The sequence below is a fragment of the Halalkalibacter oceani genome (assembly GCF_023715705.1).
GTDB classification, from domain to species: domain Bacteria; phylum Bacillota; class Bacilli; order Bacillales; family Bacillaceae_D; genus Halalkalibacter; species Halalkalibacter oceani_A.
Map to the genome: position 1 here is coordinate 1 of NZ_JAMBOS010000030.1, position 51,041 is coordinate 51,041.

Sequence of the window (51,041 nt, forward strand, 5' to 3'; positions counted from 1 at the left end):
ATACTGAGACTCATCCGGATTTAATCTATTCTTTGTACGCATAAATAAACACCAACCAATATAGTTTATACGTCTATTATAACGCACTTTTGCGATTGGTGTTGTTTATTCCGTCTAAGAAAAAAAAGACAGCGAGGATGGCTATGAATAAAGCGCGTATATTAATTGTCGAAGATGAAGCAAATATTGCAAGGGTACTTGAGCTGGAACTGGAGCATGAAGGATACGAGACAGCGGTCGCCCGTGATGGGGAGGCAGCATTGGCCCAGCTGGAGAAAAGCAGCTGGTCCCTCGTTCTCCTTGATGTGATGCTGCCGGTTATCAGCGGGATGGAGGTCATGCGGAGAATGAGAGCAGGAGGCGACCAGACGCCTGTCATTCTTTTAACAGCGAGAAATACCGTCGTTGATAAAGTAATGGGACTTGATCAGGGCGCCAATGACTATGTGACAAAACCATTTGACATTGAAGAACTGCTCGCGCGGATTCGCGCAAGCTTGCGGGTTCAGACAGCGGCTGAGCCACAATCATCGAAGGAAGTTTTAGCGATGGCGGATTTGACGGTCGAGCTTTCAACACGTGAAGTAAAGCGGGGCGACACGCTGATTGAATGTACCCCAAGGGAATTTGATCTGCTTGTGTTTTTATTGCGCCACGCTGAGCAGGTTCTCGGCCGTGAACAAATTCTCGAGCATGTATGGGGCTTCGACTACTTTGGCGATACGAATGTCGTCGACGTATATATCCGCTATTTGCGCCAAAAAATCGATAAACCGTTTGACGAGCCGCTTATTCACACAGTGCGCGGCGTCGGATATGTGATGAAGGTAGCGAGAAAATGAGAATTTCCCGCCGGATAACATGGTTTTCAACGGTGTGGCTTTTTGTCCTTTTAGTGATAGTTAACAGTGGCGTTTACTTTTTGTTTGCCCACCAGACGGCTGAAACAGAGCTTGAACGGATTATGTCACAGGCTGAAACGATTGCCGAGGCGATCCGGAGTGATCAAGGAAACGCCGCTAATCTGCTCGCTGCTTATGTACCGCGGGACGGGATGGTCCGGATCATCAGGGAGAACGGCAGTGAGGCCGTTACGGTAACAAAATACCCCGAGCTGCGGGCGATTCCTCATTCGTACACGACAGGTCAGGAAATGGAGCAGCTGCACGATCAGGAGCGACGGATGGCAGTTGCCCGCTTTCCACTTATTTGGAATGACGGCTCTGTCGTTACGCTCGAAGTTATTGAGCCAATGGAATCGTATGAATCGACATTAGCGACGCTGCGGATCGTGCTTCTTATCGCCTCCCTCTTTATCCTCCTGCCTGCTTTTCTGGCGGGACGGGCGTTGAGCCGTCTCCTCCTATATCCAATCCAGGCCTTGAAGGAAACGATGGAGGATATTAGGCGAAGCGGCAGCTTTCAGCGGATCGAGGTGCCGGCTGAACCGAAGGATGAGCTTGATCAAATGGGAGCGACCTTTAACGGGATGATTGAGCTGCTTGAGAAAAACTATGAAAAGCAGCAGCAATTTGTGTCCGATGCTTCCCATGAGCTGAGAACACCTTTAACGGTGATCGAAAGCTATGCGCGACTTTTGCAGCGTTGGGGAAAGAAAGATCCGGCACGGCTGGAGGAAGCGATTCACGCTATTGTTGAAGAGGCAGAGCGGATGAAGGGGCTGACGGAGCAGATGCTCGCACTGGCCACCGGAGAGCCTGATCGGACATTGGAGCTTCGCCGGGTTCAGATCGATGTGCTTGCCGAACAGACTGCGAAAAAGCTAGAGCAGGCCTATGAGCGAAAGCTCCATGTCGAAGCGGCGGAGGCGTGCATCGTCTTTGGCGATGTGCCGCGGCTGAAGCAGCTGCTCTTTATTCTCTGCGAAAATGCCTTGAAATATAGTGGAGATGATGTCATCATTTCCTTGAAGAATCATGCCGCCAGTGTCGAGATGAGAGTTACCGACAAAGGAATTGGCATTCCGAAAAAAGATCTTCCTCATATATTCGAGCGTTTTTTTCGCGTTGATAAAGCGAGAAGCCGCCAGACGGGAGGAAGTGGTCTCGGGCTGTCGATTGCCAAGGCGATCGTAGACGCGCATAAAGGAGAGATTGGCGTGACAAGTGAAGAGGGAGCAGGGACTACCTTTACGGTCACCTTGCCGAAACGAGGAGAAATTGAGGTGAAAAGCGATGGATAGAGCGATATGGAAGAAATGGACGTTGGTCTTAGGAGGAGTTCTGCTTGTGAGTGTACTGGCGTTCATCTTCCTGAAGCCGTCTCAGTCGGCTCTTGCCGAGGAAGAAGTCAGGGCTTCAATCGGCGAGCAGTTTGCCGGAACGGTTCAAGCTTTCGCCCATACGAAACAGAACGGTGTAGAGGTTTACCAGGTCACCTTTTTAACCGAGACCGGTCTCTACGGGGTTCTGGTCGACCCTTATTCGGGCGAGATTCTCTCTTTAAAGCAATTGGCCGACCGTATGCAGATTGAGCCGGAAGGTAACGAAGGAGAATCCCCCAAAAACAGCGAGCTTACTGTTGAACAGGTGAAGGAGCTGATCGCCGGAACGGTTGAAGAAGATGTGACAATTGTTGAAATCGAACAAAGACAGAGGAATGAACGCCCTTTTTATGCTGTTGTGATCGAGCAGCGTGAGGGAGTTGGCAAAATCGAAATCGACGCGATCACGGGCGAGGTATTGAACTACCGCGTTGAAGAGGAGCCGGAAAAAGAGCCGCCGCGCGATGATCAGCCTGCCCAGACGATCACGAAGCAGGAGGCTGAACGAATTGCGCTGGAGCAGGTGGCCGGACATGTCGAGGATGTTGACCTTGAGGACGAGGATGGCCGTCTCTTCTATGAGGTGGAGATCGAAATCGAAGGGCAGGACGGCGATGAAGCAACCGTATTAATTGATGCCATCACAGGCGAAGTGATCACAATCATTTGGGAGGACTAGCAGGGGATGGGTAAAAAAACTATTGTCCCAGCCATATTTTTTGAGCGTAACTCGAGGATGATAGTGGCTTCGTCCTGCGCGCAGCTAGAAGGAAAGAAACTCCCTTTCCTTCTAGCCTTTAAAACATGTGCAGACTTCGCGCACTGCTGTAAGAGCTTGAGATAAAACTAGCTTTGACCTATTGGCAATGGCTCCACACACCACAAGTCCGATGTGAGAAACCCACTCACATCGGACTTTACAAGATCGTGGCGGTTCCGCACATTGCTTAAGGGCTGGACAAAAGGTACAAAAAAATAACCTTTTGTTCCAGCCCTTTTCTCATCAAATTCTCATTTTTCTTTAAGCTGGTTTTCAGAAAGGAGCTGTATGCTGAAAGCAGAATAAGAAAAGGGAGGAAACAAAAATGAACAAATGGACAACGATTGCAACAAGCTTATTACTGGCAGGGGGCGCTGCTATTGGAGTAGCGGGTGCTACGGATAATGGAAAGGTATCTGTCGATGAAGCGGCCGTCGTGTTAAATACGCAAACCGCTCAGCCTACTCAAACGGAAAACGAAAACAGACCAGCCAACGATGAAACGATCTCAAAGGAAGAGGCGATTGCGATCGCCCAGCAGGTGCTGCCCGGCAAGGTGAAAGAAATCGAGCGGGATTCCGATGATGGCCACCGTTATTATGAAATTGAATTGAAGTATGAAGGAAAAGATTATGATTTCGATATTGACGCGGCGACGGGGGAAGTGCTGAATATCGATGGAAATCTGTTAAGAACGCCGCTGGCCGAGGAAATGGAGATCACGGCGGAGCAAGCAAAGCAAGCTGTGCTTGACGAAGTGGGAGAAGGCCGGATCAAGGAAATTGAGCTGGAGAAAAACAGAGGCACGTATATGTATGAAATTGAAGTCAAGGTCCACGGCGACGATGATGATTGGTATGTCGATGCCAATACCGGGGAGGTGCTGGCTTCAGGCCACCATAAGCGCGGAGCCGAGGCCCAGTCACAGCGTACGCAGCAGGCTGACTCAGCTGAGCGCCTGAGTGTGGAAGAAGCGAAAAACATCGCCCTCGCTCATGTCGGGCAAGGAAGAGTAGATGACGCTGATCTTGACCGCGAAAATGGCCGACTCGTTTATGAAATCGAGATTGAGCAGTCCGGTGGAGATGACGTTGAACTGATCATTGATGCCCTAACCGGCGAAATTCTCCACGTCGATTGGGATTAAGCATTAGAAAAGAAGAGAGCCGGGGCTTTATTGCCTTGGCTTTTTTGGACGTGAGTAAAGAGGGGCTGATGATAATTTCAACAGAGCATTTTATGGAAGTCCTACTCTTGGTGGGTTTATCGTATTTGGACCCATATTTTTATTAATTATCTTTCAGCTTTTGTTTCACTAACGGGGGCTTAACCTTAATTAGTATAAGAAGATGTTTGTGTTATTCCATCATGGCGTTATCATGGTAAAATATAAAGGCAGTCATAAATATAGACGATTTATTATTGCAGTCAAATAGCTAATGGCAAGTATAGGTGCATCTCAATACTTGCCATTTTTTGTTTTGCCTCTTTACATAAGTTGAAACTTAAGTTAAAAGAATCCAATGGTGGTGTGATTGGTCAAGATTCCGTTGTATTGATCGTGAATTCACTAACTCCTTATGTGATTAAAAGACCTGCACCAGTTTTGACGCAGGTCTTTTTAAATCTAAGATTTATAAAATCTAACCCCAACTGGCTGTAAGGTTATCCGAGAAATTGCAACAAAAACTAAAACAGCTTTATTACACAATAATCGGCAAATTTTGGCTTAGTTGAATCTTGTATCGTGGTAAAAGACTCCTACTGCACACTAACAGACTTTCAAGCGTTTTACCCGAGCGTGACGGTTGGATTAAGCGTAATTTCAAAAGCTCGCCCCCAGGAAAATTCAGGATTTCCATAAGCGAGGGAGGCGCTGCGGTAAGCAGAAAGGTTCCACGATGAGCCGTTTATTTGTCGGATATTATAGGAAGCGCAGAAAGCGGGCTCGGCGGCGAGAGTGCTTGTATACGCCTGCATTTGTTCGCGGAGAACGGCAGTCAGCTGTAAGTAGTCGCTGCTCGTGTTGAACAGCAGCATATTTTGATCGGGAGCGACATTTGTATAGGCAGAGCGTTCCGCTGAAATGGCGCGGATGTCTCCGATCGTTTCCCGCTTGTAATAATAATCCTTGAGAAATCTTTTGAACAATAAGGAGCCGTGGGCGTTGACCGCGATGTTCAGCGCCTCTGCTTCGGTTTCACTCTTTAAAAAATCGTAACGCGCCTGCCCCATTCCGACGGCAATGCCGATTTTATTTCCAGCTGTGTTCCAGCCGCTGTAGCCGAGAATACGTCCTGTAAACGGGGTTGCCAGCAAGGAGTGGGTAACGGTCGGATCAGCGGGACCAGCTCCAACGAAATCAATGACGATTGTCGGAAGTTGTTTTTTTCCGTTTGCTGCCATCCGCCTTGCCGCATTTTCAGCTTCAGCGGAGCTCGTTATCGAAATGATTTCGATGTCATACGGGCCGCTCGTTACATAGTCCCCGCCTGTTATCTCGACGTGATGACGAATATTGTCTTCAATGTTCATATATTCATATGGGTTGATGATGGTGGAACCGTGCGGCCCGTAGTAGCGTGTCTGAAAGCGGGGCGTTGAACTGCCGTGCTGCAAATGGTTCACCATACGCGCCAGCAGGCAATGGCCGAGGCCGTCAGCATCCGGCAGTATAATTGCCCGCTCGCGGTTTTGTCCGTTTGTTCCGTCGAGCCATTCATTGATCCGGGCTTCGATCCAATTGATTTCATTCATCTGCACGCCTTCGGTCGAGGCATCATCGACACCAATCGCCAGAAAGTCGATCACCTGCTGTTTCGCCAGCTGTTCAAGGACATAGCGATTCGTTTTAAACTTATGACGGCGGGCGTGGTAGTATTGCTCTTTATTGAAGTGAACAGGATCGCCAAAGGCTGTACCGTCTGGACGGAGATCATAGCCGTTTAGAATCGGTTCGAACTCCGTTTCCGTTTTTCGCGTTTGCTGCATAAAGCTTCTCGATTCGCTATAAGAATCTGACGTTTCGCTTTCGACGAACGGAGTTGTGGCGAGACGCATCACCGTATCGAGCACATAGATAGGTTTATGCGGATAACGCTGTTTGATTTGCTTCAGCGTATCGAGCAGGCCAGTTACGGTTGAATCGTAATGCGGGTATGTTCCTCCGCTTGTCGGGCGGAGGCGGCGGCTGCCGATCAGACCCCCGTACACGAGCATATCAATCGAAATAATAAAGCCATCAACCGAATCTGCATGGTTGACAATAAACTGCCGGATATCCGCCGGATTTCCGAAAGTCGGTGAATACGTGCTTGTTATTGATGAGCCACAAGCGAGTAGCTGCGAATCTAACCGGTTCCTGATTGACGCTGTGTTTGGGGTTATAACCTCAATCCCCGCTGATTTTCCTTGCATGATCACATCGTCGGTGTTGACCGGTCTGTCATCAAGTGGTACATACAGAATTCTCCCCATTCAAACCCCTCCATTTGTCTCTTTGTAGCAGCGCGTGAAAAAGTCGCGCTTAGTCATCCCTATGCAAAAGAGAAGGAGGATTTCATCATCCTTTTGACCTCTGCCGGAAGCCGGTTTTTAAAGCGGACGAGCAGTTCACGGCCAATGCGTCATATTTGGAGTTGCCACCTCGATCGTTTTTCTGTTTTTTAGCTGTGAATTGGGGAAAATGGTAGTATGCGAAGAAGATGATCCAAGTGAAAGTGGATCTGGTTTCTGAGCAGTTCCTTTGGCTGTCACAAAAGCTTCGGACGGAATTGATTTTTGGGATTGACTTTTAAGTGAAATGAGTTAGTATGTATAATATTCAAAACTTTTAGAGTAATAGAGGTGCAAGTTATGAAATATGCCTTTGCAAATCGCGTTCGTCATTTACAATCCTCCGCTGTGCGGGACATTCTTAAGGTTGTCGGACAGGGCAATGTTATTTCATTTGCCGGTGGGCTGCCGGATGATGACTTATTTCCGATTGAAGGGATAGAAGAAGCCTTTTCCCGCGTGTTTGAGTCAGGAAAAGGGGCGTTGCAATATATGGAAACAGAGGGCTATCGTCCGCTGCGTGAAGTGATTCTTGAAAGAATGAGCAAAAAGGGAGTGAGCGGCTTTTCAACCGATGAGGTTCTCTTGACGACCGGCTCGCAGCAAGCGATTGATTTGTTCTCAAGAATCATGCTGAGTCCTGGCGATGTGATTTTAACGGAGGACCCGACCTATTTGGCTGCGCTCCAGGTGTTTAAGTCCTATGAGGCTGAGGTAATCGCTGTCGACTCGGATGACAATGGCATGCTTCCTGAAGATTTAGAAAGAAAACTGAAGCTGTTTAAGCCGAAAAGCATTTATGTCGTGCCAACTTTCTCCAACCCGGCGGGCCGCGTCTGGTCACTGGAACGGCGCAAGATGCTCGTTAAGCTTGCTCATAAATACAAGGTAGTCATTTTTGAGGATGATCCGTATGGAGAGATCCAATTCAGACCGGAGGAAACGTATACGCCGCTTGCCGCGCTTGATGATGGGACGCATGTGTTATATACGAGTACCTTTTCCAAAACGGCGGTGCCGGGATTGCGGACAGGCTGGGTTGTCGGTCCATTCCAGGTCATTCGGATGATGGCCCAGGCGAAGCAGGCGAATGATCTTCATTCCAATTCGCTGTCGCAGCAGGCACTGTATCAGCTGTGTCGCCATTTTGACTTAGACGGCCATATTCAAAACCTCGTTAAGGTGTACAAGAGCCGGATGGAAGTGATGGTGAACTGTCTGGAGCGGGCCGATTTGCCGGACCTGCGCTTCGTCACACCGAAAGGCGGGATGTTCCTTTGGGTGGAGCTTGAAAAGTCGCTTAACACTACGACGCTGCTCAATACAGCGGTGGAAAAGGGAGTCGCCTATGTGCCGGGTGAGCCGTTCTATGCCGGGAAACCCGAGAAAAACACGATGCGTCTGAATTATACGCACTCCACCCCGGAAAAAATTGAACAGGGGATGAGCTTGCTCGTGGAGCTTTTGGCAGACCAGGCAAAACTGAAGAACCAGCCGGTAGAAATCGGCAGCTATTAAAACAAAATTCAATTATCAACGCCGTCCCGCGGGGAAATCATCCGCGGGGCGGTTTTTCTTTGACGAGAGTTGAACTAGCCTCTTGGCATAAACATTTCGCTGGAAAAGAATGGGAGCGCTGGCGAAGGGCGTCGGCTTCGCGCGTTACGCGGCTGCCTGAAAGAAGCCCGCTTTCAGTCATCCTTAAAAAATGGTAACGGCTTCGCACGTCGCTTAAAGAAAAACCGTCTGGCGGTTTTTCTTGACATTGTCAGCGGTGCTTTTGAATAAAGATATAAAGATCGTCGAACAGAGGCAATGGAGATAACACTTCTCTGTGCTATCGTTCGAACAACCCGGCTGAACGGGAGGCAACTGAAAAACTTCTCTTTTCGTAAGTCGAAGAAGAGTAATGGCTCCGCGCGTTGCGTGCCTTACCTCGAGAAACCCGCTCGTAGCAAGGCTTTCAAAATCAGGCAACGGGCTTTGTTGAACGACGGGCTTTGCAGAACGTAAAGAGAAGTTATGGTAGCGCTTACATTCCATGCGCTTTGAAAATGAGCGCTTGTTCAGCGGAGGAAAAGGAGGTTTCTGATGAATTTTGAGCTGACAAAGGAACAGCGGATGATCCGCAATCTCGTTCGTGATTTTGCCCAAAAAGAACTGGCCCCATTGGCGGAACGCCTTGATGCCGAAGCGGAATTTCCGGCTGAACAATTTGCGCAAATGGGCGAGCTCGGGCTGCTTGGTCTTCCCTTTCCCGAGAAGTACGGTGGTGCCGGCGCCGATACGATTTCCTACGCGCTTGCCGTAGAAGAAGTAGGTCGGGCCTGCGGCGGGACAGGGTTAAGCTATGCGGCGGCGGTGTCGCTTGGCGCCAGTCCGATTTATTATTTCGGCACAGAGGAGCAAAAGAAAAAGTATTTGACCCCGCTGGCGAAAGGGGAAGCATTCGGAGCATTTGGCTTAACGGAACCCAACGCCGGCTCGGATGCCGGAGGAACGCAAACGACGGCAGTCCTTGATGGAGAGGAGTACATTATCAATGGGGAGAAATGCTGGATTACGAACGCGGGCATTGCCAAAATCGTCACGGTTACGGCGGTGACGGGCCGTGATGAGCAAGGAAGAAAGGTGATTTCGGCCTTTATCGTCCCGACGGATCAGAAAGGTGTAACGATCCGCTGCCAGTACAAAAAAATGGGGGTCCGTGCGTCGAACACATGTCAAGTATTGCTGGAGGATGTCCGCGTCCCGAAAGAAAATGTGCTCGGCGATCCGGCCGGAGGCTTTAAGCAGTTTCTCCACACGCTTGACGGCGGACGGATTTCAATTGGCGCGCTCGCTGTCGGCATTGCGCAGGCCGCCTTTGACAAGGCGCTTGCCTATGCCAAGGAGCGCAAGCAGTTTGGCAGAGCGATTTCATCGTTTCAGGCGATTCAATTTAAGCTCGCTGATATGGCGCTTGACATTGAACTCGCCCGCAATATGGTACTCAAGGCAGCATGGCTCAAGGACGAAGGGAAGCCATTTGCCAAAGAATCGGCCTTTGCCAAGCTGTTTGCCTCCGAGGCGGCGACGAGAGTTTGCAATCAGGCGCTGCAAATTCACGGCGGCTACGGCTATATGCAGGAGTACGGTGTTGAGCGCATGCTCCGTGACGCCAAATTGCTGGAAATCGGGGAGGGAACATCTGAAATCCAGCGGCTCGTCATTGCGAGAAAGCTTGGCTGCTAAAGCAAAATCGGAGGGAGGTGCAGACGGTGTTTACGAAAATATTGATTGCCAATCGTGGAGAAATCGCCGTCAGGGTAATTCGTACGTGCCGGCGGCTCGGCATTAAAACGGTTGCCGTCTATTCCGAGGCTGACCGGACGGCGGCGCATGTTTTCCTTGCGGATGAAGCCTATTTGCTCGGGGCGGCGCCAGTGAGCGAAAGCTACGTAAACAGCGAAAAACTGATCAGTATTGCCAAAGCGGCAAATGTGGAGGCGATCCATCCCGGCTATGGCTTTTTATCTGAACAGGCGCCCTTTGCGAGCCGTTGTCAGGAAGAGGGGCTTGTCTTCATCGGACCATCGCCAGATGTTATCGCTTTAATGGGTGATAAAATTGCGGCACGAAAGGCGATCGAGGCAGCCGGCTTTCCGGTTATCCCGGGAACGAAGGAAGCCGTAATAAGCGAAGAGGAAGCGGTCGACGCCGCGTCTGAAATCGGCTTTCCAGTGATGCTGAAGGCGGCGGCAGGTGGAGGTGGAATCGGAATGGAGCTTGTCTACAATCCGCTTCAGCTAAAGCAGGCGTTCGAGGCTAATCGGCAGCGAGCCTCGCGCTTTTTCAAAAATGGCGAAATGTTTTTAGAAAAAGCTCTTGAAGGCACGCGGCATATTGAAATTCAGCTTTTAGCCGATCATGATGGTCATGTCATTCATCTGTTTGAACGGGACTGCTCCATTCAGCGCCGCCATCAGAAGGTGATTGAGGAAGCGCCGGCCGCGTCGATCAGCGGGCCTTTAAGGGAGAAAATCGCCGAACTGGCTGTTACCGCGGCGAAGCAGCTTGGCTATACGAATGCCGGAACGATAGAATGCTTGGTCGATCAGGAGCAGAACGTCTATTTTTTGGAGATGAATACGAGACTTCAGGTTGAGCACCCGGTAACGGAGGAAGTGACAGGACTCGATCTCGTCGAGTGGCAGCTGCGGATTGCCGCCGGCGAAAAGCTGCATCTGCGGCAGGAGGAGATCGCCTGCACAGGTCATGCGCTCGAGGCGCGGATTTATGCTGAAGACCCGGAGACATTTCTGCCTTCTCCCGGGAAAATAACGCGGATGCTTCAGCCGCAGGAGCCTTATATTCGCCATGAATGCGCCGTATCGGAAGGGAGCGTCGTCTCGCCGTTTTACGACCCGATGATCGCGAAGATCGTCGTTAACGGCTCGTCACGGCTGGAAGCAATCGAGCGGATGAAGTATGCCCTGCGCCGCTATCAGATTGAAGGAATTAAAACGAACCTTCCGCTTTTAAGGAAGATAATCAATCATGATGAATTTTCAGCAGGGAACGTCACAACGAATTTTATTACGGAACATATCGACAATGAGGAGAGTTGAAATATGGCTGAAGTAAAAGCAATGATGGCAGGGAATCTCTGGAAAGTGATCGTTCAGGTTGGCGATGAAGTGACGGTCGGTCAGCAAGTTGCGATACTCGAATCGATGAAGATGGAAATCTCGATCGAAGCAGCAAGCAGTGGAACGGTGACGGCGATTTTGAAGGAGGAAGGGGAGTTTGTCAACGAAGGCGACGTGCTAATGGAAATAACATGAGGAAGGAGGAGAAGGATGACAGACAGCAGTCAAGTGTACGTCCGTGAGGTTGGACCGAGAGACGGGCTCCAGCATGAGCAAACATGGCTGGAAACGGCTGACAAGCTGAGCTGGATTGAACAGCTCGGGCAAGCGGGGCTGTCGTATATCGAGATCACCTCCTTTGTCTCGCCGTCGTGGATTCCGGCATTGGCCGATGCGGACGAGGTGGCACGCAATCTTAAGAAAAGGCCCGGTGTCACCTATGCTGCGCTCGTTCCGAACAGAAGAGGACTTGAACGCGCTTTGCTCGCTAATATCGATGAAGTTGCGATTTTTCTTTCGGCGAGTGACACGCATAATCAGAAAAACATCAATGCTGATACAGAGACAGCGCTTGCTCGTTTGAGCAGGGTGGCCGAGGAGGCGCGGCAGTCCGGGAAGCCGGTGCGTGGCTATCTTTCAATGGCATTCGGCTGCCCCTATGAAGGAAGGGTGGCGGTCGATCAGGTCGAACGGCTGGCAGTGCGCCTGTTCGAAATTGGAGTAACAGAGCTGTCCCTCGGCGATACGATTGGTGTCGCTGGACCGAAGCAAATTGATGCTGTCATCAGCCGGCTTGGCCGCACGATTCCGCTGGAGCGGCTCGCTCTTCACCCCCATAACACCTACGGAACGGGGCTCACGAACATTTATGCTGCTTTTCAGCTTGGGCTCCGTCGCTTTGATGGCTCGACGGGAGGACTTGGCGGCTGTCCTTATGCTCCAGGCGCGTCCGGAAATGTCGCGACTGAGGATCTCGTTTACCTGATGCAAACGCTCGGTGCGGGGACCGGGATTGATCTTGGGCGGCTGACAAGTGCAGCACAATGGATTGAAAAGCGGCTTGGGCGACCATTGCCGAGCAGTCAACTACAGCTGGTCAGAGAGGAAGGTCGGTGCCTGTGAGCGCGTTTGTTGCTGTCGAGGATGCAGGCAGGGGGACGGTTTTGATAACACTGCGCCAGCCGGAACGTGCCAATGCTTTATCGCTCGCGCTACTCGCCGATTTGCAGCGGGTGCTGCGCGAAACGGTGGAGAGAGAGCCGCGCGTGCTCGTGTTCAAAGGCGAAGGAGAGCACGTTTTTTGTGCCGGGGCAGATTTGAAGGAAAGGCTGAAGATGACCGAAGCCGAAGTGCGGCGGACGCTCTCGTTCATCCGGGCGACGATTGAAGCTGTGGCAGCAGTGAAGCAGCCGACAATCGCTGCGATGAACGGTCATGCGTTTGGCGGAGGGCTTGAACTCGGATTAGCCTGTGATCTGCGCATTGTTAGCACCACGAGTTTATATGGGTTGAGCGAAACGTCATTAGGAATTATTCCGGGAGCGGGGGGAACGCAGCGCCTGACACGCTTAATCGGTCTAGGAAAGGCGAAAGAGCTGATTTACACGGCTGCCCGGATTTCCGGCAAGGAAGCGGAACGAATCGGGCTGGCAGAAAGGGCGGCTCCGCAGGAAAAGGTGGTGGAAGAGGCGTTGCAGCTTGCCGCAAAAATCGCTGAACAAGGCCCGATAGCAGTCCAGCAGGCGAAGCAGGCAATCGATGCCGGCTATGATCTTGATCTGCAGACGGCGCTGACGATCGAACAGCTCGCCTATGAGCGAACGCTGTCGACAAAGGACCGGCTTGAAGGGTTGCGCGCCTTTCAGGAAAAGCGCAAGCCGGATTATAAAGGTGAGTAGGAGGGAGAAAAATGACGCAGGAAGATACATTTCATCAGCTGACAGAGAAGCTTCGCGCCGGCGGAAAGCCACAATACCATGCCGGCAATAAAGCACAAAACAAGCTGTTTGTCCGTGAGCGGCTTGAGCTGCTTTTGGACGACGGACTAACGCTGGAGGATGGTTTGTTTGCCAATGCGTTAGCGGAAGGGCTGCCGGCTGACGGCGTTATTACGGGGATAGGCAAGATAAATGGACAGACCGTCTGCGTGATTGCCAATGATTCGACCGTCAAGGCGGGATCATGGGGGGCCAAAACGGTCGAAAAAATGATAAGGATGCAGGAAACCGCTGAAAAGCTTCACGTTCCACTGCTTTATTTAGTTGACTCCGCCGGGGCGAGAATTACCGATCAGGTTGAAATGTTCCCGGGCCGGCGCGGAGCAGGGCGGATTTTTTACCAGCAGATCAAGCTGTCGGGCAAGGTGCCGCAAGTCTGCCTTCTATTCGGACCATCCGCCGCCGGCGGCGCCTATATTCCCGCTTTTTGCGATACGGTGATCATGGTTGACGGCAATGCGTCGATGTATTTAGGCTCGCCGCGGATGGCCGAGATGGTCATTGGCGAGAAAGTGACGCTTGAAGAAATGGGAGGAGCGCGGATGCACTGTCAGGTGTCGGGCTGCGGCGATATTCTGGCGGCGACAGAGGAGGAAGCGATCCGGTTTGCCCGTGATTATTTGCGTTATTTTCCGGCGAGCTATAAGGAACGGCCGGCCCAGGCTGAGGTGCACCCTCCTGCACCCGGCTCGATTGACGAGCTGATTCCTGCCAATCAGAATACACCCTTTGATATGTATCAGCTGATCGAGCGGCTGATCGATGAGAACTCCTTTTTTGAATGGAAGAAGCTGTTCGCGCCTGAGCTGATTAGCGGATTCGCTCGTTTGGACGGACGGGTGATCGGGATTGTGGCGAATCAGCCAAAGGTAAAAGGAGGTGTGCTTTTTCCAGATTCAGCTGATAAGGCCGCTAAATTTATGACGCTCTGTGATGCCTTTCATATTCCGCTGCTATTTCTCGCCGATATTCCGGGCTTTATGATCGGGACAAAAGTCGAACGCGCGGGGATTATCCGTCATGGTGCGAAAATGATCGCTGCGATGGCCGAAGCGACTGTCCCGAAGATTTCCGTAATTATTCGCAAGGCATATGGTGCAGGGTTATACGCGATGGCCGGTCCCGCGTTCGAGCCGGATTGCTGTCTCGCCCTGCCGCAGGCGCAAATTGCCGTCATGGGGCCGGAAGCTGCCGTACAGGCCGTATATGCGAAAAAAATTGCCGAGCTTCCACAGGAGAAGCGAAAGGCTTTTATCGAGGAGCGTCGAAAAGCCTATCAGGAGGATATTGATATTTATCATCTTGCCTCGGAAATGGTCGTTGACGGGATCGTAAAAGGCGATGATTTACGAAAGGAGCTAACCCGACGCTTTTCCGCTTATGAAGGAGAGGAAAGAACATTTAGCGAACGGAAGCACCCTGTGTATCCCGTGTAAGAAAGGAGTAGAGCTGTGGAAAAAAGCTGGCGTCCTACAGCGGACGAAATCGAAAGAACAAGGCTTTATCAATGGATGGAAAGGCTTGGTTTTACCGATTACGAAGAGTTTTACAAGCGCTCGATTACCGATCTCGGCTGGTTTTGGGAACAGGCGGAAAAAGAGCTGGGGATCAGCTGGTACAGTCGCTATGAAAAGGCTTATGATCCGACAAGGGGGATCGAATGGCCGGTTTGGTACCGTGGCGGTCTGCTCAATGCCAGCTATAATGCGGTTAAAAAATGGAGCGCTGCAGTGGAATCCTGTGAACAGCCGGCTCTTTTTTGGGAAGGTGAGGACCGGCAAAAGCGGAAGATGAGCTTTCAGGAGCTGACAGAGGAAACGGAGCGAGTTGCCGCTGGATTAAAGAAGCTTGGCGTGCAGCGTGGCGATGTAGTGATGATTTATATGCCAATGGTGCCGGAGACGGTCATTGCGATGATGGCGATTGCGAAGCTCGGCGCGATTTTTTCGCCGATTTTTTCCGGCTACGGATACGAGGCCGTCGCGACACGGATTCAAGCGGCTGATGCGATAGCCGTCATTACCGCTGACGGCTACCTCCGCAAAGGGCAGGAGATTGCGATGAAGCAGGAGCTTGATCAGGCAGTAGCCTTGTGCCCGACTGTTCAGCATGTTGTCGTCGTTGAACGGCTAAACGCTGCTACTTCATGGAAAGAGGGACGTGATGTAAAGTGGACCGAACTGCTTCGCTCACCCCCGCTAAAAAAAACAGAAACGATGAACAGCGACGATCCGTTGATGATTTTATATACGTCGGGAACGACCGGAAAGCCGAAGGGCACCGTCCATACACATAGCGGCTTTCCATTGAAAGCGGCCTTCGATGCCGGGATTTGCATGGATGTGAACAAAAAGGACCGCGTGTTTTGGTACACCGACTTTGGCTGGATGATGGGACCATTTCTTATATTCGGTGCCTTGCTTAATGGTGCCGCCATCGTGCTTTATGAAGGTGCACCCGATTACCCGGCCCCCGATCGGCTTTGGCAGCTGGCAGCTGAGTACAAGGTGACTCATTTCGGTCTTTCGCCGACCTTGGTGCGGGCGCTGATGAAGCATGGTGAACAGTGGACGCAAAAGCATAAGCTGTCTGAATTAAAGGTGCTGGCTTCAACAGGTGAACCGTGGAATGATAAGCCGTGGGAATGGCTGTTTACCCATGTTGGCAAAAGCCGGTTGCCGATCATCAACTATTCGGGCGGCACGGAAATCGCCGGCGGAATTTTAGGAAATATTCTGATCCGGCCGATTGAGCCGAGTTCGTTTAATGCCGCCTTGCCGGGAATGGCAGCTACCGTCTATTCGGCGGATGGGAAAGAGGTGATAGAAGAAGCCGGTGAGCTGATTTTGACAAAGCCGTGGGTCGGGATGACGAACGGGTTCTGGAACGAGCCGGAGCGTTATATCGCGACATATTGGTCCCGCTGGCCATCTGTTTGGGTGCATGGCGACACGGCTGTCCGCAGCGCGTCAGGCTATTGGCGAATCAGCGGGCGTTCGGACGATACGTTTACGATCGCCGGAAAGCGGATCGGACCGAATGAATTTGAAACTGCCCTGGTCAGCCATAGCGCCGTCCATGAAGCAGGGGCGATCAGCATTCCCGATCCGGTAAAAGGAGAGGCGGCGGTCTGCTTTGTAGTTCTCCGCAAGGAAATGACGGCAAATGAGTCATTAAAACAGGAGCTTCAGACTCATCTCGCCCGGACGTTGGGAAAAGCGTTCGTCCCGCAGACGATCCACTTTATTCGTGATTTGCCAAAAACAAAAAATGGAAAAGTGATGCGGCGCATTTTGAAGGCAAGCTATGTAAACGAAGAGGTAGGCAACCAAACCGCCCTTGAAAATCCCGAGATCGTAAACGAGATCAAAGCACTGCGTCCGAAATAATCCAAGGGACGCAGACTTCGCACACTGCTTCGAGGCTGAACCAAAAGGTAAAACCATCTTTTGCTTCAGTCTCTTTTTCCATTTATTACACAGCTTGTGCGTACATATCTGTCTCTAAAAAAACCACACTAGAAGTACAGAAGGAGGTGAATCAAATGGCTAGCAACAATAACGGCAACTCAAACCAACTTCTTGTACCTGGTGTACAACAAGCGCTTGATCAAATGAAATATGAAATTGCGCAAGAATTTGGCGTGCAGCTTGGAGCCGATGCAACTTCTCGTTCTAACGGTTCTGTAGGTGGAGAAATCACGAAGCGCCTTGTCCAAATGGCTGAACAGCAAATGGGCGGATTTAAACAACAATAATGAAATGGCTTTAAAAAGAGGGTGTCCGTTTAGGGCACCCTTTAAACAATGACTGTGTCCTTAAGGAGGTATCGAAATGGCGATCTGTCTGGTTTGCAACGGTATGAGTCAAATTGATTACATATGTCAAACGTGTCATATACGCACTGTTGATTTTGGAAAAATTATGGATTACGAAGACAGCTACAAGCCCTATGAAGAAATTGAAGTAGCGAAAGTGGCAAATGGGATCGAATATGACCGCGAAGAGCAGCTTTGTCCTCATTATATGATTTGTCCATCCTGTTCAAGCTCGTTTGTGTATCAAGTAAAAGAACAGTAAGCCTCTCCTCCTTTTCCTTCTAATTTAGCGAATTTTCTTGCAAAAATATTGTGAAAGGCTATATAATGTGAAGCATATTCCTTTGGTAGTGAAGGGATAATCACGTTAACAGGGGGGAATAGACTGTGGTACAGGAACAACAAAAAATTGCCGTCGTAACAGGAGGGAGCCGCGGGATTGGAAAAGCGGTCGTTAAAAGGCTTCTTGAAGCAGGCCATCTCGTCGTGTTCGGTAGCCGTACAGAAGCGGATAGTAAGCAAACCGTAAAGGAGCTTTCCTCTATCGGAGAAGTTCATGGCCTTGTGCTCGACGTTTCCGAACGAGAATCGGTTAAACAATTTGTCACTGAAGTGATTCAGCGATTTGCCCGAATCGACATTCTCGTCAACTGTGCCGGAATTAATATTCGCATTCCAGCTGAAGACTATCAGGAGGAGGACTGGGAGAAAGTATTAAACATTAATTTAAGTGGCGCGTACCGGATGTCTCAGGAAGTCGGCAGACAGATGATTAAACAGCAGTCTGGTAAAATATTAAATATTACATCCATGCAGTCTCATATCGTTACTCCTAACCAAAGTGCATACGCTTCTGCGAAAGGTGGTCTTGTCCAATATACGAAGCTCTTGGCCGTTGAATGGGGCAAGCATAATATTCAAGTAAATGGTGTCAGCCCGGGCTTTATCGAAACGGAAATGACAAGAAAAACATTGGAAGAACCGGATTACCGCACGAAGCTGCTTAATCAGACTGCTCAGCAGCGTTTTGGAACACCGGAAGAAGTCGCGGAAGCCGTTGAGTTTCTTGTGTCGGAGCGGGCGAGCTTCATCACTGGCCATATTTTGGCGGTTGATGGCGGATTCCTTGCCGGTCATCCTTCATTCGTTCCGCCGCAGTCATAAGCGAATTTATTGTGGTCGGACCATCATTCCTAACCGAAAAATGATTGCGCTTACAAAGGAAGGAGGAAAAAAATGGGGAAAAATTATCAATTTTCAATTCCGACGGTCATCAAATGTGGTCGCGGGATCTCCAGTCAAATCGGAGAAACGTTGCAAAGCTATCAGCTAAAGAAGCTGTTGATTGTCACGGACAAAGGAGTCAGACAGGCGAATTTGCTGGAAAAAATTGAAGCGTCCTTGCGCGGCAGCGGGATAGAGTATGCCATTTATGATGATGTAGAGCCTAACCCGAAGGCGGAGCTGGTCAATGAAGGAGTCGCTTTTCTCAACGCCGAGCAATGTGATGCGGTGCTTGGAATCGGCGGAGGCAGCAGTCTCGACACTGCGAAGGGGATTGCGGCGATGGTGACAAACGAAGGAAGCATTCTTGACTATGAAGGAATTGGCAAGCTGCCGAACCCGACACTTCCATTGTTTGCGGTACCAACGACGGCGGGAACCGGCAGTGAGGCAACTGCTTCAACGGTTTTTACAGACCGCGAGACGCTGTTTAAAGCGGTCATTATTAGCCCTCATCTGTTTCCAAAGGCCGCCTTTTTAGATCCTGAATTGATTTTGCAGCTGCCACAAGGCATTACAGCAGCTACGGGAATGGATGCGTTAACCCACGCGATTGAATCTTATGTGTCGAAGGAAGCGACCCCTGTTAGTCGCGCTTTGGCGATTCAGGCGATTAAAATGATCGGCGCTGATTTAGAGAAAACCTATTTTGTCGGCACGGATACGGAGAGCCGGGAAAATATGCTCGTTGCCTCGATGCTGGCCGGAGTGGCCTTTTCGCAGTCGCGTTTAGGAAATGTGCACGCGATTTCCCATACGTTCGGCGGTGTATTCAATATTCCGCACGGAATCGCCAATGCGACGCTCCTACCATTTGTCATGGAATTTAATCTTCCGGCCTGCGCGGAAAAAATGAAGGAGATTGCAATCGCACTCGGTGAAGATGTGACAGGTTTAACTACGCTTCAGGCGGGGGAGAAAGCAATTGAGGCTGTCAAACGGCTGAACCAGTCTTTGAATATACCAAATAATATTAAAGAGTTAGGGGTTTCACTGGATCTTTTGCCGCAAATGGTCGCAGACTCGATGAGAAGCGCAAATGTCCTGTCCAATCCTCGCCTGACACGGGCAGAGGATATTGCGTCAATTATTAAAAGCGCTTACGCCACTGAGGAGCTTTGAACCCTCTTTACATACCGGTCATTGATCCGTACAGTGATAGTAGAAACAAAAAAAGGAGCTGATAACATGTTTTACGAAATGAGAACGTATACGATTAAAGTAGGGAAAGTCCCAGAGTATTTAAAGCATTTTGAGGAAAAGGGTCTTCCGGTTATTACGAAATATGCCAAGCTCGTTGCCTGGTGGTACACGGATATCGGCGAACTGAACCAGGTCATTCATGTATGGGAATACGAGAGCATGGATGATCGCGCTGTGAAAAGAAGACAGCTTTATCAGGACCCGGACTGGATTGAAAAGTTTGTACCGACAGCATTTCCGATGCTAGAAAAGCAGGAATCGAAGCTGCTCTATGCCGCCGACTTTTCGCCAATCGGCGGAAAAAACAAGTCATAATGACAAGAGCCTGGGACAAAGGAAGCTGCTGAAAAAGTATGAATTTCACTTTTTCAGCAGCTTTTTCGTAATGAGCGGAGCCATTACTCTTCTTAGAGTTACGAAAATGAAGTTTTTTGCCCAGGCTCTCACCCTTTATAACCCCTCTTTATTTGATGACAAGCTCAGTCTCCTTGTCAAAGAAATGGACTTTGTTCATATCGAGGGCGAGATCAATCGAATCGCTGCTCGCCACTGTGGTGCGGGAATCGATTCGGGCGATCAGCTCCTGTCCATCCACCGTCGTATAAAGAATCGTTTCTGCCCCCATCAGCTCTGCAACATCAACCTGTACGGTGATCTTTGTCCCGGGCGATGCCTCGATAAACGCCAGCTCATCATGAACATCCTCAGGGCGAATGCCGAGAATCAATTCTTCGCCATCATAGCCTTTTTCCTTTAACAATTTTAAGCGGGCGCTCGGAACGCTGATCGCGATATTGCCCGTCCTGAATGAGTCGCCTTCAATCCGGCCCTGAAGAAAGTTCATCGCCGGAGAGCCGATGAAACCGCCGACAAAAATATTTTTTGGGTTGTCATACACTTCTTTCGGCGACCCGACCTGCTGAATAAAGCCGTCCTTCATAATGACAATCCGTGTCGCCATCGTCATCGCTTCCGTCTGGTCATGCGTAACGTAGATCGTTGTCGTTTGCAGACGCTTGTGGAGCTTAATAATTTCCGCTCTCATTTGTACACGCAATTTTGCATCGAGATTGGAAAGCGGTTCATCCATAAGGAACACTTGCGGGTCGCGGACAATCGCCCGTCCGAGTGCGACACGCTGCCGCTGCCCACCGGACATCGCTTTCGGCTTACGGTCGAGCATTTCCTCTAAGCCGAGAATTTTTGCGGCATCTCTCACCCGCCGGTCAATTTCATCCTTTTTGAATTTGCGGAGCTTAAGACCGAACGCCATATTGTCATAGACATTCATATGAGGATACAGCGCATAGTTCTGGAACACCATCGCAATATCGCGATCCTTCGGGGCGACATCATTCATCCGTTTTGAACCTATATACAAGTCACCCTTTGAAATGTCCTCCAGCCCGGCAATCATCCGCAGGGTTGTTGATTTTCCACAGCCGGAAGGACCGACAAACACGATAAATTCTTTATCCTCAATATCGAGGTTAAAGTCGGTCACGGCGGTTACGCCCCCGTCATATACCTTGTACACATTCTTTAATTGAATCTCTGCCATTATTGTCCCTCCTCCTTCACTTATTTGAATTGTAAGTTTTTATAGGAGGGAGAGCTATAGCAACATTGCACAAACTTTTACGGAGCCGTTGTGCACAATGACAAATCGGCATCGCTTATCTGCTATAAATGCCGTCCTCAAGTAAAAGCAGCGCAACGTAGACGACGACAGCCTGAGGAAACTGGCGGATATCAAAGCGCGTGCGCTCCATCCATTTATCGATCCGGTATTGCAGGCTGTTGCGGTGCATATGGAGCGCTTTGGCAGCGGCGGAAATATTGAGATTGGATTCGAAATAGAAGCGGAGGCTGTTTAACAGCTCTTGATCCGCGAGCAGCTCCTTGTCGAAAATCCGGCTGATGAATTGAGTCCGTTCCTGCGCTGATAAGGATTGCAGCCAAAAGTAAGGAATCAGCTCATATTCATAATAAACGCGTTTTCGTTTTTTGGGCGTAACGAAACGGTCGAAGCAGGCCGACTCCCACTGGAATTGTGATTTTGCCAACGATATCGACTGACTCGATCCGATCAGCAGAGTGACATCGACATAGAAATCAGTCGAAAGAGCTTCACAAAAGCTCAAATAATCAGGAGATTCATAGTCCTGCTGCCCGGCATCCGTGACAATCACTCCCCTTGTTGGACTGATCCACAAAAAGGTCATCGACAAATCAAACTCGCTCTCCCAAATTTGCTGAAAAGCGGTAACGTCCTCAATCTGCTTCTCAAGCAAAAAGTGAATCAATTGTACCGATTCAGGCTGACTGGGCGGCTGCCCCTGATGAAAAAGCCAATCTGCCCATTGCTTTTCCGAAACCGACTTCGGCAGCGGCAAAGGCCGGTAAGCCTTCAGCAGGAGCGATAACAGCATTTGCTCATTTTCCGTCAGCTTCGCCTTCATAAAACCGAGCGGCTTCTCATCCTCTCCTTCAAACCACAACACACCCTCTGCGTCCGGCTGATAAGACCCGGGAAAAATCGCCCCAGCAAACTGCCGCTTCACCTTCTCAATCATCCTCAATCCCCCTTCCCATATACGTTTCCAACAGTATACCAAAAAGCCCAACCAAATGGTCGGTTTTTGACCATTTGGTTGGGCTTGAAGGAACGAGCGGAGCCGCTTTCAAACAGCCCGATAAATGATTTTATTATCGGGCAAAGCGAGCGAAGCCGTTGCGAAAAGAAGGAAGGTTTTTGACCATTTGGTTGGGCTTGAAGGAACGAACGAAGCCGCTTTCAAACAGCCCGATAAATGATTTTATTATCGGGCAAAGCGAGCGAAGCCGTTGCGAAAAGAAGGAAGGTTTTTGACCATTTGGTTGGGCTTGAAGGAACGAGCGAAGCCGCTTTCAAACAGGCCGATAAATGATTTTATTATCGGGCAAAGCGAGCGAAGCCGTTGCGAAAAGAAGGAAGGTTTTTGACCATTTGGTTGGGCTTGGTTATTGTTCTCCTGGTGGATCCTCTTTCTTGAAATCACGGGCTTGCTCAATTTTTCCGGCATGGTGGTCGTTGACGGTGCCGCCGCCAAGTCCTTCGTTAATCATCCGGTCAACATCGACAAAGTATTTATCGCGTCCTTCATGCTGAGAGTCTTTTTTATCTGCTGACATCTATCCCACTCCTTTACGATTAGCGTGGCGGAGAGAGGATGTTTTTATACATCGGGCGAAGCTGGCTTGATCTAACAACGTGTCGTATACTAGAGCTATCGCAGAGAACATTGAAGGAGTGACACACGGTTGCAAACAGTAGGATTGATTGGCTTTATGGTTATCATTGGCGCGATTATCGGCGGTGTGACCAATTCATTAGCGATAAAAATGCTCTTTCGCCCATATAGGGAAATAAAAATTAGAGGATGGCGCTTGCCGTTTACGCCAGGATTAATTCCAAAGCGGCATGATGAATTAGCGTCTCAACTTGGAAAAATGGTCGTTGACTATTTATTAACAGCAGAAGGGCTGACAAAAAAGCTCAAAAGCTCTGCTTTTACAACGGGCATGACGAGCTGGCTTCAGGGCGAGGTGAAGAAGCTGGCAGCGAGTGAGGTCAGCGTCGCGCAGCTGCTGAAAGAGCATACAGAGATCAAGGAGCCAAAGCAGCTGATGGTGGAACACACCGAGCGTTTTGTCCAGCAAAAATATCGCGCTTTTTTTGACCGGCATCAACAGACAGCACTGGAACAACTCCTGCCGGCTCCTTTGTTGGGAGCGGTAGAGCAGCAAATCCCGAAACTGACCGCCTATTTATTGGAGCGCGGTCAGCATTTTTTGCAGCAGCCGGAGGGGAAAGAGCGGCTCAGCATAATGATTGACCGCTTTCTCGCGCAAAAAGGGACGATCGGTAATATGGTCTCGATGTTTTTAGGAAATGAGCGGCTTGTCGATAAAGTCCAGCCTGAACTGATCAAATTTTTCCGTGATGAAGGAACAAGTCAGCTCGTCGAAAACCTGCTCACTCAGGAATGGGATAAGATCAGACAAAAGCGTCTCGGCGAGCTTGAAGAATTTCTAAATGAAGAACAGACCGTCGACTGGCTCGTGCAAACAGCCGAACGGCAAATCCCGGTGTATCAATGGCTTGAACTGCCATTGAACGAATGGGCGGCGAAATATAAAGAGACCGTTACGACGGCCATCATTCCAAAAGGGGTTGACCTGCTCACCGATTGGCTTGCGCTTCACTTAGAAACATTACTGGCGAGCTTTCATTTGGATGAAATTGTCCGCGAACAGGTACAAGCCTTTTCTGTCGAGCGTCTTGAGGAATTGGTATTATCGATTTCAAGGCGCGAATTTAAAATGATCACCTATCTCGGGGCGCTTCTAGGCGGCGTTATCGGTCTGATTCAAAGTTTTATTGTGCTGATGCTCGGGTAAAGAAAAGGAAAAGCGACTGTAGTATTTGCTTCATTTCACTGTAAGGGATGCAATGTCGGAGTGAACATGTTATAGTCGAAAAGACTATGTTTTTTAGGAGGACTTACCTTATGTCGAATGTATACGATAAGGCTCAGGAATTAAAGCGCGGTTTAGCGGAAAGCGAAGAGTTTACGACTTTGAAATCATTGCATGAGCAAATCGAAGCAGATGAGATTGCGAAGAAAATGCTTGATAATTTCCGCCGGCTTCAGCTTGATCTTCAGCAGAAGCAAATGCAGGGAGTTCAAATCACTGAAGAAGAGGCGCAGCAGGCTCAACAGCAATTTGAAGTGATCCAGCAGCATGAGTTGATTTCAAAGCTGATGGAAGCAGAGCAGCGCTTAAGCGTGATCATCGGCGACATTAACAAAATTATTACAGAGCCGCTTGAAGCGATTTACGGCAATCCGGAACCGCAATAAGCGGGTTGAAGCCTTTTGCCGATTTGAGTTAAAACAGGCTATGGCTTTGGCTATTTTAAAACAGGCAGTCCTGACAGGGCTGCCTGTTTTTTCGATTAATGCTTTGTCAGTTTTTTGCCAATCAGGGCGGCCATATGAAAAATAAACCCGGCAAACAGGCCAAGGGCGATGGAAGCGAGAATGGTCATGCCAATATTGGCAAAAGGCCGTTCCATGCTCGATATAGATAATAGAATCAGAATCAATGGAGGAAATAAATAAAATGACAACAATCTTTTCACGGGTCAAGACTCCTTTATGAGTGTTAGTCAAAAGTATATAGCGGATCGGGCGGGTTTTCAATAGAATGAGCAGTTCTATCATTCGGGCTCATCTCATAAGCTAAGGGAGAAGAGTGAATCCACATTTTTATTATGGACAACGAGAAAAGGGGGACACGGAAGATGACATACCGCTTGCTAGCCCTGAACATCGACGGAACATTGCTAAAAGCAAATGCCAGAATAGCAAGGCAGACAAAGGATGCGATTGACTATGTCAAACAAAAAGGGGTCTATGTGACGTTGGCTACGTCGAGGCCGTTTCCATCAGCCAAAAAGGTGGCGAAATCATTAAAATTATCGAATTATCTGATTACGAATGATGGTGCTTTTGTCGCTTCTTCGAACAAAGAGCCACTCTTTGTCAGGGCGATCCCGACGGAAATCGCAATCCAGCTCTCGGATTTTCTTGAGCAATATGAATGTCACATCCGCGTACTATATGAGGATCACGCGATCGGAAACAGAGTCCGGCAAAAAAGTAATTTAATTGCCAAAATGACGGTCGGGGTGGGCGATCCGCTTTACTATCCGATTTCATTCGTCGACTCGGTAAGTGAGCAAATGCTGAAGGATGCGAGTCCGCCTCCAAAAGTTCAAGTACAATTCTTTAATGATTTTGAGGAGTTAAAAGCCATCCAGCAAATCAAAAAACAGGTAAAAGGAATTCATGTGATGGAAACAGGCGCAGGCCGCTATGATTTTGTTCATGCCGAAGCCTCAAAGGCGCGGGGGTTGATCGAATTGGGACGGCATCTTGGTATTGAGCCAAGTGAAATGGTCGCCATTGGCGCCTATGACAATGATGTCGAAATGGTGTCGCAGGCTGGTCTTGGCGTCGCGATGGGCAATGCAACACCGGCAGTTAAGGATGCGGCCGACTGGCTGACGCGTTCCAATGAGCAGAACGGTGTCTCTTACATGATCAGAGAGGTTTTTCGTAAGCAGCTGCGTGTGCAATTATAACAATAAACATAGGGTGTGCTAAAAAGGAGTTCATTGTCCTTCTGGCACACCCTGATCTAATTGGATGATGATCAAAAAAAATCCGTTGACACGTTTTGGTTCAGCTCCTTCTTACGATTAGTCTGAAGCCTACATAAGGGGAAGTCCACCGCTCCTGAAATAGACTTCGCTTTCCGCGGGAAGCTGGTGAGCCTCCTCGGACTACCGCCCTGTTGAGTCTCACCGTTGCTTATGGGTAATCATGTAGAAACTTTTCAACTGGTTTTGAATAGATCCCTATCGCTTCAAATACGGATTTTAATGAATCCTAGTGACTGGTCGACCTTCCTTCCCTTCTCCTAATGTTAGTACGTTTCATGCATCATCAACTTTAATTGTGATCATCTTATGGTTATACATATTAAGCATTTCAATCGACCATCGTTTGTCCTCTTCATGAAAAATAATCGATTTTACCACGGGAACCTGCATATGTTTATCGCCTTCTATTTGATTTAAGGCTTTTTGTATTGCTTCGGCCTCAGTCAAGGCTGAATGGCCTGGTGGCGCGATCGTCACGACTTCAAAGCTGTCAAGTTCCGCTCTTAGCGGTTGAGTACCGAGAGCCTGCCCATTTTTAAACCATACTCTGACATATTGCCCGAGTTCAATAGGGACAGGCTCTTGAGAGGAGAGCCAAACTCCCGAGCTGTCTCCATTCAAATAATTGGTGATTAGCAGATTGTTTCCCTCTGTTTTAACAGCATAGCCTTCAAAATCTCCCCCGTTAAAGTCAGCAGGTTGTTCCAATTGTCCGGTAACGTGATTTTTAAACAATACCAAACCCAGCATACAAATTAATAGCATCGTGACATGGATGAAGATAATTTTTTTTTATGAGAACTCCTCCTTTTTTTTGCTAGCGATGAAACAAGAGCAGCGTTCCTGAACGGGTTAAGCGGTGCGTCTGGTTGTGATACTGACGTTCACGCAGCTTCTCTTCTGCAAGTGCTTTGGCAGCTTCGTCTGTCTCAGCCTTAATCCGATCCTCGAAAGCAAGCTCGCCTGTAGCGTGAAAAACGGTCAATGTGTATTCCATTTCTGTCAGCCCTTTCCCTTTTTACTTCAGTTTAAAATGGAGCCGGATCATAATCAATCAAAAATAACCAATCAACCGGAGAAGTGCGTTTTGGGACTAAGAGAGGATATCGAAAATACAGAAAATGGAAGTTGAATCGAGATGATTCCGGCTGATGCCCGTGCTAAAATGGGCTTGATGAAGAAAATGAAACGACAAGGGCGTTTAATCGTATTTCTAAAGAGACAAAGAGAGAAAAAAGGGCAAGGAGGGCTATGGATGGGACTTGATATTACGAATGTGACGAAGCGCTTTGGCGCGTTCACCGCTGTCGATGACCTGACGCTTACCGTACCAGCGGGGCAAATGTTTGGGATGCTCGGGGCAAACGGTGCCGGAAAAACGACGACCTTTCGGATGCTGCTCGGACTGCTGCAGCCGACTGAAGGGAAAATTAGCTGGAAGGGTGAGGAAATCACCTATCAGCGCACGAATGAGGTCGGCTATTTACCGGAGGAGCGCGGATTATATCCGAAACTAAAGGTGAAAGACCAGCTCCTTTATTTAGGGCGGCTAAAGGGCATGGACAAGGCTACAATTTTAACTGAAATGGAAAAGTGGCTTGAACGGTTTAAAGTACCGGAATATGCGACGAAGCGAATTGAAGAGCTGTCAAAGGGCAATCAGCAGAAAATCCAATTCATCGCCGCCGTTATCCATAAACCGGCGCTTCTTATTCTCGATGAGCCTTTCAGCGGGCTTGACCCGGTTAATGTTGAATTATTAAAAGGCGCCGTAATGGATTTGCAACAGAACGGCACAACGATAGTATTTTCCAGTCACCGAATGGAACATGTTGAGGAGCTGTGCGAGCATCTCTGTATTCTTCATCACGGGAAGCCGGTTGTATACGGAAGGCTGCGCGAGATCAAGAAATCGTTCGCCAAGAAAAATGTCTTTATTGCGGGCGACTACGATTTGTCGTCATTAGCCGATCAAGCCGGAGTGCTGAAGTATCGCCAGACAGCAGAAGGGGTTCGTCTCCAGGTCGAGCATGAGGATGTCGCGAGAGATATCTTTCAATTTATTGCCGAAAAAGGCTTTGTCCGCAAGTTCGAAGTGGAAGAGCCGAGCTTGCACGATATTTTTATCGAAAAGGTAGGGGAGAGCTATGCGTAATTTCTGGATTATCGTCGGCCATACGTATACAAAGAAGCTGCTTACGAAAACCTTTCTCGTTACGACGGCGATTACGCTTCTCTTCGTCCTCTTTTTCATGAATATGGAGCGGATTTTTACGATGTTCGAGCAGGATGCGGAGCAGGCAGCCACTCATATTGTTGTCGTCGATGAAACGGATGAGCTGATTGATCCGTTAAGGGACCAGCTGCAGCCGTTTACCGAACGGATTATTTTTGCCGGAGAAGCGGAGACGCTGGAAGAAGCCCGTCAGAGCGTCGAAGCAGGAGACTATGATGCGGCTCTGAGGATCTCTTATGATCAACAGGGGCAGCTCGAAGGAGAGTATTTCTCTGATTCTTTAACACAAACGTTCGCGCCCAACCAGCTGCAGCAGGCTTTGCAGCATGTGAAGGAGACGCGCTTGACGGTCGAACTTGGCCTCAGCCCGGTCGAACTGGAGCGGATCTACCAGCCGATCTCCTTTGAACTGACGACGATCAGTGAAACGGCTAAATCAGAAAGTGAATTGATGCAGGCGCAAATGATCGTCTATGTGCTGTTATTTGTTATTTATTTTACGGTGCTGTTATTTGGAAACATGATCGCGACGGAGGTTGTCACCGAAAAATCATCACGTGTGATGGAAATTCTTGTATCGACGGTTTCACCGATCACGCAAATGTTCGGTAAGATCGTCGGCATTGGCTTGCTGGCGCTGACGCAATATGGTTTGTTGTTCCTGGTCGGTGCTGTCAGTTTGATGATGCAGGCCGACGGAAGCTCATTGGCGGGTGCTTTTTTGTCAGAGGAGCTGCCGCTTGATTTACTCGGTTATGCCATCCTGTTCTTTATATTAGGCTATTTCCTTTATGCGACGCTGTCAGCGACACTCGGTTCGATCGTCAGCCGGGTGGAGGATGTCAATCAAGTGCTCGGGCCGGTCAACTTCCTCGTGATCGGAGCCTTTTTCCTGGCGATGTTCGGGCTGAACGCGCCTGAGTCGACGGTCGTGACCGTGGCGTCCTTCATTCCGTTTTTTACACCGATGCTGATGTTTCTCCGTGTCGGCATGCTGCCTGTTCCGCTCTGGGAGGTCATTTTGGCCCTTGTAATTCTTCTTGGTACCATTGCGGTGCTGGCGGCGATTGGAGGCCGTATTTTTAAAGGGGGCGTGCTGATGTATGGCAAGAGTTCGGCACTTAAGGATTTAAAAAAGGCGTTTCAGCTGTCGAAGCAGGAACGGTAAAAGAGAGGTATGAGTAAAATGTTTGTGGGAGAAGAATTAACCTGATCAACCAGGTAATGGAAGTTCATTACCTGGTTGATCAGGCCACCAAGCGAAAGCGCGGTAGGGTTTAAGCAAAATGCATGAAAAAAGGGTCTCTCCTTGGTAGAATCATAGTCGACAAAAACCCGATTCAAAGGAGAAACCCTATGCAAAAGAATAACACAGAATACCCAACTTTAAAAGAACTTGAACAGCTAGTTTGGAGGAAGTTACAGGAAACCTTCTCAAGTGTGATGACCTGCATACTAGAGGAATATGACGAAGAAATTGTGCAACAACGTGATAAGCAACGCTTCCATTATAAAGATAAACGGCCTCTAAAAATAGACAGTTTATTTGGTGAGATTGAGCTCGCTGTGACAAGTCCTTCCTACCGAAAGGCATCGAACACGCTTGAGACTCTTCTTGGTTATCGTGTCATTAGTCATGAAGCCATTCGCCAACATCTGTTAGAAGTAGAAGCGACGCAGAAAGACCGTCAGCCTATCACACATCCAGTATTGTTTATCGAGGGACTGTATCTAAAGCGACAAGAGAAACGAATCAAAGGGAAAGAAGAGAAAATCGCAGCGGTTCATCAAGGCTGGGAGGTCAACGGAAAAAGGGTGAGTTTAAAGGAGAAGCGACATTATGTTCATCGGGGGAAAGAACCGTTTTGGGAGGGGCTTGAGACGTTTCTCATGGAGGCGTTTGACTATGATCCAGCGGTGCATCGACTTGTCATTAACGGGGATGGAGCGACTTGGATTACCGCTTGTCGAGACTATTTTCAATCACGATTGATCGTTTCCATGTGGCACGTGATATCAGGAGACTGTTTCGAGATCACAGGCGTTATCGAGCCATGCAGAAAGCCCTCGCAAAGTACGATGCAGAAACACTTATAACAGAGCTCAACAGTGCAGTGGGAACGCTTGAGACAGAAGCGAAAGAAGAGCGTTTAGAGGCGTTGATTCATCAGCTTGAACAGTACCCCGAAGCATTGGGAGATTACAGACAATGGCTGAAAGATCAGGGGATTGATCCGACAGGGTTCCGCTCAATGGGAAGTGCTGAGGGAACCATGAGTGTTTTTGCGAAACGTTTGAAGAATGGACGAAGTTGGGTTAAAAAAGGCGCTAGTGCCATGATGACAGCGATGGTTGCATTAATGGATAAACTCCCTCTCAAAACACTAATGGGACGCGTTGAAAAATGGACAGAGCCAAAGGAAGAACGTCCTCCCAAGTACTTTGTGGAGAAGGTCGAGAGTACAATTGGCGAAGCGACACGAAATAACATCATGTATCTCAAACAAAGAGCGAATATTCCAGTTTACCGAGCACTGAAAGACTTGAAAGGCTTTTAAAAGCCCTAAGATTCTTAACAGAGGAGAACCCTAACATTCTGAATTCGCTTACACCTATGAGAATGGAAAATATTCCTCCCACAAAAGGTTGACACAATCTTGATAAAACATTTTATTGACATAACGATTAAAACTATATAGGATACTTAAGTGGCAATTTGTTCCCATGTTAACTTTTTGAAAATGAAATAGTATGTGAAGAAAGAAGGAATGCACGGTGTCACCAGAACAACGAAAGAAAATGATCATCTTAATGATTAATATGTTTATCGCGATCGGTAGCTTTGGCATTATTATTCCAATCCTACCTGCATATCTTGAGTCAATTGGAGAAGGAGGGACAGCAGCAGGTCTAATGATTGCGATTTTCGCAGCTGCTCAGTTTCTGATGTCTCCAGTTGCTGGAAAATGGGCTGATCAGTACGGACGACGAAAGATGATAATTGCAGGGCTTGCTGGACTAACGTTATCGGCGTTTGTCTTTTACTTTTCAGGCTCGGTTTGGGTTTAGTATTTTTCACGTATTATTGGTGGAATTGGTGCGGCGCTTCTGATTCCTGCTATTTTTGCATATGTTGCAGACATTACGTCTGAAGAGCAGCGTGCAAGGGGGAATAGTTTAATTTCAGCAGCCTTGTCTCTCGGAATTGTCATTGGTCCTGGTATTGGTGGATTTTTGGCTGACTTTGGATTAAAAGCTCCCCTCCTTGTCTCGGCATTAGTATCGCTTGTAGCGGTGTTCTTTTCGGTCATTGTCCTAAAGGAAAGTGGAGAAGCTGGAAACTTAATGTCTGATTCAAAACCAGATCCAATGGCAAAAATGATTGTTGAATCGGTTCGAAAACCATACTTTATTCCGCTCGTAATCACGCTTATTATGAGCTTTGGTTTAATGGCGTATGAATCCGTGCTCGGTCTTTTTGTCGATAACCAATTTGGCGCAACACCACAGGAAATTGCGGTCATGATTACGGCAACAGGGATCATCAGTGTGATTGCGCAGCTATTTATTGTTGATCGAATTGTAGCTCGTTACGGAGAGGGTACTGTTCTTAGCACCTTTCTAGGAGTTGCAACAGTAGGATTTTTACTAACATTTTTCGCTTCCAGCTACATTCTGTTTTTCATCGTCACACTGATCATCTTCCTGGCCACATCCATTTTGAGACCAGTCCTTACAACGTTGGTTTCTAAAATGGCTGGCAATGAGCAAGGATTTGCGATGGGACTGAACAATGCATACATGAGTATTGGTAATATACTTGGGCCTTTGCTTGCTGGCGTTTTGTATGATGTTGATATTACGTATCCGTTTATTCTCGGAATGGTTGTTTTAGCTATTACGACGATTGCTTCGGTAGGTTGGCAGAGGAAACGCATGGCTGTTAGAGAAGGTTGATTTTATAAAGAAATGATTATACAAAAACCGTTTGAATGTCACTATTAGTAGTGTAATCAAACGGTTTTTGTATTTGGTGGCTAGAAACTTTTACAGTTAGAACGAAACAGCTATCGAAGACATCTGTATCATTGTTATAATAATGTTACTATGAAGAATTTGTTATGATAAGGAATGAGAATTTTGACGATTACAAAATTAAATGAACAAATGATTGAGAGGCTTGCTTCAAGTCAAGCCGTTTACAAACGAGGAGTATCCTATTACAGAAAAGGCCAGGTAGACAATCTCTATTATAATAATCTTTTTAACTCGTACAATGCACAAGTATATGGAACTCATCTATATGATGTTGAGATCAAAATGAAAGATAGTGATCATATAGATTATATGTGCGACTGCGAGGCTGCTTTTTCCTATGTGGGAGCATGTAAACATGTCATCGCGACATTGCTTGAGTTGCAAGAAAGAGGAGTCACATTTCCAAATAACAGAAGAGTTTCGTTACAAAAAAGCTCTCTTTTAGATGAATTTCAATCGATTCAAAATTGGCAGCAACCTCTGTTACTTGAGAAGGAAACACTGCAAGTTCAATTTGAATTGACAGTAGATTGTGTCGGGGGATACTATCAGCACATGATCGATGGTTTTCAATTAAGTTTACGAGTGGGAGAAGGTCGATTATACGTCGTGAAGGATATGTATGAATTCCTTAAAGCTGTTAAGAGAAATGAACCATACATTTTCACGAATAAATTTGCCTTTAGTCCTAGTGAGCATCTTTTTTTAGACGGGGATCAAAAAGTATTTGATTTATTATATATTCTGCTTTCTATTGAAGAATATCGTACAAACTCATACCGACCAAACAAGAGATATATAGAGGTCCCACCAGTATATCTACAACCGCTGTTAGAGGCATTAAAAAAGCAATCCTTTACCCTGATGTTTAACGGGTATCCAGAGTCTTTGGAACCAATTACTATTCAAGCGTTAAGTAACGATGAAGAGCTATTTTCGTTCTCACTTGTTGAAAGAGAAGATATAGTTGAAATTAACGGGAATGTGTTACCTGGAGTTTTATTTGCTGAAGAAGAGTATAGGGTGGCTTTAAAAAATAATACAATTTACCAGCTAAATGAGGAGCAAGCAAAGGCTCTAGATATTTTATCGAATGAAATTGAACCAAATGAAGCAATTGATTTCGTGCCAAAGGACCAGCTTGAATCATTTTGTTCGCAAGTCCTGCCTCAGCTCTCACGATATGGATCCATTCAGATGGATGAACGCTTAGAGGAAAAGGTTGATTCAAAGCCTTTAAAAGCATCTCTGAAGATTGATTTTGAGGAAGAGGCACTTACGCTTGAACTACTTTTTCAATATGGGAACGAAAAACGAAATCCTTTTGCAGCACAGAAAAAAGAATCAACAGAGACCATTTTAGTGCGCGAAGTTGAAAAAGAACAGCTCATTTTGCATCTTCTTGAACAATCTCTATTTACGGTTAAAGATAGTAAGCTTGTTTTAGTTGAAATGGAGGAAATCGTCGTTTTTCTATATGAACAGCTTCCAAAGTTACAGCCTTATGCTGAGCTCTTTTTAACAAATGATGCCCGTAAACTATTGTTTCAACCAGTATCTACACCAACTGTATCCATTGATGTGGATGGAGAATCGAACTGGCTTGATGTTTCATTTTCAATTGAGGGGATATCGGAGGATGAAATCGTGAGCGTTCTTCGTTCCCTTTATGAGAAAAAGAAATACCACCGTTTATCAAATGGTGCGTTTCTTCATTTAGAAGAGGAGCAGTTTCATTCAATTGCTAAAGCTGTTGATTCTCTTGGAGGATCTGCAAAAGAAGTAGGACAACAAATGAGGGTACCACTTCATAAAGCATTTGCCTTGGATCAGAATAAAGCTGGGACGAAACTTTCAAAAAAATTGCATCGTCTGATTCAAGATGTCACCTCTCCAGAATACAGTGAATGGGCTGTGCCAAAAGAGCTAGAGGCGACTTTAAGAACGTATCAAGAAACTGGCTATCGTTGGATCCATACGCTATCAAAAGCTGGATTAGGTGGTATTTTAGCTGATGATATGGGACTTGGAAAGACTCTTCAGATGATTACGCACTTGCAGGCGGGAAAAGAAGAAGGACAGACAGATAAATCGATGATTATCGCACCGGCATCAGTCATCTACAATTGGGAAAAAGAGATCAAGCGATTTGCACCAATGTTAAAAGTCGCTGTAGTCGCAGGTAATAAAGCAGAAAGAGATCATATTCGTGGACAAGCGTATGACGCAGATGTTTGGATTACGTCGTATCCATTGATTCAACGTGATTTCACGGCTTACGCTGAAATGATGTTTCAAACACTGATTTTAGATGAAGCACAGGCTATTAAAAATGATCAAGCCAAAACGACGAAAGCAGTTCGTTCATTAAAAGCTGCGAGTCGTTTTGCTTTAAGTGGGACTCCAATTGAAAATAGATTAGAGGAATTGTTCTCCCTTATCGAAACCGTGTTACCTGGATTACTTGGTACGAAGAAACAATTCAATGAACTTTCAAATGAACATATTGCTAAACGAATACGACCATTTATTATTAGAAGACTTAAAAAAGAGGTTTTAACAGAGCTTCCAGATAAAATTGAGACAGTTCAATACACTGATTTATTACCTGAACAGAAAAAATATTATCTCGCTCAAGTAAAGCAATTGAAATCAGATGTTGATGATGCAATCTCTTCTAATCAATTTCAGAAGAAACGAATTGAAATATTGGCGGGGTTAACGAAGCTTAGGCAGTTATGTTGTCATCCAAAGCTCGTGACAGATGACAATAAAGCTGAATCGGGAAAGCTCATACGGTTAATGGAATATGTTGAAGAAGGTCTAGCGGCAGGACAACGAATGGTGATATTCTCGCAGTTTACATCCATGCTTGCATTAATCAAAGAAGAGTTTGACAAGCGTGGATGGTCATATTTCTCACTTGATGGACAAACTCCATCTTCAGAGAGAGTGAAGCTTGCTGACCAATTTAATGAAGGTGAGAATAATCTTTTCCTTATTTCCTTAAAAGCAGGTGGGACTGGTCTTAACTTAACTGGAGGGGATACGGTTATTCTCTATGACACATGGTGGAACCCGGCGATTGAAGAGCAAGCAGCTGATCGGGTATATCGTTTTGGACAAACAAAAAATGTCCAAGTTATTAAGTTGATTGCAAACGGAACAATCGAAGAGAAAATCCTAGCACTGCATGAAAAGAAAAAAGCGCTGTTTGATTCAGTTATCCAGCCTGGTGAACAAACGATTTCTTCATTAACGGCTGAGGAAATCAAAGAATTATTGATGTTTTAACAGATGTTGATATAACACCATCTCGTAGATAAAAAAAGAGGTGGTGTTTTTATCATACATAAAAAAACAAAATAACAAAAATAAGATTTTAAAACTCGTGTTAAATATTCAGTTTATTATAAATAGTAAGTCAACAAGATTCACTAATTTGAAAGCGCTATCATAAAGGAGGGATTAAATGTTAACAAAAGCTGCCGTTACGAATGGAAAAGGTGATCCGTTTAAGATTGAATCATTGAAAGTGGATGAACCAAAGGCTGGAGAGGTTCTCGTTCGTATTGTAGGAGTAGGGATTTGTCACACTGATCTGATCGTACGTGATCAATATTATCCTGTTCCTCTCCCAGCCGTTCTTGGGCATGAGGGATCGGGTGTTGTTGAAAAAATTGGGGATGGTGTAACAACTGTCGTACCAGGTGACCATGTTGTCCTTTCCTTTGCATCTTGTGGAACATGTAAGAGCTGCATGACGGGCAGACCGTATGCTTGTCAAACTTTTTATGAGTTAAACTTTACAGGAACGATGCAGGATGGAACGTGCAGAATTCATAAGGAAGACGGGACAGACGTTTCCAATTTCTTTGGGCAAGCAAGCTTTTCTGAATATGCTGTTGTTTCTGAACGAAATGTCGTCAATGTTCCCAAAGATGTACCGCTAGAATTATTAGGGCCTCTTGGATGCGGCATTCAAACAGGTAGTGGAGCTGTTTTGAATAAGCTTAAGCCAGAAATCGGATCAAGTATTGTCGTATTTGGTTCGGGATCAGTTGGGTTAAGCGCGATTATGGCAGCAAAAGTCGCTAGTTGTGGGACGATTATTGCCGTGGATGTTCAAGAAAGCAGACTTGAGTTTGCGAAAGAATTAGGGGCTACTCATACGATTAACCCTAAGAATGTCAATGTTGTTGAGGAAATTCAAGCGATTACAGGAGGTGGGGCTGATTACACAATCGAAACGACCAGTCGACCAGAGGTTTTACGTCAAGCCGTTGATAGTCTTGCCACGCTTGGTACAACAGTCATTATTGGGGCGCCTGCATTAGGAACGGAAGTGAGTCTTGATGTAAATACCATTTTATTTGAAAAGAAAGTGACGGGGTTATTATTAGGTTCTAGTATTCCGCAAATTTTCATCCCACAACTAATTGGCTTGTACAAAGAAGGAAAATTTCCTTTTGATAAGCTAGTAAAATATTATACTCTTGATCAAATTAATCAAGCGGCAGATGATTCAGAGTCAGGTGTCACGATTAAACCAATTCTTAAAATTAGTTAGTAATTGAAAGGGAGTGGGAGTATGGCTAAAGTATCAACAGTTAAATATCCTCAGTGGAGTAAGCTTCCTATCGGCGGTGTTTGGAAAGAGGGCTCAAGTACACTATATGAAACGGTAAAAAATCCATACAATGAGGAAGTTCTCGCTGAAATTAAATTAGCAAATAAGTCGGATATTGATGAAGCGTATAACAAGGCGAAAGAAGCTCAAGCAAAATGGGCGAAAGTGTCAGCTTATGAAAAAGCGTCACTATTAGAGAAGGTGGCTGGGCTTATCGAAGAGCGTCGTCAAGAAATTGTGACAATGTTAGTAGAAGAAAGTGGCAGTTCGATCGTGAAAGCAAATGTTGAGGTAGACGCTTCCATTGGTGATACGAAAGAAGCTGCGAAATATCCATTTAAAATGGAGGGCACGATTCACTCTTCGCTTATCCCTGGAAAGGAAAATAGAGTATATCGCAATCCAATTGGCGTTATTGGAGCGATTACTCCTTGGAACTGGCCGTTTTATTTAACGATTCGTGTTGTCGCACCTGCAATTGCAACTGGTAATAGTATTGTGTTAAAGGCAGACTCTCAAACACCGATAACAGGTGGATTGATGATTGCTAAAATTTTTGAAGATGCTGGTTTGCCACAAGGATTGATCAATGTCATTGTTGCTGATGTAAATGAGATTGGTGATTCGATGGTTGATCACCCTATTCCGCGCGTGATTTCATTTACGGGGTCAACAGCTGCAGGAAAACGAATTGGTGCTGTTGCTGGGCAAAATTTGAAAAAAGTAGCACTCGAACTTGGTGGCAATAATGTCATGATTGTGCTTGATGATGCAGATGTCGATCAAGCCGTCTCGGCAGCTGCCTTCGGTAAATTCTTCCACCAAGGTCAGATATGTCTTTCTGCCAATCGCATTATGGTTGACCGTAAAATCTATCCAGCATTCGTTGAGAAATTTAAAGAAGTCACTTCAACCATTAAGGTTGGAAACCCAGCAGAAGATGGGAATATTATCGGCCCATTAATTAATGAAAAGCAAGTTGACCGAATCGTGAAATTTGTAGAACAAAGTGTAAGTGAGGGTGCAACGGTTGAAATTGAAGGAAAAGTAGAAGGGAAATTGATGAGCCCATTTGTTCTCTCAAATGTGACAAATGATATGGCGGTAGCTCAAAATGAGTTATTTGGTCCTGTCGCTGCGATTATGCCAATTGATGGTGAGGAAGAGGCAATCAGGATTGCGAATGCAAGTAATTTTGGCTTAAGTGGTTCAGTCTTTTCCGGATCGCTCGAGAGAGGCATCAAAGTGGCTCATGAAATTGAAACAGGAATGATTCATGTCAATGACCAAACGGTAAATGTTGAACCTAACATGCCATTTGGCGGTGAAAAACTATCTGGAATTGGTAGATATTGCGGCGAAGAAGCACTTGAAGAATTCACAACAGTTAAGTGGATGTCGGTTCAAAATGATCCACGCCAGTATCCATTCTCATAATAGATGAATAACGAAGGGGCCTACATTGACTGGCCCCATTTCTTTTATTCATGCTAGGGCATTTACATAATCAACGGTCACAATCGTTTGAGAATGAAAGAAATATTTTGAAATGTTTAAATATAATTTTAAAACTATTGCGCTTGATTATTGCTAAGATTAAATTATGATAAATCAAAATTTTCAAACTAACTTTATGGTAAATTTTATTGATAGGAGGGTTTGCAGGTGGATGGAAATGGAAGCTTGAAATTAGATGCTAATAAGGAAAAGTCATGGAATGTGCTTTTAGATCCAGATGTTTTAGAAAGATGTATCATGGGTTGTAAGAAACTAGAGCTTGTTGATGAAAATACGTACCACGCTGATCTTTCAGTTGGCATTGCAGCTGTAAAAGGACAGTATACTTCCATTATCAAAATTACGAATGTCGAAAAGCCTGAACGTTACACCTTGATTGTCAAAGGTGAGGGTGGACCAGGCAATGTCGAGGCTACGGCAAACATTGAATTAACAGAGCAAGATGAGCAGACGACCGTTCTTAGCTACTCGTATGAAGCTGAAGTCGGTGGTAAAGTCGCCATGGTCGGTCAACGAATGCTTGGTGGGGTAGCTAAATTAATTATTAAAGATTTTTTCAAGAAATTCGCTAAAGAATTGGATAAATCTGAAGCTCATCGTTAATGGATGACTAACGTATAGAAAGGAGTGAGGAAATGAATCTCGGGATGGCATTAGATGTTTCTGTGAATCGATATCCGAATAGAATTGCAGTCGTCCAAGAAAATCAGCAATTAAGTTATGCCCAACTAAACGACAAAGTGTTAAAGGTTGCTGCTTCATTGCAAAGAATTGGTGTAGTGAAAAATGACAGGGTAGTTGTGATTTTAAAAAATAGAGTTGAAAACTATGTTGTCTATTGGGCACTGCAAAAGCTTGGTGCCATTTACACACCGATTAATTATCGCCTATCAGCAAAAGAAGTTGAGTATTGTGTAAACGATGCAGAAGCGAAAGTTGTGATCTATGAAAATGCGAGTCAAAATGCTGTGCTCGGAGCTGAGTTCATCAGTAAGCCGATCTTAATTGGCATAGATGGTGTTGTTGGCGTAGATATCTATTATTCTGAGCTAATCAATCGAAGTCCTGGTTCTTTTCAAGAATGTCAGATTAATGAAAATGACATTTCGATTATGCTCTATACATCAGGAACAACTGGAAGACCTAAGGGAGTACCCAGAAGTCATAAAAATGAGTATTCAGCAGCGATGGCACATATCATTCAAAACCAATATGTTTTAGGAGAAAGTACGCTAGGGACGATGCCTCTCTACCATACGATGGGGATTCGCTCATTAATTTCAATGGTTCTCTTAAATGGGAAATTTGCTATATTACCAGATTTTGATGCAGAAGCCGCTCTGAAAATACTAAGTAAAGAAAAGATCAGCTCTCTTTATTTAATTCCTACTTTATATCATGACATCTTAAGTCATAAAAACTTTGATAAATATGATCTGACATCATTAAAGAAAATCGGTTATGCAGGAGCCCCAATGACGACAGATTTAGTACAAAAGTGCATTGATAAACTAAATCCAGCTGTGTTTGTGAATCACTACGGAAGTACAGAAATATATACATTTACCATTTGCCCACATGTGCCTGATAAACCAGGAAGTGCAGGGAAGGCGGGTATTCATGAACAGGTTAACTTAGTTGTTCCTGATCCTGATGGGCATTCCACTCCAAAAGACATCGTGAGAAAAGGTGAAGTTGGAGAAATAATTGTCAATTTAAATTCGAATGAAGCCTTTAAAGGATATTGGAATCGTCCTGATGCGACCCAAAAGGCGATCAGAGATGGTTGGTATTTTACTGGTGACTTAGGTGTACAGGATGATGATGGGGACTTGTTTGTCGTAGGTCGAGTTGACGATATGATTATATCAGGTGGAGAAAATATTCATCCAATTGAAGTAGAAGATACGCTCTCATTGCATCCAAAGGTTGATGAGGTTGTCATTATTGGCGAGCTGGATGAGCGTTGGGGTCAAATTGTTACCGCTTACATTGTTCCGAAAGATCCAACATTGACGATTCAGGAATTAGATGAATTTTGTAAAAGTGATGCTACATTAACGAATTTCAAACGTCCTCGCAAATATGTATTTATAAAAGAAGTTCCAAAAAGTGCAGTTGGCAAAATTCTTCGTCGCAAGCTCCGTAATGGGGAATTTGAAGTATATGAAAAGGAAGTTATCAAATAACATAGAGAAGGAAGTTGATAATCATGTCAGTAATCAATCAAACATACGATCATATTCGAGTAGAAAAAAATGTAGAAAAGCAGACGGCAACGATTATTTTTGATCGTCCAGAAAAAATGAACTATATTAGTATGCTTGCGAGAGATCAGATCACGGAAATCTTTGATGGGTTAAATAAGGACGAGGAAGTACGAGTGATTATTTTAAAAGGAGAAGGAGACAAAGCATTCAGTGCAGGAGGCAGCATTCCTGAATTCATGGCTACACATCAAGAAAAATTATCTCATTTAGCTGAAAATGTCGCCGCCCCAGAACGCTCACCAAAGCCAGTGATAGCGCAATTACAAGGCTATACATTTGGTGTTGGTTTAGAGCTTGCTATGGCCTGTGATTTTAGGATTGCGGCTGAAGACACATTGTTAGGGCTTCCTGAAATGAACCTTGGTATGATTCCTGGAAGTGGAGGAACGCAACGTATTGCTAAAATTGCTGGATTAACAAGAGCGAAGGATATGATTATGAGAGCTCGAAAAATTCCAGCTGATGAAGCGTATCAATGGGGATTACTTACGAAAGTCGTGGCCAAAAGTGAGCTACAGCAATCAGTAGATTCATTGGTAGAGGAGCTTGTCCAATTCTCACCAATAGCGCAAAAAGTTGCAAAAGAAGTGCTAAATGCAGCAGAAGAAAGTCCATTAAGTGTTGGGATTCAAGTAGAAGGGAAAGCATATGGCTTGTTACGGACGACAGAAGACTTTAAAGAAGGTGTTGATGCCTTTGTCGAAAAACGCAAGCCTAAATTCACAGGAAAATAATTAATTTTAGATAAATGGAGCAGGTATTTTTACATGGTATGTATAATATCTTTATTAGAAATACCTGCTCCTTACTAATTATCACATATTTTTAATGGATAATAATGTAAGCGTTTTCTTGTTTAGGAAACTTTCATAAGTCTATGCTATGAATAAGCCTAAATTTTTTTCTTTCCAACTAGAAACTAACCAACTTTTAAGGGAGGGATTTTTGTGGCTGAGTTGTTGATTGTCGATTCAGATAAAGAGACTCGTAATGAAATTCGTTCTCTAGTGGAAACCAGCCAATATAATTTTCTTTCTATTTATGAATCTAGCTTTGCCCAAAGAGGGTTGACATTACTCAAACAGTCTCAGCCAAGTGCGCTCATTTTAGATTTATCTTTGCCTGATATGGACGGTTTAGATTTCGGTCGAATGGCGTTAGAGCTATATCCTGATTTACCGATTATCGTCGTGACTCAAATAAAAATGTTTGAACTAGCTCAGGAAGCGATCAATGCTGGATTTGCTGCCTACCTCTTAAAGCCGCTCCTTCGCGATGTTCTCCTAAACACGTTTGAAAGAATATTAGATCCTTCATTAAGTAAGGAGGTCAATCAAGCGATTAGACAAACAGAAGAGTTTTCAAATGATTTGCGCAAGCCAATTGAAAGTGCGATTCACTATATTCAATTACATTACAATGAGCCATTAACTTTAAAACATCTTGCGGATCTTGTTTATTTAAGTCCGTCCTATTTTAGTAAGTTATTTAAAGAAGAAACAAATACGACGTTTGTTGAATATCTCGCCTCGATACGTGTACAAAAAGCGAAGGGGATGCTGCGAATGTCTTCTTTACCTATTGATGTCATTGCAAACAATACAGGATTTAAAAATTCTGGCTATTTTGCGACAACATTTAAACGAATAGAGGGTAGAACTCCAACTGAATACCGGGAAAAATTTTATTGGAAACGAAATAAAAAAGGAATAGGGTAGTGTGATGAGGAGAGAGTCTAACGTTGAGGCTCTCTCCTTTCTTTTGCGAAAATAGAGCAATGTAATGGTAACGAGAAAATATTTAAAAATAGTAAAATCGAAATTTAAAACTCGCGAAGTAAAAAAACAACTAGTATAAAAGAATAAGAAATAAGACTAAATTTTCTGAAATTTATATTTGTAGAAAGAGGATGATGATTTATGTCAATTTGTTAATAAGGTTCCATAGCTGCAGAATTCTTGGTTTTTGCAAAATCATTTCAAAATGACGAGAGAATGGAGTGAGTGAAATGAACGAAAAAGGTAGGAATCGATTCGATGAAGTTCAAGCACCAGGCATAAAATCAGGGTTAAAAGACTTCCCGAAACATTTAAACAGTCAGACGATCACAACGGGTACGATTGCGGCTATTTTTGGCATGACAGGCCCAGCAATGATTATTATTGGGGCTGCCGAGGCTGGTGGCCTAACAATGGAACAGACGGTATCATGGTTATTTGCGGTTTATTTTGTTGGAGGTATATTTAGTATCTTACTGGCACTTCATTACAAAATGCCGATTAACGGTGCATACTCGATTCCAGGGGCGATTTTAATGGCATCAGCTCTAACCTTATTCTCACTTAATGAAGCAGCAGGTGCATATTTGATGGCAGGGATTTTAGTGCTGATTCTAGGGGTAACAAAATCAATAGGAAAAATCATGAAATTTATTCCGCTGCCAATCATTTTAGCAATGATTGCTGGTTCGATGTTTCGTTTTGCATTAGGTATTGTTGATTCTGTAGAGCAGCTTCCAATTGTGGTGGGATTAACAGTCGTAACGTTTTTTGTGTTATATGGTATCAGAGCTAAATTTCCTCCTATCCTAGGTGCTCTTATTGTTGGAATGGCTGTCGCTTTTGGGATGGGATTATTTCAAACACAGTCTGTGGAGATAGGATTAGCGTTGCCTGCATTGGTCGTTCCTGTATTTACTCTCGACGCCTTTTTCTCGATTTCAATACCATTAGCTATTCTTGTTATTGGGGCCGAAAATGCTCAGGCTACTGGGGCATTATTGGCTCAAAAATATAAGCCACCTGTTAATTTTATGACTACGCTATCTGGTATAGGTGGAATTCTCACTTCATTCTTTGGTGGGCATAATGCAAATATTGCAGGGCCGATGACAGCTTTATGTGCTTCAGAAAGTGCAGGTAAGAAGGAAGGGCGTTATGCTGCAACGATTGTAGACGGAGTATTGTTTGCTTCCTTTGGATTATTTGCAGGTATTGCTGTTCCTATTTTATTGGGGCTTCCGGGCGCACTTATTTCAGCTGTTGCGGGGCTTGCGATGATTGCCGTATTAATTAATGCACTTCAAGGTGCCTTTTCTGAAAAAAGATTTCAAGTCGGGGCGTTTTGTGCACTTGCCATCGGGTTGTCAGGGATCACTCTTTTTCAAATTAGTGCGCCATTCTGGGCGTTAGTTGTTGGGGTCACTGTCTCATTTATTGTCGAAAGAAATGATTTTAAGTCATTAATGAAAGTAGTTACTGTGAACTCAGAATTGCCAGAAGAGAAGGAAGTAGTGAATTCTTAAACATATTTGCGCTAAATTTTAACTTACTATTCTAAATAATAATTTATAAGGGTGAAAGTGAAATTTTAAAACATATATGAACGGATTTTTACTACGATGAAAATAGAATAGTAAAAGATAAGATCCTGCTAAGGGGGGATTGACTTGAACATTGCGATTTCAAAAGAAATTGACAGGTGCAAGCAGCTAGGCTTAAAAGGGGTTCTTGCTACGATCATTTCTGTAGAAGGCTCTACTTATCAAAAAGCAGGTACGAAATGCTTTCTTGCTGAGGATGGTAAATTAACTGGACTCCTGAGTGGTGGATGTGTAGAAAACGATATTATTGAACACGGAAAACAAATTATCGATAGCGGTGAAACAAAATGCCTGCAGTATGATCTTCGAGATAATGGTGATGAATTATGGGGGCTTGGTGTAGGATGTAACGGTTCAATGGAGATTTTTTTAGAGCCTTATCATTCAAGTGGTCATGATCCGAATAGCAAAGTGATCGAAAAAATGTATGCGGTTACAAATCCTCATGTCGTTACAACAATTGTTGATGCGAATGATTCAACATTAATAGGTGAGAAATGGATCGTTTCTTCAAAAAGTTTTAAGGAAGAGAACGTTTCTTCATTATTTAGTAAAAAGAACTTACAGGTCGAGGAAGGAAAGAAGCTGGGATTAGTAAGTGATGGAAAGATGAAGCTTTTTATTGAAGAAGTAGCACCACCTCCAGCATTAATCATTTTTGGAGCGGGACCAGATGCGGTGCCGCTCGTACAAGCGGTGAAACAAATTGGTTGGCATGTTACGGTAATTGATCATCGTCCTGGATTTGTCACGGAAGAAAATTTCCCTTTGGCAGATCAACTCATATGTTCACCACCAGGAACGATGGCAAATGTGGTGCTAAATGAAAATACATTTACTGTCATTATGAGTCATCATTTTTTACAAGATCAAATGGTGCTTAAACACCTCCTCAAAACCAACGTTCCTTATATTGGGTTATTGGGTCCTAAGAAGAGAGCGGTGCAATTATTAGAATCGATTCTCACAATGAAATCGGTACAACAGCTGCGTATGGATCGAATCCATAGTCCAATTGGGTTAAATATTGGGGCAAAGACACCAGAGGAAATCGCCTTTAGTATCGTATCGGAATTAATTGCCGTTTACCGTCATGCATCGGCTGCGCACTTAAAAGATACAGAGAAAGGATTAAGGCTAAAAGGGGAGCGTGATCTCTTATATCAAATGTAAAAAAAGAAGTATGGGGGATTATTTTAGCGGCAGGGAACTCAAAAAGAATGGGGTCGCCAAAACTTTTATTACCATATAAAAATGAATCACTCATTAGTCAAGTGATTCAACAAGTTAAGCATTCTAATTTAGATAATTTTATCATCGTCATCAATGCAAAAGTAGACGGTTTACTTCAAGAAGTACAAAACCACGGAGTCGATCATATCGTTTTGCATGAAGAATCTCAGTTAGGTATGGCAATCTCAATTAAAAAAGGGTTAGCGCAAATACCAGATCATGTCGATGGCATCATGTTTCTCCTTGGAGATCAACCTGGGATGACAAGTGGAGAAATAAACAGAGTTCTAGCAGGCTACAAAGAACAAAAACACGTCCCGATTCTTCAAGCTACTTATTTTGGGAAGCCTGGTCATCCAGTCTTGTTTGATAGAACGATTATGCCACTCCTTTATGAGATTGAAGGAGATATAGGTGCAAAGAATATTTTGAAACAATATAAAGAAAAAATGAAGTATATCGAAATGGAGAAAGAGCCGATTCCGGATATCGATACGATTGAGGATTATAGAAGCGTAATGGAAAAGGAGGGTTCTCATGAATCAATCAATCGGTCAGCCCGTTACAAGAGTAGAAGATAAACGATTGCTTACAGGAAAAGGGACCTATATAGATGATATAGCTGTCACGGCAAATACGGCACATGCGGCTATTTTACGCAGTCCGTATCCTCACGCAAAGATTATGTCCATTGATGCATCAAAAGCAGAGGAAATCCAAGGTGTCAAAAAAGTCATTACAGGTAAGGATATTGAACCGTATCTCAAGCCATTTGGCGTTGGGGTAAGTGCGCCTGTCAAATATTATCCGCTCGCCATTGATAAAGTCCGTTATGTAGGTGAGCCAGTCGCAATTATTGTTGCAAAAGATCGTTACATTGCTGAAGATGCGATGGACTTTGTGAAAGTGACCTATGAAGCACTTAAGCCAGTGGTCGATATTGAATATTCATTAGAAGCAGATGCACCTGTTTTGCATGAAAATATCGGAAATAATATCGCCAATCACCGTACATTCCATTACGGTGAAGTCGATAAAGCGTTTGAGGAAGCGGATCGAATCATTAAGCACAAATTTCATTTCCCTAAATATTCAGCTACTCCAGTTGAAACGTATGGAGTCGTCGCCAATTATGACGAAGGGATGGATCAATATACGGTTCATGCTAATTTTCACGGGCCATTCATTATTCAAGCGGTTATGGCACAAGCCTTACAAATTCCGAGTAATCGATTACGTATCATTGTGCCAAAAGATATTGGAGGAAGCTACGGAATCAAAGCGGGAATTTTTCCATATATTGTACTTTGTGCGATTGCGAGTAAACTAGCTGGTTGCCCTGTTAAATGGATTGAAGACAGGCAGGAGCATCTTTCTTCAAGTTCAAGTGGAACAGACAGGGTGACCTATATTGAAATGGCTGTTCAAAATGATGGAAAAGTTTTAGGATGCAAAATGAAATTAATTGATAATGTGGGTGCATATATTCGAGCGCCAGAACCAGCTTGTTTATACCGCACGCATGCGAATTCTACTGGTGCATATGATATTCCGAACTTAGCAATTGATGCGTACGCAATTATGACCAATAAATCACCAACTGGTTTAATTCGAGGCTATGGTGGGCAAGAGCTTTACTTTCCTTTAGAGCGAATCATGCAAATCGTCGCGGTTGAACTTGGAATCGATCATGCTGATGTGATTAGAAGAAACTTAGTGAAGAAAGAGCAGTTTCCCTATACAACGGCTTCAGGTGGCGTGTATGACAGTGGTGATTATGAAAAAGCATTCGAATTAGTATTAGATACGGGGATGTACGAACAGTTTAAAGAAAAACAAAAGAAAGCCCGTGAGAAGGGGAAGTTATTTGGTGTAGGTCTCGCCTGTATTGTCGAACCATCTGGGTCAAATATGGGATACATTACGATTGCATTAACGCCAGAAGAAAGAGCCAAGTCACTGCCTAAATCAGGCTGTGCTGAAGCAGCCACGATTTCGATGGACCCACTTGGAAGTGTAAATGTCAGAATTAGCACAACACCATCAGGGCAAGGACATGAAACAGTAGCAGCTCAAATTGTAGCTGATGTGTTAAATATTCCAAGAGAGCAGATTAACGTTGTAGCTGAACTTGATACGTCAACGAGTGCATGGTCGATTGCCTCTGGGAGCTATTCGAGTCGTTTTGCTTCACTCGGCTCAAGTGCCGTATTTTATGCTGCTCATAAAGTGCGCGATAAATTGTTTAAGGTTGCAGCCCACCAGTTTAGTGTAGCTGAAAACGACGTAGAACTAATAGATGGCCATTTTGTTGTTAAACATGATGCTACTAAAAAAGTATCGGTAAAACGAATTGCTGGACTGTCTCATTGGAATCCACTTGCACTTCCAGAAGGACTAGAGCCAGGAATCTATGAAACATACTACTATACAGCTAAAATCGCTGAGCCGCCAGATGAAAATGATTTAATCAATTCATCGGTTACGTATGGGTTTGTAGCTGATATGGTGACAGTAGAAATTGACCCAGATACGTATGAAATTAACATTATCGATTATGTGACTGTCCATGATGCAGGAAAACTATTGAATCCTTTAATCGTAGATGGTCAAATATTTGGTGGATTAGCGCACGGGCTTGGTGGAGCCTTGTATGAAGAGCTTGCTTATGATCAAAAAGGGCAATTTTTAACGGGATCATTTATGGATTATTTATGCCCAACTGCACCAGAAATGCCTCCAGTAACGATTAAACATATTGAAACGCCATCACCAATTACACCACTTGGCGCAAAAGGGTTAGGTGAAGGGAACACAATGAGTGCACCTGTTGTCATCGCAAATGCCGTCAGTGATGCATTAAAACCATATAACATCATGATTGATCGATTACCGCTAACGCCAAATAAAATCTATCAACTGCTAGAGCAGGTCAAGGAAACGAAATGAGGAAGGGGGAGGAGTGTGAATGAAACCCGCAAAGTTTGACTATTATAAGCCCAATACATTAAATGAAGCATTGAGTTTGTTAGAAGAGTTAGGAGAGAACGGGAAGATTATTGCTGGTGGACAAAGTCTCGTGCCAATTATGAACATGCGACTAGCAACACCTGAGGCCTTAATTGATATTAATAATCTAGAAGACTTACATTATATTAAGAAAGAAGATAGTATGATCAAAATTGGAGCGTTAACAAGACAAAGGATCGTCGAAACATCAGACATTATTCGTGAACATTGTGGATTATTGGCTGACTCTATTCCGCACATTGGCCATGTTCAAACAAGAAACAGAGGAACGATTGGTGGAAGCCTTGTCCATGCTGACCCTACTGCAGAGTTACCACTTGCTTTGCTAGCCCTAAAAGGGACGTTACACATATCATCGAGTGATGAAGTGAGAGTTGTCGAAGCAGAAGACTTTTTCATTACGTACTTAACTACGGATATGATGCCTAATGAAATTCTAACGGAGATCCAAATTCCGATCATGGATGGTAGAGTTGGATATGCTTTTGCTGAAATAGCGAGACGGCATGGTGATTTTGGCATAGTTGCAGCAGCCTGTGTGATGACGATAGATGATAACGAAAACATTGAATCAATTCGTTTAACACTCGGTGGAGTTGAGGCAATACCATTATTAGTAGAAGAAGCTGAGGAGATTTTCCGAGGAGAAAAGGTGACAGACTCTCTCTTAGAGCAAATAACAGAAGCTGTCGTAGATGTAATCGATCCAGAATCTGATCTGCATGCCTCGGCCGAGTATCGCACACATTTGGCTAAAATCTTAACAAAACGAGTGATTAATGAAGCGTACTCGAAGGCAAAGGGGGTCATATAAATGGAACGCCAAAAAATTCAAGTAACGATAAATGAAGACGTTTATCATGAAGAAGCTGAACCTCGCATGCTTCTCAGTGACTTTATTCGTGAGACTTGCGGCTTAACAGGTACACATGTTGGCTGTGAGCACGGCGTATGCGGGGCATGTACAGTGATGGTTAATGGAACTGCTGTAAGAAGCTGCTTGATGTTTGCTGTTCAAGTTGACGGAGCCGAACTTACTACCGTTGAGGGACTAAAACAAGGGGAAGAACTAACTGACCTCCAAGAAAATTTCATTAAACATCATGGTCTCCAATGCGGCTTTTGTACGGCAGGAATTCTCATGTCCACAAAAGAGTTTCTTGAGCAAAATGAACAACCTTCTACTGAAGACATCAAAGACATGCTATCAGGACATTTATGTAGATGTACTGGTTATGACGGCATTATTAAAGCGATTGAGCAAACAGCGAAGGATCGTGGGTGAAGGGTTAGTCGTATCATAAAAAAGCGTTCGTTCTTGTAGTAGGAAAATGCTACTAATAGAACTGACGCCTTTTTTATGAATGTCTTGATTGGAAAAACAGAAAATAGGCTGACTCCCAAAAGGTAGTATACATTCTTTTGGAAGCAGCCATGAGGGTGTTACTTTCTATTAAAATCCATCCTCTGCCCCTGAAAATGGGATACCTAATCTATTTTCTACTTGGCGGAGTCTACGATTTAAACGATTCAATCGTCCTGTATGAAGTTCATCATTTCGGTTCAGTCTAATAATCTCCTGATTAATTCGGTTGATTTCTTCATTAATTCGTCTGATTTCTTGATTTTGACGAGTGAGCTCTGCTGTTTGGCGCTCATTTTGTCTTTCGAGTTGAGTTACTCTTCGTTCAAGAGATTGAGATGGCTGTCTCATAAACTCCTCTTGTTCTGGTTGCTGCTGCAGATGTTCCTGTTGGACATACGGATAATAATGATCATACATGGAATAGTCAATTTGTTGCGGTACATAGCCTTGATAGAAATATTGCGGGTTCATCAGGTGCACTCCTTTACATTTTTTATAGGGATAAACACCTTATACCTTATGTATAAAAACACGGAGTGACAGGGCCAGTGCCTAAAATTTCTAGATAAAAATAGTGAAAGAGCCTTTAAAATAAAAAAAAGACCGAGCAATCATCGCTCGGTCCTCCTCATAATTATCTGACAACAATCTCATCATTTTCAACAATGACGTTTACTGACGTCACTTCTTCTTGATCTAAAATCAAATCTGTTACGCGGTCTTCAAGTTGTTCTTGAATCACGCGGCGAAGCGGACGTGCACCAAAAGCTGGGTGATAGCCAAGTTCGGCTAATTTTTCTTTCGCTTCTTGTGAAACAGTCATTGTAATGTTTTGCTCTGCTAATGTTTCTTGTAAATCGTTAAGCATTATGTCAACAATTTTGATTAGGCTGTCTTTTTCTAAGTGATTGAATTCAATAATCGCATCAAAGCGGTTCAAGAATTCAGGCTTAAAGTAAGAAGAGAGGGAGTCAAGCACAGATGATGGTTGTGTTCCTTCATTTTCTTCCTCGAATCCAACTGTCTTTTTCTTCTGGCCGACGCCTGCATTACTTGTCATAATAATAACAGTGTCTTTAAAGCTTACTGTGCGTCCTTGGCTGTCAGTTAGACGACCGTCCTCTAAAATTTGCAAGAACATATGTTGAACGTCTGGATGTGCCTTTTCGATTTCATCAAGTAAGATGATTGAATAAGGATTACGACGCACTTTCTCCGTCAATTGTCCTGCTTCATCATGACCGACATAGCCAGGAGGAGAACCAATTAATTTTGAGACGGCGTGTTTCTCCATATATTCACTCATATCAAGACGAATCATTGCGTCTTTTGAGCCAAACATTTCTTCGGCTAATGTTTTCGTTAATTCTGTTTTTCCGACACCAGTTGGTCCGACAAATAAGAAGTGTTAATGACGTTCTACAATGTCTGGATCTTGACGGCGCTAATTGTCCTAAAACTGACGGATTCACTGTCCAAAATGAAGGGGAAGCAATCCTTTGCTCCCCCTTCATTTTACAAATCTACTTGATA

43 protein-coding genes and 3 pseudogenes are annotated in these 51,041 nt (G+C 45.1%); 37 read left to right on the top strand and 9 right to left on the bottom strand.

The features are described from left to right. Positions 1–143 precede the first annotated feature (143 nt). The 4 genes from M3212_RS18955 to M3212_RS18970 all read left to right on the top strand — a co-directional run bounded on the left by M3212_RS18955 (position 144) and on the right by M3212_RS18970 (position 4,191). Positions 144–842, top strand: a complete 699-nt coding sequence (locus tag M3212_RS18955) for a response regulator transcription factor (protein WP_251195525.1) — start codon at positions 144–146, stop codon at positions 840–842. After that, positions 839–2,203 carry a HAMP domain-containing sensor histidine kinase gene (locus tag M3212_RS18960; protein WP_251195526.1) on the top strand — a complete coding sequence of 455 codons (1,365 nt, stop codon included), beginning with the start codon at positions 839–841 and terminating at the stop codon, positions 2,201–2,203. The genes M3212_RS18955 and M3212_RS18960 overlap by 4 nt, the downstream gene beginning before the upstream one ends. Further along, positions 2,196–2,963 carry a PepSY domain-containing protein gene (locus M3212_RS18965; RefSeq protein WP_251195527.1) on the top strand — a complete coding sequence of 256 codons (768 nt, stop codon included), beginning with the start codon at positions 2,196–2,198 and terminating at the stop codon, positions 2,961–2,963. The genes M3212_RS18960 and M3212_RS18965 overlap by 8 nt, the downstream gene beginning before the upstream one ends. 406 nt (positions 2,964–3,369) lie before the next feature. Then, positions 3,370–4,191 (top strand): PepSY domain-containing protein, encoded by an 822-nt coding sequence (locus M3212_RS18970; RefSeq protein ID WP_251195528.1) that lies wholly within the window; start codon positions 3,370–3,372, stop codon positions 4,189–4,191. A 644-nt stretch (positions 4,192–4,835) separates the two neighbouring features. On the opposite strand, the gene M3212_RS18975 is transcribed toward M3212_RS18970, so the two are convergent. Continuing rightward, positions 4,836–6,521: a DUF4127 family protein gene (locus M3212_RS18975; protein WP_251195529.1), complete on the bottom strand. Its 1,686-nt coding sequence runs from the start codon at positions 6,519–6,521 to the stop codon at positions 4,836–4,838. Positions 6,522–6,899: 378 nt separating this feature from the next. Here M3212_RS18975 and M3212_RS18980 point away from each other — a divergent pair, with 378 nt between their 5' ends. The 13 genes from M3212_RS18980 to M3212_RS19040 all read left to right on the top strand — a co-directional run bounded on the left by M3212_RS18980 (position 6,900) and on the right by M3212_RS19040 (position 19,846). Further along, the gene (locus tag M3212_RS18980) at positions 6,900–8,117 is read left to right on the top strand and encodes a PLP-dependent aminotransferase family protein (RefSeq protein ID WP_251195530.1); all 1,218 of its coding nucleotides are present in this window, start codon (positions 6,900–6,902) and stop codon (positions 8,115–8,117) included. 573 nt (positions 8,118–8,690) lie between these two features. Further along, a complete protein-coding gene (locus M3212_RS18985) occupies positions 8,691–9,833 on the top strand; it encodes an acyl-CoA dehydrogenase (protein WP_251195531.1) in 1,143 nt (380 codons plus the stop codon). A gap of 26 nt (positions 9,834–9,859) precedes the next feature. Next, positions 9,860–11,209 (top strand): acetyl-CoA carboxylase biotin carboxylase subunit, encoded by a 1,350-nt coding sequence (locus M3212_RS18990; protein WP_251195532.1) that lies wholly within the window; start codon positions 9,860–9,862, stop codon positions 11,207–11,209. Between the two features lie 3 nt (positions 11,210–11,212). Continuing rightward, positions 11,213–11,425, top strand: coding sequence for an acetyl-CoA carboxylase biotin carboxyl carrier protein subunit (locus M3212_RS18995; RefSeq protein ID WP_251195533.1), 213 nt, complete (start codon positions 11,213–11,215; stop codon positions 11,423–11,425). Between the two features lie 15 nt (positions 11,426–11,440). Next, the gene (locus M3212_RS19000) at positions 11,441–12,352 is read left to right on the top strand and encodes a hydroxymethylglutaryl-CoA lyase (RefSeq protein ID WP_251195534.1); all 912 of its coding nucleotides are present in this window, start codon (positions 11,441–11,443) and stop codon (positions 12,350–12,352) included. Further along, positions 12,349–13,128, top strand: coding sequence for an enoyl-CoA hydratase-related protein (locus M3212_RS19005; protein ID WP_251195535.1), 780 nt, complete (start codon positions 12,349–12,351; stop codon positions 13,126–13,128). The genes M3212_RS19000 and M3212_RS19005 overlap by 4 nt, the downstream gene beginning before the upstream one ends. Positions 13,129–13,139: 11 nt before the next feature. Then, positions 13,140–14,663, top strand: a complete 1,524-nt coding sequence (locus tag M3212_RS19010; RefSeq protein WP_251195536.1) for an acyl-CoA carboxylase subunit beta — start codon at positions 13,140–13,142, stop codon at positions 14,661–14,663. 75 nt (positions 14,664–14,738) lie between these two features. Further along, positions 14,739–16,616 (top strand): AMP-binding protein, encoded by a 1,878-nt coding sequence (locus M3212_RS19015; RefSeq protein ID WP_251195565.1) that lies wholly within the window; start codon positions 14,739–14,741, stop codon positions 16,614–16,616. A gap of 155 nt (positions 16,617–16,771) precedes the next feature. After that, positions 16,772–16,984 (top strand): alpha/beta-type small acid-soluble spore protein, encoded by a 213-nt coding sequence (locus M3212_RS19020; protein ID WP_251195537.1) that lies wholly within the window; start codon positions 16,772–16,774, stop codon positions 16,982–16,984. A gap of 76 nt (positions 16,985–17,060) precedes the next feature. Next, on the top strand, positions 17,061–17,306 hold the full coding sequence (locus M3212_RS19025; RefSeq protein WP_251195538.1) for a hypothetical protein: 246 nt from the start codon (positions 17,061–17,063) through the stop codon (positions 17,304–17,306). A 125-nt stretch (positions 17,307–17,431) separates the two neighbouring features. After that, positions 17,432–18,208: an SDR family NAD(P)-dependent oxidoreductase gene (locus M3212_RS19030; protein WP_251195539.1), complete on the top strand. Its 777-nt coding sequence runs from the start codon at positions 17,432–17,434 to the stop codon at positions 18,206–18,208. Positions 18,209–18,280: 72 nt separating this feature from the next. After that, a complete protein-coding gene (locus M3212_RS19035; RefSeq protein WP_251195540.1) occupies positions 18,281–19,450 on the top strand; it encodes an iron-containing alcohol dehydrogenase in 1,170 nt (389 codons plus the stop codon). A gap of 66 nt (positions 19,451–19,516) precedes the next feature. After that, entirely contained in the window at positions 19,517–19,846 is a 330-nt protein-coding gene (locus M3212_RS19040) for an NIPSNAP family protein (RefSeq protein ID WP_251195541.1), read from the top strand. A 148-nt stretch (positions 19,847–19,994) separates the two neighbouring features. On the opposite strand, the gene M3212_RS19045 is transcribed toward M3212_RS19040, so the two are convergent. The 3 genes from M3212_RS19045 to M3212_RS19055 form a co-directional block, all read right to left on the bottom strand. Then, positions 19,995–21,092: an ABC transporter ATP-binding protein gene (locus M3212_RS19045; RefSeq protein WP_251195542.1), complete on the bottom strand. Its 1,098-nt coding sequence runs from the start codon at positions 21,090–21,092 to the stop codon at positions 19,995–19,997. Between the two features lie 115 nt (positions 21,093–21,207). Continuing rightward, a complete protein-coding gene (locus tag M3212_RS19050; protein ID WP_251195543.1) occupies positions 21,208–22,107 on the bottom strand; it encodes a PucR family transcriptional regulator in 900 nt (299 codons plus the stop codon). A gap of 427 nt (positions 22,108–22,534) precedes the next feature. After that, a complete protein-coding gene (locus M3212_RS19055; RefSeq protein ID WP_251195544.1) occupies positions 22,535–22,705 on the bottom strand; it encodes a hypothetical protein in 171 nt (56 codons plus the stop codon). A 129-nt stretch (positions 22,706–22,834) separates the two neighbouring features. On the opposite strand from M3212_RS19055, the gene M3212_RS19060 reads away from it, so the two are divergent. Both M3212_RS19060 and M3212_RS19065 read left to right on the top strand, forming a co-directional pair. Then, positions 22,835–23,974: a DUF445 domain-containing protein gene (locus M3212_RS19060; RefSeq protein WP_251195545.1), complete on the top strand. Its 1,140-nt coding sequence runs from the start codon at positions 22,835–22,837 to the stop codon at positions 23,972–23,974. 110 nt (positions 23,975–24,084) lie between these two features. Next, on the top strand, positions 24,085–24,438 hold the full coding sequence (locus tag M3212_RS19065) for a YlbF family regulator (RefSeq protein ID WP_251195546.1): 354 nt from the start codon (positions 24,085–24,087) through the stop codon (positions 24,436–24,438). Between the two features lie 95 nt (positions 24,439–24,533). Here M3212_RS19065 and M3212_RS19070 read toward each other — a convergent pair whose 3' ends face one another. Next, positions 24,534–24,719, bottom strand: a complete 186-nt coding sequence (locus M3212_RS19070; protein ID WP_251195547.1) for a hypothetical protein — start codon at positions 24,717–24,719, stop codon at positions 24,534–24,536. Positions 24,720–24,881: 162 nt separating this feature from the next. On the opposite strand from M3212_RS19070, the gene M3212_RS19075 reads away from it, so the two are divergent. Then, entirely contained in the window at positions 24,882–25,724 is an 843-nt protein-coding gene (locus tag M3212_RS19075; RefSeq protein ID WP_251195548.1) for an HAD family hydrolase, read from the top strand. A gap of 354 nt (positions 25,725–26,078) precedes the next feature. Here the strand turns inward: M3212_RS19075 and M3212_RS19080 are convergent, their stop codons facing one another. After that, on the bottom strand, positions 26,079–26,540 hold the full coding sequence (locus tag M3212_RS19080) for a YobA family protein (RefSeq protein WP_251195549.1): 462 nt from the start codon (positions 26,538–26,540) through the stop codon (positions 26,079–26,081). 82 nt (positions 26,541–26,622) lie between these two features. Further along, positions 26,623–26,802, bottom strand: coding sequence for a YhzD family protein (locus M3212_RS19085; protein WP_251195550.1), 180 nt, complete (start codon positions 26,800–26,802; stop codon positions 26,623–26,625). A 258-nt stretch (positions 26,803–27,060) separates the two neighbouring features. Here M3212_RS19085 and M3212_RS19090 point away from each other — a divergent pair, with 258 nt between their 5' ends. The 17 genes and pseudogenes from M3212_RS19090 (at position 27,061) to M3212_RS19170 (ending at position 49,427) form a co-directional block, all read left to right on the top strand. Beyond that, positions 27,061–27,960, top strand: coding sequence for an ABC transporter ATP-binding protein (locus tag M3212_RS19090; protein WP_251195551.1), 900 nt, complete (start codon positions 27,061–27,063; stop codon positions 27,958–27,960). After that, positions 27,953–29,209, top strand: coding sequence for an ABC transporter permease (locus M3212_RS19095; RefSeq protein ID WP_251195552.1), 1,257 nt, complete (start codon positions 27,953–27,955; stop codon positions 29,207–29,209). Before M3212_RS19090 ends, M3212_RS19095 begins: the two co-directional genes overlap by 8 nt. A 188-nt stretch (positions 29,210–29,397) precedes the next feature. After that, positions 29,398–30,599: pseudogene (locus M3212_RS19100) on the top strand (UPF0236 family transposase-like protein). Positions 30,600–30,816: 217 nt separating this feature from the next. Further along, a pseudogene (locus M3212_RS19105) lies at positions 30,817–31,998 on the top strand (MFS transporter). 183 nt (positions 31,999–32,181) lie between these two features. After that, positions 32,182–35,373: an SNF2 helicase associated domain-containing protein gene (locus tag M3212_RS19110; protein ID WP_251195553.1), complete on the top strand. Its 3,192-nt coding sequence runs from the start codon at positions 32,182–32,184 to the stop codon at positions 35,371–35,373. A 178-nt stretch (positions 35,374–35,551) separates the two neighbouring features. After that, the gene (locus M3212_RS19115) at positions 35,552–36,649 is read left to right on the top strand and encodes an NAD(P)-dependent alcohol dehydrogenase (protein WP_251195554.1); all 1,098 of its coding nucleotides are present in this window, start codon (positions 35,552–35,554) and stop codon (positions 36,647–36,649) included. A 21-nt stretch (positions 36,650–36,670) separates the two neighbouring features. Next, entirely contained in the window at positions 36,671–38,146 is a 1,476-nt protein-coding gene (locus M3212_RS19120; RefSeq protein ID WP_251195555.1) for an aldehyde dehydrogenase family protein, read from the top strand. A 228-nt stretch (positions 38,147–38,374) separates the two neighbouring features. Then, complete coding sequence (locus M3212_RS19125) at positions 38,375–38,830, top strand: SRPBCC family protein (RefSeq protein WP_251195556.1); 456 nt, start codon at positions 38,375–38,377, stop codon at positions 38,828–38,830. Positions 38,831–38,862: 32 nt separating this feature from the next. Further along, entirely contained in the window at positions 38,863–40,416 is a 1,554-nt protein-coding gene (locus M3212_RS19130) for a class I adenylate-forming enzyme family protein (RefSeq protein ID WP_251195557.1), read from the top strand. 23 nt (positions 40,417–40,439) lie between these two features. Beyond that, positions 40,440–41,231 (top strand): enoyl-CoA hydratase/isomerase family protein, encoded by a 792-nt coding sequence (locus tag M3212_RS19135; RefSeq protein WP_144449797.1) that lies wholly within the window; start codon positions 40,440–40,442, stop codon positions 41,229–41,231. Positions 41,232–41,444: 213 nt separating this feature from the next. Beyond that, a complete protein-coding gene (locus tag M3212_RS19140; RefSeq protein ID WP_144449798.1) occupies positions 41,445–42,215 on the top strand; it encodes a helix-turn-helix transcriptional regulator in 771 nt (256 codons plus the stop codon). A gap of 290 nt (positions 42,216–42,505) precedes the next feature. Further along, positions 42,506–43,801: a benzoate/H(+) symporter BenE family transporter gene (locus M3212_RS19145; RefSeq protein WP_251195558.1), complete on the top strand. Its 1,296-nt coding sequence runs from the start codon at positions 42,506–42,508 to the stop codon at positions 43,799–43,801. A gap of 144 nt (positions 43,802–43,945) precedes the next feature. Beyond that, the gene (locus M3212_RS19150) at positions 43,946–45,052 is read left to right on the top strand and encodes an XdhC family protein (protein WP_251195559.1); all 1,107 of its coding nucleotides are present in this window, start codon (positions 43,946–43,948) and stop codon (positions 45,050–45,052) included. Positions 45,053–45,072: 20 nt separating this feature from the next. After that, positions 45,073–45,693, top strand: coding sequence for a nucleotidyltransferase family protein (locus M3212_RS19155; RefSeq protein WP_349774210.1), 621 nt, complete (start codon positions 45,073–45,075; stop codon positions 45,691–45,693). Further along, entirely contained in the window at positions 45,650–48,061 is a 2,412-nt protein-coding gene (locus M3212_RS19160) for a xanthine dehydrogenase family protein molybdopterin-binding subunit (protein WP_251195561.1), read from the top strand. Before M3212_RS19155 ends, M3212_RS19160 begins: the two co-directional genes overlap by 44 nt. Before the next feature lie 19 nt (positions 48,062–48,080). After that, complete coding sequence (locus tag M3212_RS19165) at positions 48,081–48,956, top strand: FAD binding domain-containing protein (protein ID WP_251195562.1); 876 nt, start codon at positions 48,081–48,083, stop codon at positions 48,954–48,956. Then, complete coding sequence (locus M3212_RS19170; RefSeq protein ID WP_251195563.1) at positions 48,957–49,427, top strand: (2Fe-2S)-binding protein; 471 nt, start codon at positions 48,957–48,959, stop codon at positions 49,425–49,427. Between the two features lie 168 nt (positions 49,428–49,595). Here M3212_RS19170 and M3212_RS19175 read toward each other — a convergent pair whose 3' ends face one another. Together M3212_RS19175 and M3212_RS19180 are read right to left on the bottom strand one after the other, a co-directional pair. Continuing rightward, on the bottom strand, positions 49,596–49,979 hold the full coding sequence (locus tag M3212_RS19175) for a hypothetical protein (protein WP_251195564.1): 384 nt from the start codon (positions 49,977–49,979) through the stop codon (positions 49,596–49,598). A 163-nt stretch (positions 49,980–50,142) separates the two neighbouring features. Next, positions 50,143–50,913 (bottom strand): annotated as a pseudogene (locus M3212_RS19180) (AAA family ATPase); the annotation flags it as partial. Positions 50,914–51,041: the final 128 nt, after the last annotated feature.

Bases quoted from the DNA above. Each gene is read 5' to 3' on its own strand.
- M3212_RS19115 (WP_251195554.1), top strand. From the start codon at position 35,552: ATGTTAACAAAAGCTGCCGTTACGAATGGAAAAGGTGATCCGTTTAAG.
- M3212_RS18965 (WP_251195527.1), top strand. From the start codon at position 2,196: ATGGATAGAGCGATATGGAAGAAATGGACGTTGGTCTTAGGAGGAGTT.
- M3212_RS19000 (WP_251195534.1), top strand. From the start codon at position 11,441: ATGACAGACAGCAGTCAAGTGTACGTCCGTGAGGTTGGACCGAGAGAC.
- M3212_RS19170 (WP_251195563.1), top strand. From the start codon at position 48,957: ATGGAACGCCAAAAAATTCAAGTAACGATAAATGAAGACGTTTATCAT.
- M3212_RS19035 (WP_251195540.1), top strand. From the start codon at position 18,281: ATGGGGAAAAATTATCAATTTTCAATTCCGACGGTCATCAAATGTGGT.
- M3212_RS19040 (WP_251195541.1), top strand. From the start codon at position 19,517: ATGTTTTACGAAATGAGAACGTATACGATTAAAGTAGGGAAAGTCCCA.
- M3212_RS18975 (WP_251195529.1), bottom strand. From the start codon at position 6,521: ATGGGGAGAATTCTGTATGTACCACTTGATGACAGACCGGTCAACACC.
- M3212_RS19090 (WP_251195551.1), top strand. From the start codon at position 27,061: ATGGGACTTGATATTACGAATGTGACGAAGCGCTTTGGCGCGTTCACC.
- M3212_RS19135 (WP_144449797.1), top strand. From the start codon at position 40,440: ATGTCAGTAATCAATCAAACATACGATCATATTCGAGTAGAAAAAAAT.
- M3212_RS19055 (WP_251195544.1), bottom strand. From the start codon at position 22,705: ATGTCAGCAGATAAAAAAGACTCTCAGCATGAAGGACGCGATAAATAC.
- M3212_RS19050 (WP_251195543.1), bottom strand. From the start codon at position 22,107: ATGATTGAGAAGGTGAAGCGGCAGTTTGCTGGGGCGATTTTTCCCGGG.
- M3212_RS18995 (WP_251195533.1), top strand. From the start codon at position 11,213: ATGGCTGAAGTAAAAGCAATGATGGCAGGGAATCTCTGGAAAGTGATC.
- M3212_RS18980 (WP_251195530.1), top strand. From the start codon at position 6,900: ATGAAATATGCCTTTGCAAATCGCGTTCGTCATTTACAATCCTCCGCT.
- M3212_RS19130 (WP_251195557.1), top strand. From the start codon at position 38,863: ATGAATCTCGGGATGGCATTAGATGTTTCTGTGAATCGATATCCGAAT.
- M3212_RS18955 (WP_251195525.1), top strand. From the start codon at position 144: ATGAATAAAGCGCGTATATTAATTGTCGAAGATGAAGCAAATATTGCA.
- M3212_RS19160 (WP_251195561.1), top strand. From the start codon at position 45,650: ATGAATCAATCAATCGGTCAGCCCGTTACAAGAGTAGAAGATAAACGA.
- M3212_RS19120 (WP_251195555.1), top strand. From the start codon at position 36,671: ATGGCTAAAGTATCAACAGTTAAATATCCTCAGTGGAGTAAGCTTCCT.
- M3212_RS19095 (WP_251195552.1), top strand. From the start codon at position 27,953: ATGCGTAATTTCTGGATTATCGTCGGCCATACGTATACAAAGAAGCTG.
- M3212_RS19075 (WP_251195548.1), top strand. From the start codon at position 24,882: ATGACATACCGCTTGCTAGCCCTGAACATCGACGGAACATTGCTAAAA.
- M3212_RS19175 (WP_251195564.1), bottom strand. From the start codon at position 49,979: ATGAACCCGCAATATTTCTATCAAGGCTATGTACCGCAACAAATTGAC.
- M3212_RS19025 (WP_251195538.1), top strand. From the start codon at position 17,061: ATGGCGATCTGTCTGGTTTGCAACGGTATGAGTCAAATTGATTACATA.
- M3212_RS19045 (WP_251195542.1), bottom strand. From the start codon at position 21,092: ATGGCAGAGATTCAATTAAAGAATGTGTACAAGGTATATGACGGGGGC.
- M3212_RS19145 (WP_251195558.1), top strand. From the start codon at position 42,506: ATGAACGAAAAAGGTAGGAATCGATTCGATGAAGTTCAAGCACCAGGC.
- M3212_RS18985 (WP_251195531.1), top strand. From the start codon at position 8,691: ATGAATTTTGAGCTGACAAAGGAACAGCGGATGATCCGCAATCTCGTT.
- M3212_RS18970 (WP_251195528.1), top strand. From the start codon at position 3,370: ATGAACAAATGGACAACGATTGCAACAAGCTTATTACTGGCAGGGGGC.
- M3212_RS19015 (WP_251195565.1), top strand. From the start codon at position 14,739: ATGGAAAGGCTTGGTTTTACCGATTACGAAGAGTTTTACAAGCGCTCG.
- M3212_RS19020 (WP_251195537.1), top strand. From the start codon at position 16,772: ATGGCTAGCAACAATAACGGCAACTCAAACCAACTTCTTGTACCTGGT.
- M3212_RS19065 (WP_251195546.1), top strand. From the start codon at position 24,085: ATGTCGAATGTATACGATAAGGCTCAGGAATTAAAGCGCGGTTTAGCG.
- M3212_RS19165 (WP_251195562.1), top strand. From the start codon at position 48,081: ATGAAACCCGCAAAGTTTGACTATTATAAGCCCAATACATTAAATGAA.
- M3212_RS18960 (WP_251195526.1), top strand. From the start codon at position 839: ATGAGAATTTCCCGCCGGATAACATGGTTTTCAACGGTGTGGCTTTTT.
- M3212_RS19010 (WP_251195536.1), top strand. From the start codon at position 13,140: ATGACGCAGGAAGATACATTTCATCAGCTGACAGAGAAGCTTCGCGCC.
- M3212_RS19085 (WP_251195550.1), bottom strand. From the start codon at position 26,802: ATGGAATACACATTGACCGTTTTTCACGCTACAGGCGAGCTTGCTTTC.